The sequence below is a fragment of the Candidatus Zixiibacteriota bacterium genome (assembly GCA_020853795.1).
In the GTDB taxonomy this organism is placed as follows: domain Bacteria; phylum Zixibacteria; class MSB-5A5; order CAIYYT01; family CAIYYT01; genus JADJGC01.
Window position 1 is genome coordinate 1 of record JADYYF010000071.1, and the last position, 57,671, is coordinate 57,671.

A 57,671-nucleotide genomic window follows, 5' to 3' on the forward strand; every position below is an offset into this window, starting at 1 on the left:
AATCCCGAGTGCTTTCATACCTCGCCCTTCACCAAGTCAGTCTCCTAATGGCTACGAAGCATGCCTGCCGCCGTCAACCAAAAACTGGTTGTCAAACGGCCGCGCAGACGGCAGATTCTGTCTCCGGAGGCACTTGACCGGCTTTTGAGTATGACCAGCGTTCTTCAGATTAACAATGCCGTCATGACCGCGGAAGCACCGACGGGATCTCTGTCGTTCACGCTGCGCGCCGGCGATATCGGCATCATTTTCGGCCCGCCCTGCTCCGGCAAGACGGCGCTTCTGGCGGCATTGCTGGGCGAGCAGAAACTCAACTCCGGCACGATTGATGTCCTGGGAGGGAAGGTTGAACAGGCCAGCCGCAGCGAAATGCGACGGCTGCGACAACGAATCGGCGTGCTCCGCCATGACGACATCTTGGTCTCCCGGCACAGCCTCTTCGACAATGTCGCGCTGCCGCTGCGTATCGGCCGGCGCGAGGAACGGCACATCCACGATCGCGTTACGGCGCAACTGGCTGAAGTCGGATTGTTGGGTAAGATGCGGCGGCGCGCCCAGGACTTAACTGCAGAGGAACGCCGGCTCGTGAGCTTGGCGCAACTGGCGATCAAGTACCCGCCGCTGGTGCTGGCCGATTTGCGCTCGGACGAGACGGATCTGCGGATCATCAAACCCGCGCTCTTCCGCCTGGCGACGCTCGGTACAGCGGTGCTGATCTTCGAACGCCGCAAGACGCCGGATGGTTGCCTGCGCTTTGAAAGGATCATTTCCCTGCGTGAATCGCTATTGGTCGCATGAGGTCGGCGGCGGCCCGGGCGCGCGAATCATCACCGCGCTGCAAGTGATGCTGTCGCTGGCACCGGTTGCGCTGGTTCTGCTGGTAATGCATAATCTCAATCAGCAGGAGTTCGAGCTGCGCCGGCAGTTGAAGCTGGTGGTTTATCTCAGCGACCAGTTGACCGCCGAGCAAATCGGCACGCTGACCGGCCGGGTCAAGGCACTGGAAGGCTATCAATCGTTCGAATACCGCGATCGCGCCGAGGTCTTTGCCGAGATGCAGGCGTTGATCGGCGCCGAACTGCTGCCGGGGCGCGCCGAAAATCCGTTCCCCAATGTACTCGAGGTGCGTTTTGCACCGGTCAAATCGACGCTCACCAATTTTGAGATTTCCGCAATTCAGTTGAAGCAATTTCCGTTTGTCGAGAGTGTCGACTACGGCGCGCAGTGGCTGGCGGCGCAGGAACGGACCTTTGCCGCGACTGCCCGGGTGGCGCTGGCGCTGCGCATCGCCACGGTTCTGGCGGCGCTGCTCCTGATCTTCTGGCAGGCGCGGCGGCTGCTTTCGTCGCATCAGGAATTCATGGCGGCCATGCGCCTGCTGGGCGCCGGCTGGAGATTTGTGGGCATCCCGGTCTTTTCGCGGACGCTGGGAGATGCGCTGATCGCCGGGGCGCTCTGTCTCGGACTGCTCTACGGCGGCTGCGTGCTGGCGCGCGAGTGGAGCCTGCGGCTGAGCTTTTTCGGTCCCGATGGAATCGTCGCGGTCATGTTCATCACGGTGGCGGTGACGATCGTCGGCACGGCGTTTGCGCTGCGCGGGGCGCTGCGATGACGAGCACTGCCGCGATGATCCTGCTGGTCGTTGCGCTCGCCACTCCTCTCCTTTTCGGCCAGGCCGATACCTCGCAACTGGCGGCTACGCGCGCGCAGCTCGAGCGGGCGCGGGCGGAAGCCGAGCGGCTGATGAAATCGCAGGCCGATCTCTACAAGCAACTCGAGAGTATCGACCGGGCGCTGGAACTCTCGAGTCGTCTACAGCGGCAACTGCGGGAGCAATCGCTTGACCTGAAGGCCGAAATTGCCGCCACGGAGGACACCTTGCGGTCGCTGCAGTCAACCTCGGCAACGGCGAGCGAGCTGGCCGCGCGACGACTGCGAAAAGTCTTCATGCTGCACGAAGTGAACCACTTTGACATACCGTACTTATATTCGAGTCAGATCGAGACGGAACGGCAATCCCATTTGACGGCGCGGCTGATCCGCAGCGACAGCCGGCAGTTAGTGTCGATCGACGCGGCCATCACCGACAAGACTGCTGTGCTCGCGAATCTGCAGCGGCGACAAGAGGAATTGGCGCAGAATGCCAAGGCGCGGGCGGCGGAAGAACAACGCGCACGCGCGGCCCTGCGCCAACGCGAAACACTGCTGGCCGATCTCAAGAGCGAAAGCCGCGATCTGGCTTGGCAAGTGGATCAGATTGGCGAGTCGTCGACGGCCTTGAGTGAAGTCTTCGCCCAAATCGATGCCCAGGTAACCGGCACCGGTGACTTCATCTGGCAGCGCGAACGCGAACTTAACCTGAAAATGAAAGGGCGGTTATTCTGGCCGGTGACCGGCCCCGTGGTCAACAAATTCGGTCTCTCCCGGGATTCCCGCAGCGGACTGACCAGCAAGTCGAATGGCGTGGTCATCGCCACCAACCGGGGCGCAAAAGTGGTTGCCGCTCTGACCGGCGAAGTAATATATATCGGCTGGGCGCGCGGCCTGGAACGCTTTGTCGTCGTCGACCACGGCGGCTCCATCTATACGGTCTATGGCAATCTGGACCGGATCGACGTCAGCGAAGGCCAGCAGGTGATCCGGGGCGAAGCGTTCGCCGTCACCGCGGGCAGCCGGCTGCACTTTGAAGTGCGCGAAGGCAAAACGCCGGTCGATCCCAATGCCTGGCTGCGCCATTAACGAATGAGAGCTATGACGATCCATCCCCAGGCAAAAACCCTTGAGCAAATGATTCAGCGCTTCCGCGCGCAAACCCTGCCGGCATCGCTGCTCTTGGCCGGTCCCAAAGGCGTCGGCAAGTGGTCGGTGGCGTTTGACCTGGCCAAGCGCATCGGCTGTCTGCATGCCACGGCCGACGCGCCTTGTGGCCAGTGTGATTCGTGCCGCCAGATCGAGCAGTTCGCGCATCCTGATATTCAGTTGCTATTCCCGCTGCCTGCCGATGACAAAGATTGGGATGAGTGGTACGCGCCGTACTTGTTCGGCAAACAGGCTAAACCGTTTGCACCGTCTTACGCCGACCCCAAGCATTTCATCCCCATCGAGGCAATTCGCCGGTTCCAATCGCGGCTGGCGACGCGCGCCACGCTGTCACGCCACAAGGTGGGAATCATCTACGAGGCGGAACGAATGTTGCCGGGTACGATGGATTCGCTGCTGAAACTTCTCGAAGAGCCGCCGGAGAAATCCTTCTTGATTGTCGTGACCGACCAGCCGCGGATCCTGCTTCCGACGATCCTGTCGCGGCTGCAGCGCGTAAGCATTCCGGCGTTGTCCCAGTCGTTTGTGATCGAGTATCTCCGCTCCGCCGGCATTGCGGCTGACCGGGCCGAATTGCTGGCCCGACTGGCGCGCGGCTCACTTCATACGATCGATGCCTTGGTTGAGGGCGAGTTTTTCCGCCTGCGGGAGACCGCCTGGGAGATGCTGGCGTCCGGACTGAAGCAGAATGCGGCCGCCACCTACGCCCGTTTCGCCGAGACCGCGGCCATCGCTTCGCGCGATCGCGTCGAAGTCGTCTGCACGCACTGGCAGTGTATGATCCGCGATCTGGCGGTACTGCAGAACCTCCCCACCGGGGCGGCGGGCGCGCACGCGCAATTGATCTACTTCGATCTCTACGACAGCTATGCCGGTGCGCTGGCGTCCGGCACTGCCGGTTGGCACGACCGCATCAACAACCGTATCGAGCGGATGCGCCAGGAGCTGCGGCGAAACGTCAACGCCCGCATGGCGGCACTTGATTTTCTGATGGGATTACCGCAGCTGACGACCGGCGGATATTAGGTCACCTCGCTCGATTCACCGAGCGATTGCCTCCTCGGTTTTTATTGACATTCTCCCACAAGGCAAAAAAATACGGGACGCCGGTGGGCAATCCGGCGTCCCGCTTGTTTGAAGGCGCACTCGCGCCTTCAGGACAGGGTCATTCGCAATTCAAGGACCATTGGCCGCGGAAATAGCCGTGCTTCGCTCGCCGCGAATCCGCGTGATCATCATTGTCGCCATTGCCGTTACCATGGTTGCCGGGTCGTTCTTTCGCCACCCAATTGCCGTCGTAGTTGCCGATAGCCGTTTCGTCGCTGTCGTACAATTGGCCTTCGAACCAGCCAAGATCGGTGTTGGCCGGATCCTCGTCGGAGCCGAATCCCCACTCGCCGCGCAGGAATCCGCGGAACAAACCGGCGGCACTGATCCACTTTCCGAACATGACCTCCGCGCCATCATTGCGCTGGCCGAAGTGTCCATGTACGTGGCCAAGTAACAAGCCATCCTCGGAAATCCACCAGCCGACAAAGGTGCCGAGCCCCTTGTCAGAAGCCGGACGAACCCAGCGGCCTTCAAAGAAGCCCTCACCGCATTCAAATTGGTCAATCCGGAAGGCATTTACCGAAAATTGATTGTCGCCGACGTCGACGACTTCACTAATCTGCTCCAGCTCCGACATCGTGAACGTCCGGGTGTACGGGCCGGAGGTGAAGGTCAGAGTGTTCTCGGTATCAAATGAGTCCGGCTCAGGATCATAGACGAACAAGAGTAGACCATCAAAGCTCGGCTTGGTGAAACTGGCAAAATCAAGTTCGGTGCGGTACAGGCGAGGGCGGACGATGTAGTCGCCCCGCTCAAAGCGAATCAGGCGTACGGCCACGATTCCGCCGCGCTCGACGGCAATCGAACCGGACCAGTCGGTGATATCGGTCTCAGTGGAGTCGAGTTCAAGATGTCCCCACAGGAACTCGACGGAGTAAACCTTGACATCGATCAAGCGCTGCCGCAACGAGTCGATGTCGGGTCTTAACCGCAACGGATCGTCGGCATCGACGCTTCCCTCAAGCTCCGTCATCTCGTCATCACCGAATGCCGGACTCTCATCGGTCGCCTTGTAACCACCGAAGTCATCCGTTAGATTCAGTTGTTCGGTTGCCGTGTTGTCGTTCTGCGCACTCTTGTCGCTGCAACCAACCATCCAGACCCCCATTATGAGAACCAAACCGATCAAAAAGAGCTTGTTGAGTTGCATGATAATTCTCTCCTTACCGAAGCAGGTGATCGTAGGGTCAGTTCAAAGTGTGTCAAACGGCGTGCCGGAATGAACGCTGATTGCGGTAAGCAGTATAACTTATTGCTTTGCTTTGTCTTATCCCGACTGCGCCTGAGTGCATCACGACCAGCTCAGAGTCGGCCGATGTCTAAAGTGTACCAGGATGTTCAGTCGCTGAACCACGTTGGTACATCCGGGTGTAACACGCCCGGCGTTGACAGCTTCTGGATTAGTTGCTGAAAGTAGGACCGTGGCGAATTTCGGCGCGCGACGCATCATCTCCATCTCAATTGTGGCCCTGCTGGTGCTGATGGTAGGCGGGTTCAATATCTCGCTCTACCTGTTATATCAGCGCTCAGTCGACACGCTTAACGAGTCTCTGGGACAACGGCTGCTCTCGGTCGGCCGCGCAATTGAGCCGCACGTCGAGACCGTCCTGGAGGAAGACCTGATCGGAGGCCGGCTTTCATTGCCAAATGTAATCCTCCTGGAAGACTACTTCGTTCGGGTCCGGGACGCCGACCAACTATCCGGCATCTACCTCCTCGACGGCTACAATCGCGATCTGCTCTCGCTGGAGGACAGCCTCTCCGAGGTCGAGCTGTTTCTGCCGCTGCATGCGGAAGCACTTGGCCGCGCGCAATTGGGTGAGGCCGGGGTCTCGCCCTTATACGAGGTCGGCGAGCGCTACTTCAAGTCGGCCTATCAGCCGGTTGGATCGGACTCCGTCCTGGCGGTACTGCTGATTGAGAGCAGCTTCGAATTCTTCACGAAATTCGCCGACTATCGCCGCCACCTGATCATTGTCAACGCGACGGCCATTGCCGCTCTGATCCTGATCGGCGTGATTATTCTGGTGCTCAATCGCCGGCTGGTGCGGGCGGAACGACTGCTGGTCTCGCAAGCCGCGCTGACGCAGATGGGGCAAATGACCGCCGTCATCGCGCACGAAATTCGCAACCCGCTGGGTATTATCAAGGCCACGGCCGAGCGATTGCGGCGCAAGTTCGCGCCGGCTGATGGCGATGATCGCCAACTGTTCGACTACATTCCCGAAGAGGTCGACCGCCTCAACCAGATCACGACTCACTACCTGCAGTTCGCTTCACCGAGCGACCTGAAGGGTACGCCGGAGGCAATTGACTCCGTGCTCGATTCACTCCTGCCTGGCATCGTCAAGGACGCAGCGCGGCGCGGTGTCACGGTGACCAGCGCGATCGCCGCGGACGCTGCCGCGATCACGGTTGATTCCGTGGCCGTCCGTCAAGTTCTCTTCAACCTCTTGCGCAATGCCCTTGACGCCACGCCGTCAAGCGGCAAAGTTGTCGTCAAGGTCGAAGCCGCCAATGGCGGCTTGCGGCTGCTGGTCAGCGATACCGGCGCCGGTCTGGAACCGCGACAACTAAAGCGGATCTTCGATCCGTTCTATACCACGAAGGTGCACGGCACCGGTTTGGGGCTGCTCGTGGTAAAGCGCTTGGTCGAGAAAATGAACGGGAAAATTGAAGTAGAATCTCAGCCGGGAAACGGTACCGTGTTCTCGATTCTGATTCCGGAAGGAAAGCATGGCGAAGATTCTGGTCGTTGATGACGAGCCCAAGATGGCGCTGCTGGCGGCATCGGCGCTGGAAGATGCGGGTCATTCCCTTACGGTTTGCCATGACGGCCAAGCCGCAATCAAGGCGCTCGAAATTGATTCGTTCGACGTGGTCGTCACCGATCTGAAGATGCCGCCGCCGGACGGTCTCGAGGTCCTGCGCGAAGTCCGTCATCGATCGCCGGAAACCGGCGTGATTCTGATGACCGCTTATGCCACTGCCGAATCGGCGGTGACGGCCATGAAATCCGGCGCCTACGACTACTTGATCAAACCATTCTCGCTGGATGAACTGACCCTGTTGGTCAGCCGATTCCTGGAGGCCAGTCGGGCACGCAGGCTGAACGAGCAACTGACCGCCGACTATGAAGCCATTGCTGTCGGCGAGTTCATTGGCAATGCGCCCAGTGTCCAGCAGTTGTTCGGACTGATCGACAAGGTCGCCAAACGCGACTCGATCGTACTGCTGTTGGGCGAGTCGGGGACCGGCAAGGAACTCGTAGCCAACATGATTCACAAACGGTCGCCGCGTTCCGGCGGGCCGTTCATCGCCCTGAATTGCGCGGCGTTGAGCGAAACCCTGCTCGAATCGGAACTCTTCGGCCATGAAAAGGGCGCCTTTACCGGTGCGATCAGGCGCAAGCCGGGAAGGTTTGAATTGGCCGATGGCGGCACATTGTTTCTGGATGAGATTGGCGAGATTTCCCCGGCGATGCAAGCCAAGCTGCTGCGGGTGCTGGAGTTGGGGCAGTTCGTCCGCGTGGGCGGCACCGAAACCCTGCATTCCAACGCCCGTATTGTCGCCGCCACCAACCGCAACTTGAAGGCGGCGATTGAGCAGGGAACGTTTCGCGAGGATCTCTATTTCCGCCTGAGCGTATTTCCGATTGCGATTCCGCCGCTGCGCGAGCGGAGTGAGGATGTGCCGCATCTGGCCGAGTACTTCCTGCGCCGCCATGGATACCGCTACGGCGCCCTCGATTCGGCCTGCCACGATCTCCTGCGCAGTTATCCGTTTCCCGGTAATGTGCGCGAATTGAAAAACATCATCGAGCGCGCTTTCATCCTGGCTGACGGCGAACCGATATCACCCGATTTGCTCGGCATCGAGCCGGAGGAAACGACTATCGGGATTGGGGCCGGCGGCCTCGGCGAAGCGGAGCGGCGAATCATCGTCGAAGCCTTGAACCAGGCCGGCGGCAACAAGACCAAAGCTGCGCAAATCCTCAGAATCACCCGGCGGCGGCTTTATTCGCGGATGAAGATCTTTATGATCGAAGCTGAACCTGACGGGACATTCAAATGAGCACGCAGGTACGTTTTAGCAGTCGGGTGGCTCTCAGCTTCGCCGATCACTCCACTGCCTTTGCCGACGGTCATGTCCGACAGGAACTTAAGCTTGCGGCGCAAGCTGGTGCGTCTGGCACGCTATTTGACTCGTCTTCTGGCGGAGCATAAGATGAGAACCCGGCGGATGAATCCAACAGAGTTTTGGCGAGGTGTGGCGCTGTTGCTGGTGGCCGCGGCCGTGATTGCGGGAAGCTCACCAGCCTGCGCGCAACCTGACAATCGCGAGCGTGTCCGCGAAGCGATTGAGCAGACCGACCGCATTCTCGACGAGGCCCGCACCAGCGTCGAGCAGTCCAGTAGTCAACGGGCGGCTCTGTTGCTCAAGCAAGCCGAGCAGTTCCAGGATCGCGCGAAAGCGGCCTTCGACGAAGACCGTCTGCTGCTGGCACAACAATGGACCGACAAGGCGCGCGAGGCGGCGCGCCGCTGCATCGGCAGCATCGTTGACTCTGGCGATGAACGCGACTTCGTCGAGCAGCAGCTGGATGTCACCGACGAATGGCTCGAACAAGTCCGCACCGTCAGCGACAATAACTCGGCTGCGGGACTGGAGCTGCGACTGCAGGAAGCGCAACGACTGCAGGATCGCGCCCGGGACCTGCTGTCCGAGAATAGTCTGCGCCAGGCGCTGCTGCTGACCCGGCGGGCCCAGGAAGTCTGCCGCGATCTGGTGGGGCGTTTTAACTCCGGCGAACGCCGCCGGGACCAACTGCGCGCCAACCTCGAGCGCGCGCGGGCCCTGGTCGACGACAATCGGGACGCCGTTACCGCCTCCAGTAATGAGACCGCCCGGACCTTGTTCGAGTCCGGTTCAGACTTGATCGCGAAAGCCGAAGAACTCTATCAGGCCGGCGCTTATGACGAAGCGCTGCGACTGCTGGCGGGTGGTCTGGTGCGCGTCAACAAAGCTCTGCGCATGATCACCGGCGGACGGGCGGAAGACGAGGCGGCGAGAGCGATGCAAATCGCCGAAGCGCAAATGGAGCGTCTCCAGCAAGCCGCTGCCGACCGGAACAATCGCGTTGCCGCCGACCTGCTGGATGAGGCGCAGCAGAAACTGGAGCGGGCGCGCGCCTACTATGAGCAAGGCAACCACCAGCAAGCACTGGTCATCGTGCGTGTCGTAATGGAGTTGAACCAACAAGCGGCCAAGATACTCGGAACCTGGTAAGATCATGGCGGAAGATGTGGCGGGCGGCGCCGCAGCGACTGCGGCGCGTCTGGTTGCCGTGCTGTTGCTCGCCGGATCCATTTCTTCGGCGTCGGCCGAATGGCGATGGTCGGGCAAGGCCGGACTGAACTACGATTTCATCTCACACGACTACTACCTGCGCGCAATTGACACGCTCGGGATCACGCCGGATTCACTGGCGGAGATCAAGGGCTATTCCGACCGCATCGAGGAGACCGGCATCAATCTGCGGTTGGAACTGCAGAACCAGGGGGCGGTGACAATCGCGCTCGCCAACAATTCGCTCCTGAGCAACGAGAAACTGCGTAATGTGACGGCCGTCCGAGTGCAGTGGGGCGCGCTGCGGTTCGTCTCGGACGCAGAATTTAAGTCTTATGGTCAGAGCGATGATTTCTCCCTGTACCAGTCGCGCCTGCAGAACAGCTCCCGTCTCGGGCTGCGGCTGCTTGACAATAGCCGCTGGGAAGTGGAAATCTCGCAGGAGTTTGAGTATACCGGTTTTGACGAGCGCAGCGCCGCTGTCTACGGCTACCGTCAGCACGAGTCGCGCCTGCGCCTGACCCGGCACCTGGCCGAATTCTCCGACCTGCGGCTCAACCTGCGTTACGACCGGCGCGATGCCTACGACTCCAGCAGCCTCGATTTCTCCCGCTGGATGGCGGATGCGGCCTACGACGACATCGACGCCGGCCGCTCGATCATGGCCAGTCTGTATGCCGAAAGGAAAAATTCCGTACAGCCCGGCCAACGCGACGACTATTACTACTTCAATCCCTATCTTGATCTGGTGTTTGCGCTCGCCGACAACCTCGAGCTGGCCCCGCGTGTCGAAGGGCAGATTTTCAGTTACGATGCGCAGTCGTTGGCGACGTTCTCGCACTACCGGCTGCTGACGCGCGTGGAGCTCGACTATCACTATTCACTGTTGTCGACCTTCAGTTTCGGTCTCGGTGGCGAGCGTCTGCGGGCATTCGACGCGCGCTACGGCGAGCAAGACTATCGCTCCAGCCAGCTGCTGCTCGGCTATGAGACCCTGGCCTCAACGTGGTTCACACTGAATCTCGACAGCCAATGGGGCTATCGCAACTTCACTGCCGCTGCTTCCGAATTCTACACCGATCACTGGTTCGTGCGCCTGGATCTGCTCGGGGACATTAAACTGAGCCGCCGCCTGCGCTTCGCGCTAATTGGCGGCACCGATTTTGAATACCACGACGCCAAGGAAGACGACGTCGTTGTTTACATGCTCAGCGGGAATCTAAATTATCTCATCAAGTAGGGGCGCTACTCTGCGCCGTGGCACTTCTTGTATTTCTTGCCGCTGCCGCAGGGACAGGGGTCGTTGCGGCCGACCTTGGGCATCTCCCGGACGATCGTATGCCCCTTGCTCGGCATCGTCTCTTCTGGTTGCTCCGGTTGCGGCGCGGTGGCGCGCATGCCACTGATGCTCTCATGTACCGAACGCAGTCGCGACTGTTGCTGCTGGCGTCGCTGTTCGGCGGACCGATCAACAGGCTGTAGTTTGAAGACCAAACTGACGGCCGTGCGGTCGATTCGCTCCAGCAGCGCTTCAAACATCGTAAACGCCTCTTTCTTGTACTCCAAGAGCGGGTCGCGCTGGCCGTAGGCGCGCAGCCCGATCCCTTCCTTGAGCTGGTCCATCTCGTAGAGATGTTCCTTCCACTCCGTATCGATAGTCGACAACAACGCATAACGCTCGAGGTGGCGCATGATCTCGGCTCCGAGGAACGCCTCCTTATTGTGGTAGTGCGCCAGTGCAAATTCGCCTAACTGCTCGGCAAGTCCGGTTTTGGTCAGATCCGACCACTCCTTGGAACGCGGATCGATGCTCAGCAGGAAGGCACCTTGCGCTGCCACAGCCACCTTGTTCAGATCGACCGATTCCTCCCCGTCAATCGTCGTCGAACTCTCTGCCACGATCGACTCCGCAACCGCAACGATCATTTCCTCGATTTCCGCCTTGTGGTCAAGCGAATCAATGATCGAATTGCGTCGGTCGTAGATCGCCGTGCGCTGGTTGTTCATGACGTCGTCGTATTGCAGTGTGTGCTTGCGGATCGAAAAGTTCTGCGTTTCGACGCGGCGTTGGGCGCGCTCAATCGCCTTGGTCACCATCCGGTGCGCGATGACCTCACCTTCCTTGATGCCGAGGCGGTCCATCACGGAGGCGATCCGGTCGCTGCCGAACAGGCGCATCAGGTCGTCTTCGAGCGAAAGGTAGAATTCGGAGAGTCCGAAATCGCCCTGACGGCCGGCCCGGCCGCGCAACTGCCGGTCGATACGCCGCGATTCGTGGCGCTCGGTGCCGATAATGTGCAGGCCGTACGGCTCTTCGTCGTCGGCCAGCTTGAGGCCGTCAGCATCGGGAATCTGCTCGATAAGATCGCGCACTTCGTCGGTGATCACTTCGCGCTTGACAACGCGCTTCTCCAGCTTGATGTCGGTACCGCGGCCCGCCATGTTGGTCGCGATCGTCACCGTGCCGGCGCGGCCGGCGTCGCGCACGATCTCCGCTTCCTGCTGGTGAAATTTTGCGTTGAGCACATTATGCGGAACCTTCTCGCGCTTCAGCATCCGCGACAGCTGCTCCGAGACTTCCACCGAGACCGTGCCGACCAGCACCGGCATCCCCTTCTCGTGCAGTTTGCGAATGGCCTCGATAATCGCGGCGTACTTCTCACGCTTGGTCCGATAAATCTTGTCTTCGAAGTCGATGCGCCGTACCGGCTGATTGGTCGGAATCACCATCACGTCGAGCTTGTAGATTTCCCAGAATTCGCCCGCCTCCGTCTCGGCCGTGCCGGTCATGCCGGCGAGCTTGATATAGAGCCGGAAGTAATTCTGCAGCGTGATCGTGGCCACCGTCTGCGTTTCCCCCTCGACGCGCACGCGCTCCTTGGCTTCGATCGCCTGATGGAGCCCGTCCGAATAGCGCCGCCCCGGCATCAGGCGGCCGGTGAACTCGTCGACGATCAGGACTTTCTCTTCCTGCACGACGTACTCGACGTCTTTCTCGTACAGCGTGTACGCCTTCAGCAACTGGTTGATCGCGTGATTCTTGTCGGCCCGTTCGGCGTGCAACTTGTAAAGCCGCTCCTTCTCCGCCAATTTTTGCTCGGGAGTGAGCGCTTCGTTCGAGTCGATCTCGTGCAGTCCCTCGGTGATATCGGGCAGAACGAACAGCTGCTTATCTTCCGGCGACAGCAACTCGCGGCCCTTGTCGGTCAGATTGATCGTGTGTTCTTTTTCGTCGATGACGAAGAAGAGCTCTTCGTCAAGCGTGTGCATGCGCTTCTCGCGCAGCAGATCCAGCTCGGCCTTCTGCGCCAGCTTCTGCGCACCCTGCTCCTTGTAGAGTTTGAGCAGTCGCTTGTTTTTCGGCGCGCCTCGTTGCACGGACAGCATCGCGATGCCGGCTTCGTCCAACTTGTCCTCGCCGAACAGTCGCTCGGCATCAGCAGCGATCTTGTTGACATATTCCGTCTGGCGCTTGACCAGCCGTTCGACCAGCGGCTGCATTTCCTGGAACCGCTGGGTCAGGCTCGAGCTCTCGACTGGTCCGGAGATAATCAACGGCGTGCGCGCTTCGTCGATCAACACGCTGTCGACCTCGTCCACGATCGCAAAGTAGTGCCCGCGCTGAACCCGGTATTCCGGTGCCACCGCCATGTTGTCACGCAGGTAGTCGAAGCCAAATTCGCTGTTGGTGCCGTAGGTGATGTCACAGGCGTACTGCGCCCGGCGCTCGGCAAAGTCCATGTCGCGCTGGATACAACCGACCGTCAGGCCGAGGAACTTGAACACCTGCCCCATCCACTCCGAGTCGCGCTTGGCCAGGTAGTCGTTGACCGTAACCAGATGGACGCCGTCACCGACCAGCGCATTCAGGTACAGCGGCATCGTTGCCACCAGCGTCTTGCCTTCGCCCGTCGCCATCTCGGCGATCTTGCCCTGATGTAGAGCAATGCCGCCGATCAACTGCACGTCGTACGGAACCATCTCCCAGGCCGTCTCGAAACCGCAGACATCCCACGAAGTGCCGCAAAGTCGCCGGCAGGTCTCCTTGACCATCGCGAAAGCTTCCGGCAGAATTTCGTTCAGGTAGTCGTCGATTTCGGTGCGGAGATTCTTCTTGAACTCGTCCTTGTCCCAATTGCGTTCTTTCGCTTCGGCACGGATTTCCGCCCGGAGTTCAGCCAGCTCCTTTTTGAACTCATTCGTGCGCTCGACGAATTTTTCATCGGACCAATCGCGCAGAGTGGGATAGATCTCGTTGATGCGGCCGACGAAAGGCCGGATCGCCTTGATGTCGCGATCGTACTTGGTACCGAAAATCTTGGCGATGAGTGAACTAAACACGCTGACCTGCTACCGATTCCACGGCGATTATACGGCGCGCTGGGTGCCGGGTTTCAAGTGAAACCGCGGTTATCCCTATTGTCCGGCTGCCGGAACGCTGGTCGCGCCGGTGGTGTCCGCGGCCTGTTGCTGCTGTCGCTGCCAGCGCACGGTCAACGACTCCGCCTCTTCCGGCGTCTTGGGGGCGCCCATCTGCTCGAACAACGGCCGCGCCTGGGCGAAAGCCCGTAAGGCCTGGGAATTCCGCGCCTCTTCCAACAGCTTCTTCGCCTCCGCGATGTGTTTACCCGACGGCGCCTTTTCCAAATACTGCGTCAGCGAACCGATAATCTTTTCGTCCCACTTCTCCGCGATGAACTTGTTCATGGCCGCGGTGCGTTCGGCGCCGCGCGGAAGCGAAAACGATTTGTTGATTTCGTCCCACATGGACTTGGCATCGGTGTACAACTTGGTAATCTCCGGAGCTTCGGACGCGCACGAGGCCAACACGGCCAATGCGAACAGAGCCAACGACAGCAGCGGGATCAATTTGCGCATTTCTTTCTTACCTCCATCGGGATCAGGCCTTCGAGAACGGCGCTAAAATTACGGAATGTACAACGATTGTCAATTGCTTTGTCGCCGCATGTCTGCCGCTTCCGGACGGCTGGAAGCAGCGTTTTGGCACTTGTCTCAACTAGATGGCTTCGTATTTTGGAGGAGCTTGACTGAAGGAGAAACGTATGCCCAACCTGAGAGCCTCAGCGCGCAGCATCCTGCTCGTGTCCATTGCCATCGCCTTTGTCATTCTGGTTGCACTCGCCGTCGCCGACGAACAGCCGGAGTCCACTGCCGTCAATGCACCCGCCGTTGACTCGGTTTACGCTGGGATTCGCAGCGGCTTTGCGACGTTGGAGCCGATCTGGATCAAAGCCTGCTACGACTGTCACTCCGACCGGACGCGCTATCCCTGGTACTACAAGCTGCCGCTGGTCCGCGGCCTGATCGACAGCGACATCCGGCAGGCACGCGAAGAGCTCGACATGTCGGGCGGATTCCCCTTCAAGAGCACGCGCCGACCGGTCGACGACCTGCGCAAGCTGCGGGACGAAATCGCTGAAGGCGGGATGCCGCCGTGGAACTACAAGTTGATGCACTGGAGCGCCGGCCTGTCCGATGCAGAAAAACAATCGGTCTACGCCTGGGTCGACGGTTCCCTGCAAGCGTTGGCGGCGCACGGCATTGAACCGGCCCGCCGCAATGGCGGCGGCGAATCCAAGCCGCATTGACGCACGCTGATGACCGTTGCCAAGATTTCTGTTTGCAAATAGCTACTTTTTTGTAGATTAGCGCTTCACCGGAGCCTGCGCCGCGGGCTCCGACCTGACATCGCGCGCTGCGATGAGACCTTACCAACATGGAGTTGATTCATGACCACACCCTATAAAACCCCCGACGGCAAAATCCTGGTCACCCTGATTCCCGGCGACGGCATCGGCCCTGAATGCGTCAATGCCGCCCGCAAGATCATCGCCGCAACCGGTGCGCCTCTGGCCTGGGAGGAACGCGAAGCCGGCGAATCGGTCTTCAAAAAAGGTATCCCCTCCGGCGTGACTCCGGAGACGATTGAGTCGGTTCGGAAAACTCACCTCGTCCTGAAGGGACCCCTGGGAACGCCAGTCGGTTACGGCGAGAAAAGCGCTAATGTCACTCTGCGCAAGCTGTTCGAGACCTACGGTAACATCCGTCCCGCGCGCGAACTGCCGGGCGTCAAGACACCTTACAGCGGTCGCGGTGTTGATCTGGTCGTCGTGCGTGAAAACGTCGAGGATCTCTACGCCGGCATCGAGCACATGCAGACGCCGGGCGTGGCGCAATGCCTGAAACTGATCTCGCGCAAGGGCTGTGAGAAGATTGTACGGCTCGGTTTCGAAGTTGCCCGCGCCGAAGGCCGCAAGTCGGTCCACTGCGCGACGAAGGCCAACATCATGAAGCTGACCGAAGGCATGCTCAAGCGTACCTTCGAGGAAATCGCGCCGGAGTATCCTGACATCCAATCAGCTCACATCATCATCGACAACTGCGCGCACCAGCTCGTCAAGAAGCCGGAGCAGTTTGAGGTCATCATCACAACCAATATGAATGGCGACATCATCTCCGATCTGTCGTCGGCGTTGATTGGTGGTCTCGGTTTCGCTCCCTCGGCCAATCTCGGCAGTGAAGTGGCGATCTTTGAAGCCGTACACGGCTCGGCGCCCAAGTACGCCGGCAAAAACGTCATTAATCCGACCGCCGTGCTGTTCTCCGCCGTCATGATGCTGCGCTACCTGGAAATGTTCAAGGAAGCCGCATTGATTGAGAACTCGGTTATGTACACGCTTGAAGAAGGCAAGGTCATGCCGCGCGACGTCGTCGGCGACGCCAGGGCCGCCTCAACTACGCAGTACACCGACGCCATCATTGCCAACTTCGGCAAATCGTCGACGAAGTTCAAAGTCCGCGACCACAAGCCGATCAAGATGCCGAAGATCGACCTGCGCCCCGATTTCGTGCGCGTGAAGAGCCGCCGCGTCGCCGGAACCGACCTGTTTGTCGAGTGGACTGGCTCGGTCGACGAGCTGGGCAAGAAAGCGGAGACGCTGCTGGACGGCACGCCGCTGCGCCTCAAGATGGTGTCGAGCCGCGGCACCAAGGTCTACCCGACGATGGGCGCCATCACCGACACTGTCGACCAGTTCCGCTTACGCTGTATGATGCGTGATGACACCAAGGAACTCACCGACGAACTGCTGATCGCCTTGCTGCAGAAGGCCAGTTCGATGGGCCTGCATTGGGCGCACATCGAAAAATTGTCGGTATTCGAGGGCAAAGACGGCTTCACCAAAGCCCAGGGCGAAGATTAGAGATTCGCTCAGAGTCAGCGCAGGGACAGGCGTCACCGCCTGTCCCTTTTTTGTGCCGGTTACGAGTCCGGGGAATTGCCGATCAGCGCCGGCGGACTACGCCTGCTGCTCGCGCGGAGACTTGACAATGATGCGAACCTTTTCGATGCGCTGGCCGTTAACCTGCTCGACGACGAAGTCGAGGCCGTCGGTGGCGATGCGCTGGCCGACATCGGGAAGCGAACCAACCAGATCGTAGATGTAGCCGCCCACAGTCTCAAATTCCTTTTCTTCCAGACGCAGCTCCAATCGATCCGAGAGATCGGTCATCGAGAGATTGGCCGACACGATGTACTCCGAGTCGTTCAGCTTGACGACATCGCTTTCCTCGTCAGTATCGTGCTCATCCTGGATATCACCAACGATGAGTTCCAGAATATCCTCCATCGTCACCAGGCCGGCCGTGCCGCCGTACTCGTCGACGGCGATCGCCATGTGCACCTTCTGGTGCTTGAATTCCTCGAGCAGACTGCGAAGGCTCTTGGATTCCGGCACAAAAAATGCCGGCCGGGCGATGGCCGTGACATCTTCCGTATCCGCCGGCAGCGGATAACGTTTGAGAATATCTTTCACGTGGAGCACGCCCGCAATATTGTCGATACCGCCGTCTATCACCGGATAGCGCGAATAGCCGTTCTCCGCGACGATCTTCTTGACCTCGGCGAAGGTCGTGCCGCGGTCGATCGTCAACATCTCGATCCGCGGGATCATGATCTCGCGTACCTCGGAATCGGCGAGATCGAACACGTTGCCGATCATGTCGCGCAGATCCGGCCCCATCAATGGCTCGTCGATCCCGGCGGAATCGGCCAGCTCTTCAATGGCGCGCTCAACGATTTCTTCCTTCTTCTCTTCCAGATCCTGCTTCTCCAGCAGATTGCTCTTGAACCGGATGATCGAGGTCACCGCCGGCGCGCTGATGGCCATCAGTAGGCGCAACAGCCAGGTCTTCGACTGGATCACGTCCAGCACCTGCTCGCGGCGCAGATTCGGTGCGATTACCGCCACCAGCGAAGTATGAATGAACCAGCCTCCGGCAATTAGAATGACCTCCAGCGCATATTTCTGCAGCATCGGCAGTTCCAGGCGGGAGCCGATTAAGAACCAGAGCACGGTCGATACGATCAACGCGCCTGATTGCACCAATGTCGCGGTCACCGACAGCCGCTTAGGATTGTCCAGGATGGCTTCCACCGATGCGCGCCGCGAGTCGCTCAGACCTTCCAACAGCTTGCGTTCATTCGAGTCGGTTAGATAGAGACCGCTGGCGGCGACGCTGACGCTGTAAGAGATGTAATAGAGCACAATGATGCCCGCCAGCATGGCAAGTACCGGCAGCATCAGCAGCTCCTCGCCAGTCGCCGCAGGTAGGCGTCTTCTTTGGCGGCCATGACCGCGCGTTTCTTTGGGGTCGGATGGTGAATGCCGCAAAGATGCAGCAACCCGTGGCAGAACAGCTTGAGGATTTCCTGCGTTGGCGGGATCCCATACTCCCGGGCGTTACGCCGCGCTTCCGCAATCGAGATATAGATCTCGCCTAACAGAGGGTCGTCGGGTTCGTTCATGTTGAAAGACAGCACATCGGTCGTCTTGTCCTTACCGCGAAATTGCCGATTCAGACTGCTCATCCGGCGATCGTCGATGAAGACAAGGACAACGCCTTGTTTCCGCCGCTCGCCGCGCAGCACGATCTCCGCCAATCTCGCCAGAGCCGTACGTGGTACGCGCGTCCCTGCCACCGTATTGTAAATCGCGGCGCGCCGGCTCACAGCGTCTTCTCTTCTTCGCGCTTCGGATAGTCCACCCGGCTGTGAAACGCACCCATCAGCACCTTGGCAAACGCATCCTCGATGCCCTGGAGATCGGCCAGCGTCAGGTTCGATTCCGCCAGCTGCCCCTGCTGAAATTTATCATTGATCAGCTTGCGAATCAAGTTGCGAATCCGCGCCGGCTTGGGATCCTCGAGCGTACGCGATGCCGCTTCCACCGAATCCGCCAGCATCAGAATCGCCGTCTCCTTCGACTGCGGCCGCGGGCCGGGATAGCGAAATTCGGCCTCGGAAATCTCCTCGTCCGGATGGAGTTCCTTGGCCTTGCTGTAGAAGAAAGACATCAACGATGTGCCGTGGTGCTCTTCGATAAAGGCGATGATCTTGTCCGGCAGATCGTTCTCCTCTGCCAGCTCGCGTCCGCGTGCAATATGCGATTTGATCACGATCGCCGACATCGACGGTGACAGTTCTTCATGCCGGCTGCGCACCCCGACCTGGTTCTCCACGAAGTAGTCGGGAATTTCCATCTTCCCGATATCGTGGTAGTACGCCCCGATACGCGCCAGCAGGGCGTTGGCGCCGATCGTTTCCGCGGCTGCTTCGCACAGACTGCCGATCACGAGCGAATGGTGATACGTTCCCGGCGACTCCAGTGCCAACCGCTTTAGCAGCGGATGATTCATGTCCGATAGTTCCAGCAACGTGATATTGGTCGTGAAATTGAAAAGGGATTCGAACAGCGGCAGCGTCGCCATCGCGAGAAATGATGACGCCGCGGCGTTGATGAGGGCATAACCGCATTGCTGAAGGATGACCTCGCTGGAGGAAAACCGCAACGCCTCCAGCAAGAACGCCGTCGCCGTGATGGCCACCGCCAGGTACAGTGCGCCGCGGTAGAAATCGGAGCGCTTCTTCACCGCGCGCATCGTGAACGCCGCTACCAGGCCGGAAACCGTCACGATGAAACTGAACTCAAAATTGAATTCGTAAATGATGCCGAACAGCACCGCTTCGGTGAGCGTCACCAGCACCGCCGTTTCCAGGTCGAAGAGAATCGCCGCCAGAATCACTCCGGCCGCGATCGGCACGAGGTAGAGCGACAGCCCGGCCTGTTCGGTAATCAGATAGGCGGTCGCCACACTACCGACCACGATGATCAACAGCGGCAGGATACGGTCGAGACGAAATTCGTTCTTGCCGCGCAGGAGATACACCGCCCAGAGAAAGGTCAGATAGACGAAGCTGACAAACAGCAGCCGCGCGAAGATCGGCAGCAGATACTGGAACAGCCCCGCCTTGGTGCCCGATTCGGAACGATGCTGAGCCAGGGCATTCAGCCACTCGATATGTGTGCGCGTGACCGGCTCGTTCTTGGCGACGATCCGCTGCCCGGCGCGGAACCACGTGCGCACCGTCGAGATCGAATTGAGCGCGCTCTCGCGGCGCTTCGTTGTCTCTTCCGGCGAGAATTGCAGGTTGGCCGCGAGGAACGGCTGCGCAATATCCGACAGCCATTGGCCGCCGATCCTGTGCGGCTCACCGTGGGCCGCCAGATCTTCCTTGAGTTCCAGCCTGGCGCGCGCCAGCCCGATGATCTGGTCGGCGGCATAAGTCGCGGCGCGATCGCTGCGCTTGATCTGCACCGTCGGGTAGCCCTGCGGCACGATCGTGTCCGCCTCGGCCACACCGACCAAATAGCGGTCCAGGAGCGATTCACGGATAACGCGATGGACGACACCGATGCTGTCGGCAGCCATCAGGCGCTGCAGCGCCGCCTCCTTGAACTGCGGATAAAATACCCGCAGTCGGTCGGCTGCCCGCGCCACGTTCTTGATCCGGTGCTTGATGCTGTCGGCGACCTGGATGAAACGATCGAGCCCACGAATCGTCGAATCCACCCGCTGCTCGTCATAGACGACGACCGCCGGCAACGAGGTCAGCACCTGGCGGGTCTCGAACTCGAGCTCCTCATCGCTCTTGTAAACCGGGAAGTCGAACGGCGCGATGATATCCTCGCTCGCGATATCACCCACCATCGGCGCCGAGGGCGGCGCAAAGACATGCGCCATCGGAAACAGGAACGAAGTGAAAATCACCGCAAAGGCGACCAGCAGGACAATCCAGACCCGCGCCAGCGCGCTCGGACCTTCCCCCGAACTCTCTTTGCGGATACGGCGTCGCACCGTCCGCAAACCTCTGCGTACTAATGTGAACATGAATTATCTCTGGCGATTCTCGTAGCGGTCAAACGCGCGGATGATCTGCTTCACCAGGCGGTGCCGCACGACGTCCTTGTCCGAGAGATAGATGAACTTGATCTCGGGAATGTCCTTGAGAATCTTCTGAATGGCAATCAGTCCTGATATCCGCTTCCTGTCGAGATCGATCTGCGTCACGTCCCCCGTGACAACGGCTTTCGAGCCCTCACCAATACGCGTCAAGAACATTTTCATTTGTGCGACCGTCGTGTTCTGCGCTTCATCCAATATCACAAATGCGCTGTTGAGCGTGCGACCGCGCATGAAGGCCAATGGAACGATCTCGATTACGCCTAATTCCATCAGCTTCTTTATTTTATCGGCAGGAAGCATGTCGTGTAGAGCGTCATAAACTGGACGAAGATAGGGGTCGACCTTGGCGCGGATGTCCCCCGGCAAGAATCCCAACGATTCTCCCGCCTCCACCGCCGGTCGCACCAGGATAATGCGGCCAAAGGCCTTATTCCGCAGCCCGGCAACTGCTTCAGCTACAGCAAGATAGGTCTTACCGGTACCGGCCGGGCCGATGCCGAACACGATATCGTGCTTCTCGATCGCTTCGAGGTATTCCTTCTGGCCGATCGTCTTGGGCTTGATGTCGGCTTTGTAGATGCTCGTCAGCGCGGTGGCAATATCAAGCTCAGCGGCCGGCCCCTGCCCAGACTCCTTGATGAAGGTAATCGCGTAATTGAGATATTGCTCCGAAATCTCGCCCTTACGCTGCAAGCGTTCGAACAGATCGTAGAAGAGAATCTCGGCCAGATGTGCATCCGGCCCCGTGATCGTGACCGTCTCGCCCCGAGCCACGATTTGCACATCAAATCCGGCCTCGATCGTCTTGATCAGATTGTTATTGCTCGCGAATAAGATTCGCGGATCGACGTTCTTAACCTCGATCTTTTTTCCGTTCGGGTCACTCAATCAGGTTTTCTTCACACCTCATTGTTTACCGTTGGCTGTCTAAAGGAATTCTCCCTCCATACACAGCACAACACAAAAAGAATTCCCCACCCGAGGGGTGGGGTCAATTCTCTCCCCGGTAAATCTAAGCGATTACTTCTTCTTGTCAATAGCTATCGACAGATGTAATTCAGCCAGCTGCTCCGGCTCAATCTCAGTCGGAGCACCGTCCATAAGCGATTGTGCCGCAGTGGTTTTTGGGAATGCAATCACGTCGCGCAGCGAGTCCGAGTCGGTCATGATCGCCGTCACGCGGTCCAAGCCCAGTGCAATGCCCCCGTGCGGCGGAGCGCCGTATTTCAAAGCATTCAGCAAGAAACCGAACATCCGCTCCGCGCGGGCATCGTCCATTCCGAGAATGTTCAGCACTTTCTTCTGCATATCTGAGCGATAATTACGAATTCCCCCCGAGGCCAACTCGAATCCGTTGCAGACCAGATCGTACTGATTTGCGCGAATCCGCGCCCACGGGTGATTTGGATCGGCTAGCGCCAGCGAACTCGTGAAGCCCTCATCAAGCAGTGGAATATCCGGCTCCTTCGGCGACGTCACGATGTTGTGCATCGCATCAAACCGGCCGATCTCCTTGTTGTACTCGAACAATGGGAAATCGGTCACCCACAGAAACACGTACTTCGACTTATCGATCAGCCCGAACCTCTTGCCGCAATAACTGCGCACGCGGCCGAGGATCATTTCGGTCGGCAGCTTGACACCGGCGGCAATCAGAATCAAATCGCCGTCGTGTGCCTGCCCCAATTCTTTCAACTTCGCGACGGTCTGATCCGTGAGGAACTTCTTGATCGGCGATTTCACTTCCTCAGCCAGCGCGATCCACGCCAGCCCCTTCGCTCCGGCAAGTTTGGCCTCAGCCTCGATCTCCTCAAGCTGCTTGCGCGAAAGTCCGGCCTGCCCCTTGACGACCATGCCTTTGACGACACCGCCCGTAGCGAGGGCATCGGCGAACACTTTGAATTCGGTCCCGCCAAATGCCGGCCCGAAATCCACCAGCTTCATCTCATAGCGACAGTCCGGCTTGTCGGAGCCGTACTCGCTCATGATCTGGTCATACGGAAATCGCGGAAACGGCGCTGCGATGTCGACATTCATCACTTGCCGGAACGCATACTTCATCATTCCCTCGACGACCGTGAAAATGTCGTCCTGCGTGACAAACGACATCTCGATGTCAATCTGCGTATGCTCCGGCTGGCGGTCGGCGCGCAGGTCTTCGTCGCGCAGACAGCGTGCGAGCTGGAAATAACGGTCGAAGCCGGCAATCATCAGGATTTGCTTGAATAACTGCGGCGATTGCGGCAGCGCGTAGAACTTGCCCGGATGCACTCGCGACGGCACCACGTAGTCGCGCGCGCCCTCCGGCGTCGAGCGCATCATCAACGGCGTCTCGATCTCAAGGAATCTCTGCTCGTGCATATACTGCCGCACCGCAAACGCCAGCCGATGGCGCAGCTCGATCTTGTCCGCCAGAAAACGGCGGCGCAGATCGAGATAGCGGTAGGTCAGCCGCAAGTCTTCATTGGCCGTAGTCTCTTCCTCAATTTCAAACGGCGGCGTCTCCGACTCGGCCAGCACTTCGAAATCGCGCACGTCCACCTCGATTGCGCCGGTCGCAAGGTTCGGATTGATCATCCCCTCCGGACGCAGCATCACCGTGCCGACGACGGCAATGACGAATTCGCCGCGGAAATGCCCCGCCTCGTTCATCTGTTCCTCGGTGAAATTCTGCGGATGGAAAACCACCTGCGTGATGCCAAACCGGTCGCGCAGATCGATAAACAGGATTCCGCCGTGATTGCGATATTTCTTGACCCAGCCGTTGAGCCGGACCGTTTGCCCCGCGTGCGCCTTGGTCAGTTCGCCGCAGGTGTGCGTGCGTTGAAATTGCGAAAAAGGTCTCATTCTGCTTCCGTAATCATAGTTTTCCCACCCTTCGCTCCGCTCCGGGTGGGCGACAGTTGGCACGAGATTGTGCGATTGGCCGCGAATTTAGCGGCGGATTAGCCGCGAAGATAATCAAATAGAGAGATTTTCAAAGAGGAATTGTTGGCATCGCCGATCGCTTCCTGACCACGCCCGATGCCTCAACATTTCTCGTTGCAATGCTGGCGATCTCTGCTACTTTCCCTGAATGATGAGCGTTCCGACAGCGACAACTAATGCCGAGAACCGATCCCAATGAGTTTGTTGACCGTTCTCGCCATCGCCGTCGGTCTGGCGATGGACGCCTTCGCCGTCGCGGTCGCGGTCGGGACGCGCCTGCACCCGCTTACCTTTCGCCACTACTTCCGCCTCTCATTTCACTTCGGACTCTTCCAGGCACTGATGCCGGTCATCGGCTGGTACCTCGGCACCAAGGTCGAACATCTGATCGGTTCCCTCGACCACTGGCTCGCCTTTGCCTTGTTGGTCTGGATCGGCGGCAAGATGCTGTTTGATGCTTACCGCCACAAAGAGCACATCAACGTCGCCCTCGCCGATCCGACGCGCAAGTGGTCGCTGGTGCTGTTGTCGATCGCGACCAGCATCGATGCGCTGGCGGTCGGTCTGTCGGTGGCGCTGCTGCAGGTCAGTATCCTGATGCCGAGCGTCGTGATCGGCATCGTCGCGCTAGCCTTCACCGCGATCGGCTTGCTCTGCGGCCACTGTCTCGGCGCGCGCATCGGCCGCCGCGCGGAATTTGTCGGCGGCATCATCCTGATCGTGATCGGGGCGCGCATTCTGATTGCGCATCTGATTTGATCGCGCCACAGTGCGCCGGTCCATATTTCGATTGCATTCTTTGCGCGGAACTCGTATACAAGCTTCTACGTAAACTGCAACTATCGAAACGAGTTGCAGCTGCCCTGAAGGAGAATTCATGAAGAAGCGCAAAATCACCAAGGATGACTTGCTGAAAATGAAGTTTGTCGACGGCGTTGCCTTGTCGCCGGACGAAACCGAAATCGCGGTCAACGTCCGCACCATTGCCGCAGACAAGAAGAAATACCATTCGCATTTGTACATGATCAACGTCGACGGCTCCGACCTGCGCCAGTACACGCACGGCGAGGTCTCCGATTCGGTGCCGGTGTTTTCACGCGACGGCAAGTGGCTGGCGTTTGTATCGAAGCGCAATGACAAGAAGGGCATCTACGTCATGCCGCGCCACGGCGGCGAACCGCGGCTGCTCAACGATATGGAAGGCGATTTCGGCGACCTGCAGTTCACGCCTGACTCCAAGAAGATTCTGTGCACGTTTCGCAAGTACGACGACGTGCCCAAGACCAAGGACGGTAAGCGCGAAACTCCGGTCTATCGCCATATCACCCGGTTGTTCCACAAGCTCGACAACTACGGCTTTATGCCGAAAGAGGAAGCGCAGATCTGGACGATCGACCTGACGACGGGCAAAGGCACCCAGCTCACCAAGGGCGGCGTCGAGAAGTCCTCGGTGACCTGCTCGCCGGACGGCCGCTGGATTGCCTATGTCACCAACATCCAGCGCAACTTCGATCTCTATCCCGATCTGCAGGATATCTTCATCATGCCTGCCCATGGCGGCAAGGCGCGATTGATTGCGACACCCAAAGGTCCGCTCGGCTTCGTCAAGTTCTCGCCCGACGGCAAATTCCTCGCCTATCTCGGCCACGACAACCCCGATGACTCCTGGGGCGTGACCAACTGGAACGCCTGGAAAGTCCCGGTGCGCGGCGGCAAAGCGGTCAATCTTACCAAACGACTTGACCGCTACTGCATGGACGAGACGATCTCCGATACCGTCGAAGCCCACTCCGGCGGTCTGGTGCATTGGTCACCCGACGGCCGCTGGATTTACTTTGTGCTCAGCGACTCCGGCAGCACCAATCTCTACCGCGTCTCTGCCAGCGGCCGCGTCATCGAGCCGGTCGTGCGCGGCAAACAGCATGTCATGGGCGCCTCCCTCAACGGCAAAACGACCAAAGTCGCCCTCGTGATCTCGAATCACACTTTGCCGGCGGAAGTCCATGCGTTCGACCTCGTCAAGCGCAATGCCCGGGTCGAGAAATTGACCGCCTTCAACAAAGCGCTCATGGACGAAATCATGCTGGCCAAGCCGGAGGAAATCATTTTCCGCGGCAAGGGTAACTATCCGGTCCACGGCTGGATCATGAAACCGCCCGATTTCTCGCCGCGCCGCAAGTATCCGTCGGTGCTGGAGATTCACGGCGGTCCGCGCGTGCAGTACGGCAACAGCTTCTTCCACGAATTCCAGGTGCTCGCCGCTGCCGGCTATGTCGTGTATTTCAGCAACATCCGCGGCGGTCAGGGTTATGGCGAGAAGCACGCTGACACCATTACCAACGCCTGGGGCACGGTCGATTTCGATGACTGTATGGCATTCGCCGACTACATGGAAGCCAAGCCCTACATTAACAAGAAGCGCATGGGCGTGACCGGCGGCAGCTACGGTGGTTACATGACCAATTGGATCGTCGGGCACACCAACCGCTTTGCCGCGGCGATCACCCAGCGCTCGGTCGTCAATCTCGAGTCGATGTTTGGCTCCTCCGATATCGGCTACCTGATGACGAAGGAAATCTTCGGCACGCCTTACAACAATCTCGATAATTGGCGCAAGATGTCGCCGCTGACCTATGTCAAGAAGATCCGCACGCCGCTGCTGATCTCGCACTCGGAGCAGGACTTGCGCTGCCCGATCGAGCAGGGTGAGCAGCTATTCATTTCACTCAAGATGCTCGGCCGGACGGTCGAGATGATCCGCTTCCCGGATGAACCGCACGGCTTGTCGCGTTGCGGCCGGCCCGACCGGCGGCTGGTGCGGCTCGAGTGGTTCGTCAAGTGGTTTGACCGCTACCTGAAAGGCAAGAAGTAGTGGCCGCTGGAGCTGCTGCCGGAAGCGGCGCGGCTGCGGCCGCCGCCAAAGCCGCGCGCGAACAAATTGAACTCAAGCTCAAATGGGAGATTGTGACGATGTTCGAACCGATTGCCTGCCCCTCATGCGGTCGCGGCAAACTTCTGCCGCTGCTCATGACTAACGCCACCAACTGGGTGTGCAGCGAGCCGACCTGCACCTACATCATCCATCAGCATGGCTCGGACAACACCAAGGTTTGGAAAGGGCTGGCGCACAAACCGAACCAGCAGCCCTCTGACGGCTGGCTAGAAACGCCCTAGCTTCAACGAGCAGAGAGGTTCGCCGGCGGCGCGCCTCTCTGCCCGCCCGCACATTCAATTCACCAGCGGAACTCAATTTCGACGCGCCGATTCTGTTCGCGGCCGGCGCGCGTGCGATTGGAGGCAATCGGATTGACCGCCCCGCGCCCGATCGCCTCCAGGCGCTCGCGGGCGACTCCGCGTGTCACAAGGTAATCGCGCACCGAGCGCGCCCGCGCCTGGGACAGCTTCAGATTCGCGTCTTCGCCGCCCAGATTATCTGTATGGCAAACGATCGCTGCTCGCACTTCCGGAAACATCTGCAGCAATGCCGCCACCGAGTCCACGGCAATTCCGCGCTCCGCTCGCAGCAGCGTGTCGCCGGGCGCGAACAGCGCGTGCAGTACCTGCCGGCGCAAGTAAACCTCGTAATCCGGACATCCGTGCGCGTCGACAACGATCCCTCCCGCTGTGCCAGGGCATGTATCGAGCGAATCGACGACGCCGTCATCGTCAGAGTCGATCTTCGCGCTGGCGGAGTCGACCCGCGCCGGTAGCGGCACCATCAGAGTCGAATCGGTCGGCGATCGCTGCGGCTGCACTTCGTAGACGCGGCGTTCGGATTCTCTCTCGCGTCGTGGGCGCAACTTCGCGGCACCGCCACGACTGGACGATCGCCCGCCAAAGCTGATCGAGATTCCGGCAACTGCGCTGACAATTCCCCGCGATCGGGAGTCATTGACCCAATCGGCGAAGTCGGTTCCCAAGCCGGTGAGATACATCAGGGTCGTCGTCAGATCGATCGCAATCCGGCTTGAAATCTGATACTCCAGTCCCAGCGCGGCGCTGGCGGCGATTTCCGTGGCCGCCAAATCAGTCTTGCCGCCGTCGCTGGACCGCACCACGAGTCTTGCGCCATCCGCGCGCAAATGTACGCTCCAGAGCACCGCTGCCGCCTGCGCCTGCAAGAACGGCGCCAGTCCACCCCGTTCCTTTAGATAAAGCCGTGGTCCGAAGCTAAGAGTCGTCAGCTTCCAGCGGCGATTGGATCGGTCATTGTCAATATCGAGGAAAGATGCTACGCACGTATCGTTGTCGATCTGGGCGTGTTGTAGCGACGCCGTCAGTGCCAGCCGTTTTGTTAACTGGATTTGCGCATCGAAGCCGAAGGCGGGCGCCAGAAGCCAGATCTGCGCCGAGTCATTGAGTACCGGCTGTAGGACACCGCCGTGAAGCTGAATCGTGTAGACGCGACCGCTGCCGCCGACCGCCGTGGAAGCAACACAAACCGCAGCAAGCAACAGGAGGACAATCCACGCGCGCAGACCCATGATCCGAAGATCGATCAGTTCAACTCGGCGCTCAATACATTTTTTGGATCTGCGCACCGGTGTAATAGTGAGTCAAAATCTCCCGGTAGGTCTGCCCCGCGCGAGCGCGGCCGATGGCGCCGCACTGGCACATGCCGATCCCGTGCCCGTAGCCGCGGCCGCTGACCTGCACCGCCGTCACCAGGCCGGCGGAATCGCGCACCAACTGAAAATCCACATCCGACGAACGCAGGATCCCGCCGCCATTCGGCCGCGTAATCGCCCAGCGAATCTGGTCCTTAGTCAGGTACACGTCGCCGCGCTCAGTGGTGACGCGCAGCGTAATGGCACGACCGCCGGTCGCGCGCGACTGCACCGTCATGGCGAGCAACTGCGTGCCCAGGGTACTCGCATCCTTGCGTCCCGCTTCCAGATACTTGCGAATCGACGCCAGCACCGAATCCGCCGCCAAGGTTTCGTCCCAGGTGTAGTACTTCGACCAATTGCAGAAGGTGTCATCCGGTACGCTCTGCAGGTATGAACGCGGCTCCTTGTCCCAGACGTCGGCTACCGCATCGGTGTGACCGCCGCAGGTCGAGTGGTAGTAGGTCTCGATCAGTTCACCGTCCGCCATCAGGACTTCGCCGCGCGTTTCGCGCAGGGCCTGATCGGTCAGGCGCTGCTCACCGTCGACGCCGATATACACCTGGTCGAGAATCTCGTTAACCATGTCGTATTGTTTGTTGGGATATTTCCCGCGCGTCACCAGCGCATAGGTGCGCGCCGCCACCGCCTGCGCTTTGACTGCTTCATATTCATCCTGATTGCGCCGGCCAATTTCCGGCGCCAGTACGCCGCGCAGATAGTCCTCGAGGTTCAGGACGTTGACGATGTACAAGGTATCGTGGCCGTCGGGATAGAATTCGAAGACACCGCGGAATTTGCGCTTGTCCAGCCACAGCCACGACTTCTTGTCCGCCGACACCGTTACTTTTCTGAGTTTCGTTTCCAGCCGGTTGCCGTCGAGATCGGTCAGGGTCAGATATGAGCCTTCCGCTTCGATCTTCAAATGCGCTGAGGAGTAATAGGCGGACTTCTCATTGTTGACATCCCAGGTGCGCACCACGCAGTCCCCTTTGGCGCCGAATTTGACCTTGTCCGCTGTATGCAGGATGCGCACGCGAATCAGCGGCTTCTTGAGCGCATCGTAACCATCTTGCTTGACCGCGTAGTTCATCCGCGCGCAGGCCAGCATCGACACGACAAACGTGATGATCGCAACGACGAAGGTTCGCATCATGGCAATGATATTTTACCCAGCACCGCTCGACGCGCCGCGCCGGTGACCTGGGGCAAATTCCCTTCCTCACCTTCGATCGCCAGGTTGGCCAGATACGCAAATGTCTCCGCCTCGACGAAATCAACGTTTGACCCGAATTCCGTGGTCAAACCCACGCGTGCCGGCGCAAAATGCTCCTGCAGTCTCTTCCGTAACGTCACGTTATGCGCGCCGCCGCCGCAGACCAGCACCAACGACGGCGACTCATCGCGGCACAGACGTTGCGTCTGGCGCCGGATCGTCACTGCCGTGAACTCCGTCAGCGTCGCTGCCGAATCCTCAGGCTTCAACTCTTTGATCAGTGCCTTGACCGGTTCAGCTTCAAGCAACTTCGCCATTTCCCGGCGATCAAGACTCATCGGCAATGAGCGGGTCACGAACTCACTTCTCAACAATTCTGCCAGCAGTGCGTCATGAACCGCACCGGTGGCTGCCACCGCGCCGCCGGCATCATAATTGCGCCCGCAGGCGCTGCGCATCAAGGTGTCGATCAGGCAATTGCCGGGGCCGGTGTCGGTGGCCAGTACTTCACCGTCGCGTTTGAGTATCGTCACATTGGCGATCCCACCGATATTGACTACCGCCTTCGTTAGCCGCCGCTCGGAAAATCGCAGCGCATGGTAGATCGGCGCCAGCGGCGCCCCGCTGCCCCCGACCGCCAGGTCCGCGCTGCGAAAGTCGCTGACTGTGACCACACGCGTTGCTTTTGCCAGGTACTCCGCCTCACCGATCTGCAATGTGGCGCGCGTCTCGAAACCCGCAACGGTGCGCGGCTGCGACAGGTGGCGCACCGTCTGCCCGTGCGATCCGATCAAATCGATCTGCTCCCGTGCGAGCTGGTGTGTCCGGCAAAACTCGACGACCGCGCCGGCATAGAAGCGACCCAGCGCGTGACTCGTAGCGCTCAACTCCTCCAGTGACACGGCCGCGCTATTCGCCAGTTCAAGCACTTTCTCGCGCAGTTCACCAGGATAGGGCGCTGTCGCTGCCGCCAGGTTCCGCAGTGAGCGATCGAGCAAGTTGACTTCGCAATAGGCTATATCCAATCCGTCCGCCGACGTCCCCGACATCAATCCGAGGGTGCGCCGCGGCATCTTGTTGGTAATCACTTTGATCAAGGGGTGAATCATGCACTCAGGAACTGCGCGTTTTCTTTCTTGAACCGGCTCACTCGATGGTAGCTCGCTGCGATTCGCAGCGCAAGTCTTTCATCGTGCTGTGCGTACGCCGCCATTCCACCGATCACCTCGTCCAATTGATCGTGCAAGTTGGCATAGATTAGCAAGTCGTTACCCGCCAACAAAGCGCGCACGCCCGCTTCGACCTGGTTGATTTGCTCCAGGGCCCCCAACATCTGCAAATCATCAGAAATGACAAGCCCGGAGAATCCGATTTCGCCGCGTAATTCTTCCTCAATAATGTGCTCCGAAAAGGTCGCGATTTGACCCGGATCGAGCGAATCGGCTCGCACGTGGGTGGTCATCACGAAATCGACATCCGCCTGCGCTGCCGCGCGAAACGGCGCGTAATCCTTGTGCCGAAATTCTTCGCGGCTTTGCTGCGAGCGCGCAACCACTTGATGCGGATCGCCGATGGCACTGGCCAGGCCGGGGAAATGCTTGGCGCACGCCAGCACGCGCTCGCGATGGAATTGCTGGACCTGCGCCGTTGTCACCGCCGCCACCGTGCCCGGATCCGAGGAGTACGCCCGTCCATACAAGACGTGGTCACTTGTTGCGGGCGCCAAATCGCAGACCGGCGCCAGATTCAGATTGATCCCGTCTTTGCGCAGTTCGCGCGCCGTTGTCGCGGCGGCAGCCAGCAACCCTTCCGGATCGCCGGCTTCGGCATAGTGCCACGGTGAAGGAAACGTGGGAAAATCTCCGTCGAAACGCACGACGCGTCCACCCTCCTGATCCACGGCAATCAGCGCTTGCGCTCCCCCGGCTACCGTCGTCATCGCGGTCAGCCGTCGCAGTTGGTCGCGGTCGCGATAGTTGCGGGCAAACAGGATTATACCGCCAAGCGCGCCATCCTTCAATGCAGCTTCAAAGTTGTGGGGGAGCAAATGCCCGTCGAATCCCGCCACGAGCAGTGACCCGACCATGCGCCGCAGCTCAAGCATCAGATCATCACGACCGCGTTCTTGCCGCTGCCCTTGGCGAGGTACATCGCCTGATCGACCAGCTGCACCAGCTCGTCCTCGCTGCGACCATTGTCAGGATAGGTGGTAATTCCGACCGAAACGGTGACTCTCAGGCGCGGGAACTTGGCGCCGTCGCCGAAAGTCGAGGACTCGATCTCGGCGCGAATTCGCTCGGCGATAATTCGGGCGTCGTCGTTATCGGTTTGCGGGAGGATGATGATAAACTCCTCGCCACCATAGCGGGCGAGGACGTCGGTGTCACGGATATTGGCCGCCAGCACCCGCACCACGCCGCGCAACAGCATATTTCCCGCCTCATGCCCGTAATTGTCATTAATCCGCTTAAACCAATCGAGGTCAACCATGATCAGCGATAGTGGCTGGTGGTAGCGGGTGGCGCGCTTGATTTCATCGTTGAGGCGCTCGGAGAAGAAGCGGTAGTTGTAGACTCCGGTCAGCTCGTCGATAATCACCATCTTCTCCAGTTCGGCGTGCAGGCGCGAGTTTTCGTAGGCCATCGCCGCCGACCCGGCCAGAATCGCCGCGACCTTCTGGTCGGTCTCGGAGAAGCGATTGAGCCGGCTGGCCTCCGCCTGCAAGACGCCGATGACGCGTCCATGCGATATCATCGGTACAATCAGCGCGCTCTGCGCGTCGCTGATGGTCGGAATATACTCGGGAAACTGCTGCAGATCAACGATTCTTCGCGCCCGGCCGCTGCGCACTACTTCGCCGACCAGTCCCTCCGCCGCGATAATCTCCCGCAGACCGGAGGTCAGCCGCCGGCCCTCCTGCAGCCGTCCGCGCTCGTACAGGTAGGTCAAGTCGGGAGCGCAGAGCTGAATCGAACACATCTCGAATCCCAGAATTGATTCGACGATATTTAACACGTCGCGGGTGATGCCCTGGTCGTCATGCAGTTCGCCCAACAACCGCGAGGTTTCATAGATGTTTTCGATCCGCGCCTGTGAACGTTCCAGTTCGGTCGTGCTCTCGTTAAGTGAATCGAGCAGTTTCAGCAGCTTGCCCTCCGACTGCTTCATATGCCGCGCGACAAATCCCACCGCATAAGCAAAAAACCAGGCAAACCCGACCCGCAACCCCAGTTCAATCGGCGAGGTTCTGGTGAGCAGTTCCGGGTTGGAGACGATGTAAAGAATCGTTACGGCGAACGAAACGCCCACGCAGAAGTTCAGGCTGAAGTAGTACGCTGAGAACATGATGTTCAGGTAGTACAGCAGGTAAAAACCGGAATCCGCGCCGCCGGTGAACTTGATCAGGTAGGTCACGAAAATCACGTCGAAGATCAAGGAATAGGTGAAGACCTCCGAGATCAGCTTCGGCTTGAATTTCCAAATGGAATAGAAAATCGCCAGGTGCAGCGCGAAGATCACCATGCCAAAGCTGATCTCGCGCTGGACGTTCTCGGCCCCGGTCGTGGAAAACATCCAACTCAGCACAGCTACGGCCGTGATGGCGCGCGAAGCCATGTAGATGCTCTCTAACCGGGGGAAGAGTGATCGAATCGTGCTATTCAAAGTGCGCTCACCCGGGTAAGATTCCCATTGTCGTATTATCGACACGCCGGGCGAAAGCCTTAATCCATTATCGATCAGAAGGTTAGTTGTGTAGACGGTGTTGCGATGCGGTACTCGGGATTGCACTCGAACCTCGGTTGCCGTCCCACTCCATCAATGACTCAATCACTGTCGCGAGAAGCGCTTACTGCTGTGAGACGAGACAAAACGAAAGCGAGAGTGAACTGCACTCTCGCTTCATCTCGAAACACTTGATCAAGCGTCGGTGTCAGGGCTGGAGCTTCAGCACCTTCAGCAGGAACGCGTATTCAAACGCGATCTCCTTGTAAGCCTCATAACGCCCCGACGCCCCGCCGTGACCAGCATCCATATTGGTTTTCAACAGCAGTAAATTGCCGTCGGTCTTCATGGCGCGCAACTTGGCGCAGAATTTCGCCGGCTCCCAGTACGCCACGCGCGGATCGTTCAACCCGGCGGTAATCAAGATCGGCGGATAGTTGGTGGCACGGATATTGTCATACGGCGAGTACGAGCGCATGTAACTATAGTATTCCGGTTCCAGCGGATTTCCCCATTCCTCCCATTCGGTAACCGTCAACGGAATCGTCGAGTCCGACATGGTGTTGATCAAGTCAACAAACGGCACATCGGCAACGACCGCACCCCACAAATCGGGACGCATTGTCAACACCGACCCGACCAGCAGACCGCCGGCGCTCCCGCCATAAGCGATGACCTTGTCCGTGGCTGCGTACTTCTCCTTGATCAGGTGCTCAGCACAGGCGATGAAGTCGGTGAAGGTGTTCTTCTTGTTCAGCAGCCGGCCGGCGTAATACCACGGTCGCCCCATCTCGCCGCCGCCGCGCACCTGCGCGATCGCAAACACAAAACCGCGGTCGAGCAGGCTGATCCGGGCCACCGAAAACCACGGGTCCTCCGGAATTCCGTAAGCGCCGTAGCCGTCAAGATACACCGGGTTCGTCCCGTCCTTGCGAAACTTGTCCTTGCGGTAAACCAGCGCGATCGGCACTTGCACCCCGTCCGGCGCCGTCGCAAAAATGCGCTCGGCCTGATATTGCGTGGCATCATAGCCGCTGGGGATTTCATCCTGCTTTAGAAGCTTGCGCTCGCGCGATTCCATGTCGTATTCAAACACCGATTTCTGTGTCGTCAGCGAGAAATAGGTAAACCGCAGTGCACGGCTGTTGAAGTCCGGATTGTTGTTGAACATTGCAGAAAACGTCGCTTCCGGAAACTCGATATTGTGCTCCGCCTTGTCGCTCAAGCGCACGATCTTGAGCTGGATCAATCCGTTCTGGCGCTCGCTGATGGCGACGTAATCCTTGAAAGTCTTCATCGACTCGACCCGGATCTCCTCGCGGTATGGCAGGAACTCTTTCCAGTTCGCCTTGCCCGGGTTGCTCGCCGGCGCCGTCATCACCTTGAAGTTGAGCGCGTTGTCATTGGTGATAATAAAAAACTGGTCGTCGTGCGGGAACACGTAGTACTCAACACCCGCCTGGCGCGGCTGCACCACCTTGAATTCGCCGAGCGGATTGTTGGCGTCAAGGTACAGTGCCTCCGAGGTCGTCTCGCTGCCCAGATCAATCATGATCCAACGTTTGTTGCGCGACAGTGCGACATCAACAAAGTAGTGATCGTCCGGCTCCTCAAAAATCAGTTTGTCCGCGCTCGCCGCGCTGCCGAGCACGTGGCGATAGATGCGATACGGCCGGTAGGTTTCGTCGAGCACGTCGTAGAAAAGCGTGTGGTTGTCCGCCGCCCAGGCGATGCTGTTGCCGACGTTGGGCACGCGGTCGCTCAGCAGCTTGCCGGTCTGCAGATTCTTGACATACAGCGTGTAGACCTCGCCGCCCGTCGTATCGACCGAGTACGCCAGCAACTGGTGATTCGGGCTGAGGCCGTACGCGCCGATGTGCAGATATTCCTTCCCGACCGCCAGCTCGTTTTCGTCGAGCAGAATTTCTTCCGGCGCCTCCAGACTCCCCAACTTGCGGCAGTGGATCGCATATTCCTTACCTTGCTCGGTGCGCGAGTAGTAATAGTAGTTGTCAACCTTTTCCGGCACGCTCAGGTCGGTCTCTTTGATGCGGCCGATGATTTCCTTGAAGATCTGCTCCTGCAGCGCCTCCGTGTCCGTCATCATCATCTTGGTGTACTCGTTCTCGGCTTCGAGATAGTCGAAAACATCCGGATCGGTGCGGTCGCGCAGCCAGAAGTAGTTGTCGATGCGCACCTCGCCGAACAGCGTGTCCGCCTTGGGAATCACCGTCGCCACCGGCGGCGTCGGCGCCTGCGCCAGCGCGGCTGCGCTCAAGCCAAGGACAATCAAAACCCAGATCGCTGTGAGCTTACTGAGTCCAGAACTGTTGAACCGAAGAGTCATTCTTATCCTCCGCATATATAGCGGTTATACGATTATTGGGAGAAGAAGGTATGAAATTCCAGGGTGCTTTGGAAGCGCGAACCTTGCCGAAAAGTCGATCCGGAGCTCAACAAATCACCTTGACGCCCGTGAAATTGGAAATGTATACTGGAGTGCATTGGCTTTGCGCATGCGAGATTCCCCTGGTCGGATCCTGCATCGGGTCGATGATTTTGAAGGGAGTGCCTACATGACTACAAATTCAGCGGCGGTTGCCCGATTTGTCTTTGCCGCATCCTGCCTGATCATCCTCTCGGTACACCAACTCACCGCGAACGAGCCAGTGAGCCGTCCCTACAACCTGGATGCCGATCTCGAATTGCTCTTGCCCGATACGATCGTCGTCGGTGACACGTTTCGAGTGACCTTCAATGTCAAGATCAAGCAGCCGATCACGCATTACAACGATGTGCCAGACAAGGTCGTTATTCTCCTTCCCCCTTGCTGTGTTCTGGATTCAGGACAAACGGAGTGGCACGGACGCCTTGAAGAGGGCTCTGTTGTATCGCTGGTCTTAAGAGCCCGTGCTGTGCATGGCTGTTACGAGTTCTTCCAAGGGTTCGTCAGCGCCTCGTGCAGTGTCAGTCATTCAAATCTCTTCAAGACGCGAGGCAGGATAACTTCTCGCTACTATCGGATCTTGGGGCCGCCCGAACCAGTTTCCGGTCAACCGGACAGTTTAAGCATAAGAGTAATTGACACTTATGATTCCGGCCCTCCGCCAAGCGTCACCGGAGTGCACCCACGGACAACTGCAGTCCCAGACAGCCAGGGCAAACTCTGGGAGACACCGCCATTAAGCGACTCGCTCAAACGGCCGGTCGACTCGACTATCCATCGGCAACCTCGTCACTACAGGCCAGTGCCTCCACGCAACAACCAAAGACTATCAATGGACTCGCTCCGATTGATTGAAGCGGTGATCAACTATGTAGATAGCGTCGAGAATTGGCTCTATGTCGTCCAAGACATGAAGAGCGACGCGAGTCGGCGCGATTCCCGCCTCCCCTACCTCTGCAAATCCCTCACCCAAGGCTTGGTAGTCGAGCGCGCCCAAGATCGAACCTGCAAGATCACGATGGAGGACGGCCTCTACGAGGGGAAGATCGAGATTCGTGTTGGTACAGACACCTTTGTTGTGACCGCAAAACAACGACAGTGAAAGACTGAAGACAAAAAAACGGCTGACCTTTCGATCAGCCGCTCGATTCTGCATTCTTTGTTCTTGGTTGCGACTTACCCGGTATATCCCAGCCGCATCTCTTCCAGACGCCGCACCCGCTCTTCCATCGGCGGATGCGTCGAAAACAGGCTGGTGAAACCGCCGCGCCCGAACAGCGGATTGACGATAAACATGTGCGCTGTCGCCGGACTGGCATCCATCGGCACCCGCTGGGAGGCCGTGTGCAGTTTGCGCAGCGCATTGGCCAGATCGCGCGGATTACCGTGGAACTTCGCGCCGCCCGCATCGGCCAGGTATTCGCGCGAACGCGAAATCGCCATCTGAATCATCATCGCCGCAATCGGCGCCACAATCGCCATCACCAGCACCCCCAGACCGCCGCCGCCGCGTTCGTCATCCGACCGGCTGCCGCCGAAAATCGCCGCGAATTGCGCCATGTTCGCGATCATCGAAATCGCGCCGGCAAATACCGCCGCGATCGTCCCGATCAGAATATCGCGATGCTTGACGTGCGCCAGCTCGTGTCCGATCACCCCGCGCAGCTCGTTTTCGTTGAGGATGCGCATGATGCCGCTGGTCACCGCCACCGCCGCGTGCTGCGGATTGCGCCCGGTCGCGAACGCGTTCGGCGTGTCGCTCGGAATCACATACACCTTCGGCATCGGCAACTGCGCCCGCTGCGACAGCTCGCGCACCATGTTGTACAGCCGCGGCTGATCCGTCTCGGTCACCGGCTGCGCTTTGTACATCTTTAAGACCAGCTTATCCGAGAACCAGTAAGAGAAAACGTTCATCAACAGGGCGAACACGAAGGCGATCATCATGCCGCCCTTGCCGCCAAACATGTATCCCAGTCCGACGGCCAGCACCATCAGCAGTGCCATCAGGAACGTGGTTTTCATGGTGTTCATTCTATTCTAAACCTCCACTCTGTCTTGTTCACTTGCAGTCCCGTCAGAACTGCATTCACCGCTTTTAACAGAAGGCAGCGCGATCTTGTTCCACGGACGCAACTTACCCCGCCCGTTTCACCCTATTATACGGACCGGGAGCCCGGACTCGCCACTCAAATCGGTTAAGTTGTTGTCGGAATTGTTCTTGGGAAGACGGCTGAAATGCCGGTTATCTAAAACTCCACCCGCCCCTCCAGCGCCTTCGCCAAAGTCTGGCTGTCGGCAAACTGAAGGTCGGTGCCCACTGGAAGACCCCGCGCGATGCGAGTCACCTTGATCCCCAATGGGTGAATCAGCTTGGCAATATAAATCGCGGTCGCCTCCCCTTCGGTATCGGGCGAAGTCGCCAGGATCACCTCGCTCACTTCCCCCTTCAGCCGCTCCAGCAGCCGTCGAATCTTCAGGTCGTCCGGCCCGACGCCGTCCAGTGGCGACAAAACTCCGCCCAGCACGTGGTATACCCCGCGATAGGCCTCGCCCTTCTCCAGCGCCATTAGATCGTGCGCCTCCTCGACGACACAGATCTTCGTGGCGTCGCGCTGCGTGTCGGCGCAGATGCGGCAGGGATCGGAGTCGGTAAGGTTGCAGCAGACCGAGCACTCCTTGACCTTGACCTTGACGTCGGTGATCAATTCCGCCAGCTCGTCTGACTGCTCTTTCGGTAATTTCAGGATATAGAACGCCAGCCGCTGTGCCGACTTGCGCCCCACCCCCGGCATCCGCGACAGCCGGTTGATCAGCTTCTCCAACGTATCCGATGTCGGCAATGGTTTCATCTTATAACTTGAATTATAATCATTCGGATTCCGGTGGGCATTCTCGATTCCCCCATAACAAAGAGGGTTAGGGGGCTGTGTTGGATCGCACCGCTTACAATCCCAGATTCCCCAGCCCCGGAATATTCAACCCGCCGGTCAACGAACTCATCGTGTCGGCCTGCATCTGCTGCGCCTGCTCCTGCGCCTTGGTTACGGCCGAGACAATCATCTCTTCCAGCATCTCGACATCGCTCTCCTTGAGCACTTCCGGGTCGATCCTGACTTCCTTGAGATCGCCCTTGCCGGTAACCACTGCTTTGACCATACCGCCGCCGGCGGTTGCCTCCACGCGCTTGTTGTTCAGTTCCTCCTGCAGTTCCGCCAGTTTGGCCTGCATCTTCTGAACCTGCTTCATCATGTCGCCAAAACCTTTGGCCATCAACTCTCCTCGTGTCTGCTGCTACTATTTCTCGTTTAGGTCCCGCCGAGCCGTGACCTCGGCCTCGAAAATCTCGATCGCCTTTGCCACCAGCGGATGTTCGGCCCTTTCGGCCTCCGCAAACATTACGTTCGCCCCGCGCCCGCCGTTGCCGCCATTTTCACCCTTGCCGCTCCAGGCGGGATCGACGAAAAAGTGGAAGCGTAAGTCGCGCCCGCTCACTTGCCGGGCCACCTGCTCCAACGTCTGCTGCAGACTGCGATCCTGGAAATAGCGGACGTGCACCTCCCCCATGCGGTCAAACGCCACCGTCACCTTGTTCCCCTCGACCGCGCGCGGCTGCGCCAGCGATAGCTTGATCTGCAGATTGCGATGCACCGGCTTCAGCGCCGCCAGTAAAGCTTGCCACATTGTGTTGAGATCAAACTCCGGCGGCGGCGGGGTCGTCCTCGCGGCGGCAGGAGCTGCGATCGCCGGGGACTCGGCCGGCTTGGAGATCGTGAGCGTCGAGGCGGGACTTACCGATTTTTTTTTCGCCTCAGCCGTTTCCGCAGCCGCAGGTTTCGCCGCGCTGATCGTCCCGCCGGACAACTGCCTCAGCACTTCCTCGATGCTGACGCTCTCCTCCATCTGCATCAATTTCAACAGTGTGAGTTCGAGGTTGATGACGGGATCGAACCCGTCGCGGATTTTCTCCTCCAGCGCCACCAGCAGATTCTGAATCCGCAGCAGATCATTGAGCGAATATTCTGCCGCCTGTGCGCGATACTCGGCCGCTTCATCCGCGGTCATGCCGTAGTCCGCCCCCAGTTCGGGCGCGGCCTTGAAAACCAGCAGCAAGCGCACTTCCTCCTGAAACCCGCGCACGAACTCCGCCGCGCCGACACCGGCCTTCAGGACGTCGTCGATCTTGCCGATGATCCCTGCCGCATCTTTCCCGCGAATCAGTCCCAACAGAGCCCGGAATTCGCTGCGCGGCAGAATTCCCAGCGCTTCGGTCAGCAGTTTCATGTCGATCTGCTCGTGCTGCCACGAAGCCACCTGGTCGAGAATCGACAGTGCATCCCGCAGCGAACCGTCGCCGCGCCGCGCCAGTTCCGCCAGCGCATCGTCGGCAACCTGGAGCTTTTCCTTTTCGGCGATACCGCGCAGCGCCGCGCGCAGTTCCGACTCCGGGATCCGCCGGAAATCATAGCGCTGACAGCGCGACAAAATCGTCTGCGGCACCTTGTGCGCCTCGGTCGTCGCAAACACGAACACCGCATGCGCCGGCGGCTCCTCCAGCGTCTTCAGCAAGGCGTCAAACGCCGAGCCGCTCAAGCGATGGACTTCGTCGATGATGTACACCTTGTGCTTACCGCTGACCGGCGCGTACTTGATCGACTCGCGCAGCTCGCGTACGTCGTCCACCGAGGTGTGCGAGGCTGCATCGATCTCCAATACGTCCAGCGACCGCCCCTTGATAATCCCCACGCACGAATCGCACTGGTCGCACGGCTCGCTTCCCTGCGGATTGGCACAATTCAGGCGCTTGGCCAGGATTCGCGCCACCGTTGTCTTGCCCGTCCCCCGGACACCGCAAAACAAGTAGGCCTGCGCGATCCGACCATGCTCAATCGCGCGCGTCAGCGTCTCCGAGACGTGATCCTGCGCGAGCACTTCGGCGAATTTCTGCGGACGATACTTGCGCGAGAATACGTAATAGCTCATCTGCGTGTCGTTGAGTTCTTCGGCCGTCCCGCTTGGCGGGAAGGAAACTGACCAGGTTTCCCCGCGGCACATGAAGTAATCGCCTACCGTTGCTACCTTCCGGTCCTGGCGGGGTTTGGGATGCTTGCATTGCGCGGGACCTGGCCAGTTTCGCTCCCCGTGACCAGTAACAAATCACGCCGGCAATCCAGCCGCCGCGATCCGCCGATCGATAATACGCCCATTCCGGCAGGCCGTCAATCGCTATTTTCGCCCCGCGCTTTCCCCTTGCTCTCTGTCCTCATGCGCGTTATTGTCTGACCGTACAACGCAGTTCGCGTTGTTCGATGTGAGGAGACAAAGATGACCGTTCCCAGACCGCGCTTGCCGCGCTTAGCTTACAACTGGATCAGTTCGTTCGGTGCTTTTATCGCGCTCGCCACGGCCCTGGTGATCATTGTGATGCTGTTGATCAGTTTCACCATGGAGCAGACCAGTGCCTACTTCGGCATTTTCCTGTACATGGTACTGCCGGCGATCCTGATCTGCGGTCTGATCCTGATTCCAATCGGTATGTTCCGCGAATGGCGCCGCTGGAAACGCGGCGAATCCTCTGAGTTGCCCAGGTGGCCGCTCGTCGATCTCAATAATCCCCGTCACCGCAACGCTACCGCGATCTTCGTCGTCGGCACCGTTCTCTTCTTCGCCATTTCTGCGGTCGGCAGCTACCAGGCTTACCACTATTCCGAGTCGGTCAAGTTCTGCGGCACCACCTGCCATACGGTGATGGAACCGCAATACACGGCTTACCAGGCCTCGCCCCACGCCCGCGTCGCCTGCGTTGAATGCCACGTCGGTACCGGCGCCTCCTGGTACGCCAAGTCCAAGCTCTCCGGCGCCTACCAGGTCTACGCCGTTATGGCAAACGTCTATCCGCGCCCGATCGCCACCCCGATCCGCAACCTGCGCCCGGCACGGGAAACCTGCGAGGAGTGCCATTGGCCGGAAAAGACCTACGGGCAGGAACTGCGCACCTTTACGCACTACATGTACGACGAGGACAACCCCAAATGGTCGATCGATATGCGCATCATCACCGATACCGGTGAACCGCACGCGGGGCAGAAAGCCGGTATCCACTGGCATATCAACCCCGACATCAAGATCGAATACATCGCCCGCGACTACGGCCGCCAGGACATTCCCTGGGTGCGCGTCACCGAAAAATCAACCGGCGCCGTCACCCTGTACGAGGACGAAGCGAATCCGCTCGATCCGGCCGCCCGCGATACCCTGGCGGTGCGCGTGATGGACTGCATCGACTGCCACAACCGCCCCAGCCATATCTATCGCTCGCCCGACTACGCCGTTGACCGCTCACTCCAGGCCGGTTTTATCGATCCAACGCTGCCCGGTATCAAGGCACTTGCGGTCGAAGCCATGGCGGCCGAATACGACACCAAAGACGCCGCGCTGTCCGCCATTTCGACGCGAATCAATGACCACTATAAGGAAGCCGGACTGCTGGACGATCCGGCTCGTCACAGCGCCGTGGACTCGGCGATCGTCGCAGTCCAGCACGCCTTCACCCAGAATATCTTCCCCTATATGAAGGCCCGCTGGGACGTTTACCCGAACAACATCGGCCACTTCAACGACATCGGCTGCATGCGTTGCCACGCCGGCAACCACAAGAGCTCCGCTGGCGCTGCAATCACGCACGACTGCTCCGCCTGCCATACAATTGTGACCCAAGGTCCGGCCGGTGCCATGGAACGCGATTCCACCGGACTCGGCCTGGAATTCAAACATCCCGTCGATATCGACGACGCCTGGAAGGAAACCGGCTGCTACGAATGTCATGCCGGCGTCCAGCCTTAGCACGACCGCCGCGATTCCCGGCCGGGCTCTGAGCGCTACTCCAACGAATCAGTCATCTACCATTGACATAATCGTCTAAATCGATATATTTAGGCGATTATTGGACACCCCTGCTCAGCGCTGCCGAGCTTTTCTGACAAATGGAGGAGACGTGAATCGCACCGTCATCGGGATACTCACCATCGCGTTGTCTTGCTGCCTGCCACTTCGGGCCCAAGCCAGTGACTTTGTCTTAGACAGCATCGCCACCTTTACCTATCCGAGTGCCGGCAACCTCGGCGGCTCTGATTGCTGGGGCTGGAAAGCCCCGGACGGCACGCTCTACGGCCTGATGGGCGTGCGCAACGGGATCGCCGTCGTCAACGTCTCGGCGCGGCTGCCCGTTCAGGTCGTGCCCGGTCCCCAGAACAGTTGTTCCGCTTACTGGCGCGACATCAAGACGTACCAGCACTACGCGTACTGCACCTCCGAGTGCCTAGGCACCAATCAAGGCCTGATGATTATCGACTTGCAGTACTTACCCGATAGCGTCCACTTCGTGAAATCGATCCCGGTGCACCCTTCCGGTGATGTGACCTCGCACAATCTCTCCATCGATACCCTCAATGGCTTCGCCTATCTCGAGGGCCGCAATCAGGCTGCCATGTCAATTCACGTCTTCAGCCTGGCTGATCCGGAGAATCCCGTCCACTTGCACAGCTTTGGCGATGCCATCGGTATCCACGACGTCCTTGCGACCGACGACACGATCTACGTCGCTGACGGCAACGCGCCCACCATTTCGATCTACAACATGGCCGTCAAGACCGCCCCGGTGCTGATCTCGCGCGTCACGATTCCCAGTGCCGGCTACGTGCACAATGTTTGGCCGACCGATGATCGCCAGCATATGGTCACCACCGAAGAGACTACCGGCAAGACGATCAAGGTCTGGGACATTTCCAACCTCAGTAACGTGCAGCTTGCAGGCAGCTTCCTCGGCAATTCCAACGTTGCCCACAACGTGCACTGCTGGGGAGATTTCGTCTACATCTCGCACTACGCCGCCGGTGTCGAGGTCTGGAATATTGCCAATCCGTCAGCGCCGACCGTCGTCGCTCGCTTCGACACCTGGCCAACCGCTTCCGGATTTGACGGCTGCTGGGGTGCGTTTCCCTTTGCCGATTCCGGGTACGTCTACGGCTCAAACATGAACGGCAAGTTCTTCATCCTGCAGTTACGTGACACGACCGTGGTGGCGGATGCAGATTCCGACGGCGTCGGCAACTTGACTGATAATTGCCCGCTCCTGGCCAATCCCCTTCAGGAGGACGCCGATCACGACAGTATCGGTGATCTCTGTGACAACTGCCCTGACAATGCTAACCCGGCTCAGCAGGATTCCGATAATGACGGGATCGGCGATGCCTGCGACGCGCTCTGCGGCGACTCCGACGGTTCTGCCAGCCTCTCGATTTCTGACGCTGTTTTCGTGATCAATTACATCTTTGCCGGCGGTCCAGCGCCAAATCCGATGGATGCCGGCGACGTCAATTGCGACGGCAATGTCAACATCTCCGATGCCGTCTACTTGATCAGTTTCATCTTCGTCGGTGGAACGAATCCCTGCGCCAACTGCCTGTAGATCGCGCCGGACTCATCTGAATTGGGCCCTGCTATCGGATCCGCGTTGAGCGGATAGCATGGCTCGTCCGTGACGTGACGATCACACTTGCCGAGTGGTCTTCCGATCCGCCTTGCGCTGGGCGTGATTGCGTGCAACCTTTGAGTCAGAATCCGGCCCCGTAGACGACTCTTGCTTTCACAAGTTCAACCGCCTATTCTACGCTGCAAACGCATGCGAGTCGTCTCTGGCGGGAGAAGATACAATCCGGTGGACAAGAACCGATCGGTGGGCTCTGACAATGCTCGAACGGGACTTCCCTTAAGGCACTTCTTCAGGTTAATCTGGCCCGGTTTGGCGATCGTCTTCATGATCGAGCTGGCGGCGATCTGGTTTATCGACGTGACCATCGAAGCCGATGCCGGCGAATATGTACAGATCAGTGGTAATCTCGCCGCCAAGGGGATCTATAGCTTCGACGGCGAGACTCCAACGCGTCTGCGTCAGCCGGTCTACCCGCTGTTTCTCTATCTGGTCTACTGGCAACTGGGCCAAAGCTACGCTGTCGTCAGGCTCTTGCAGGCACTCGTTGGGATCGTGGCATTTGTCCTGATCTTGAGAAGCTACGACTACCTGCTTCCGCGATCCGGTCTTCGCTGGGCATCAATCATCGTCGGCAGCTATTTCCCCCTCTGGATCAACTGCGTCTTTATCCTCACCGAAATGCTGACCATCTGCGGCGTCGCCCTCTTTGTCTATTGGCTGGTTCGCTCCGTATGTGAGGTCCGCCTGCGGCCGGCGGTTTGGTGCGGTCTTGCGCTTGGCCTCTGCATTTTGACCAGACCGATTGCCCTTTCACTACTCCTGCTCGTGTGGCTTCCCTTTCTCCTGCCCGCACGGCGTCGACTCCTGCGGTTGGCAGTGCTGATCGGAACCACGGTGGTCGTCGTTATGCCCTGGGCAGTTCGCAACGGCGCCGCGACTGGCGTTTTCACCCCGATTTCCGCTGAGCTGACCTACCATTCTCTCTACACGCGCGTACACAACGCCGAAGTCCCGGGTGATTCTCTCAAGTCATACCCCGAGCTGGCGCAGCGCGGCGGTAGTGACACCCAGGCCGTCGGCGCCCTCTGGCGTTCTTTCGCGTCCGATCCCTTACGCTTCACCATTAACGGCGTCGGCCGGATGCTTTACGCCTGGAGCTATTTCCCCGGCTCACGAAATTACTTTGATCGCCCGGCACTGCGTGTCCTTTCTCACTCGATCCAGGGTCTGATGCTCCTGGGCATTGTTGTCGGTCTGCTGTTGGTGGATCGCCGCGCCCGGGTCCTCCTGCTCTATCCGGCGCTCTGCTTTTCTTCGGTACTGATTCTCACCGAGGCCATCTCGCGTTCGCTGCTGCCGATTATGCCGCCTCTCCTGCTGGCACTTGCATTTGCGTTGCGCTCTTGTTGGAGACGCCTGACCGATCATCCCGTCCAACCCGACGGCCAATTTACTTGACAATATCGACTCCTGCCCCTACCATGCTTGCCAATCACTATGGCGCTGACTTCTGACCTGCGTTACGATTTCTGGGATATCCTCAAAGCGCCGCGGCTGGCGATCTCGGGCAAAAACCTTATCGCTCAGGCGCGGCCGCTCTGGTATGGCTATTTGGCCTACCTCGTCCTGACCTACCTGGCGCTGATGTTCCAAGGTCAGTCCTTTGCGGAAATCTGGTCGCGCTTAACTCTTTTCCCCATTCTCGGCTGCGAATATTCACACTGGTACAGCTTTGCCCTCTGGATTGCCGGCATTCTCATTGTGATCGGCTTCTATGATTACGGTAACCTGAAGGTGGCCAAACTTGCCTTTGAGGAGGTCCGCGGCAACTACTTCTATCCTCATGCCGCCGCCGCGACCGATGCCCGCGCAAATCTGTTGCCGCTGTGGGTTGCCGGCGGACTGGTGCTGTTACTCATCGCGGTTCTGGCCGCGATTCAGAGTGTGCTCAGTCTGATCGCGCTGATTCCCGGCGTCGGTGAAGTTCTGTACGCGCTGCTCTACGCGGTGCCGTTTTTTCTCTGGTCGCTTTTTCTCGTCTTCCTCGCCTTCGGCCTGACCACCGGCATTCTCACCCTGCCGGCAATCATTGTTGCCCGCGAGAAAGAGACCTTCGGCGCCACCTTCTACATCTATAACATCATCTGGTCCCAGCCGCTGCGCTGGCTCGGCACAACCGTCGTCGGCATCGCCCTGGCTAAAATTGGAATCTGGGTGCTCGGCTATTTCTTCATGCGCGCCCTCCAGCTCACCAATTTCCTTTCGACCCTCTTCGCCGGCGAGAAGGCCGGCAACATCCTGATGTCCGCCTACAACCTGCTTGAACCGGCGCGGCCGTTGCTGAACTTCTTCACGACCCTTTATCCCGGCTCGTCGATCGGTTACGACTGGATCAGTTTCGGCGGGCAATATCAACCGGTCGGTGCCGAGTACATCGCGGCCATCATCATCGCGCTGGCACTGCTCGCGCTCTGGATTGTGATCATTTCTTACGGAATCAACATTATTACCTGTTCGCAACTGCTCGGCTTCCTGCTCGTGCACTACAAGGAGGACAAGGTCAAGCTGACCGAGGACATCGCCAATCGCACGCCGGAACCGAATGAGATCATCCCGGACAAGCCGCTAACGGACGACCGGCTACCCTCATAACCGCCGCCGACGCCGCGTACTCACTACGACTATGGAACACGTTAAGTACATCCGCAACTTCTCGATTATCGCGCATATCGACCACGGCAAGTCGACCCTCGCCGATCGCCTTCTCGAAATGACGCGTACCATCAACATCACGCATAAGCAGATGCTCGACAGCATGGATCTCGAGCAGGAACGCGGCATCACCATCAAGGCGCATGCCATCCGCATGCAATACAAGGCCAACAACGGCCATACCTATATTCTCAACCTGATCGACACCCCCGGCCACGTCGACTTCTCCTACGAGGTCTCCCGCTCGATCGCAGCCTGTGAAGGCGCCCTGCTCGTCGTCGACGCGTCGCAAGGGATCGAAGCCCAGACTCTGTCCAATCTCTACAAGGCGCTCGACCAGAACCTCGAGATCATTCCGGTCATCAACAAGATCGACTTGCCGCATGCCGAACCGGAACGCGTCGCCGACTCGATCGAAAACCTGATCGGCTGCCTGCGCGCGGAAATCCTGATGGCCTCCGCCAAGCAGGGCATCGGCATTCACGAAATTCTCGAGGCCATCGTCAATCGCATTCCACCGCCGACCACACATGTCAAAGCTCCCCTGCGCGCAATGATCTTCGACTCCAAGTTCGACAGCTATCGCGGCGCCGTGCCGTATATCCGCGTCGTCGACGGCTCCGTCAAGAAGGGCGATCACGTACGCTTCTTCTCGACCGGTATCGAATACGAAGTCGACGAAGTCGGTCACCTGATTATCGATCGGGTGCCGGCGAAAAAGCTCGCCGCCGGCGAAGTCGGCTACCTGGTCTGCAACATCCGCAACGTCTCCGATGCCAAGGTCGGCGACACGATTACGCACGCCGAACACGGCGCCGATACGCCGCTGCCCGGTTTCAAAGAAATCAAGTCGATGGTCTATTCCGGCATCTATCCGGCGACCACCGAACGCTACGACCAGTTGCGCGAAGCCCTCGAGAAGCTCAAGCTCAACGACGCCTCCCTGACCTACGAGCCGGAATCGTCGCTCGCCCTCGGCTTCGGTTTCCGCTGCGGCTTCCTCGGGCTGCTCCATCTGGAAATCGTCCACGAGCGCCTCGAGCGCGAATTCGGCGTCACAATCGTCAATACCGTCCCCAACGTCGAATATCACGTGCACACGATCAAGGGCGATGTCGTCAAGGTGGACAATCCCTCCAAAATGCCGCCGCCGCTGACCGTCGATCATATCGAAGAACCATTCGTCACCGCGCAGATCATTACTCCGACCGAGTACATTGGCCCGATCATGAAGATGATCGCCGAGCGCCGCGGCGAATTCAAGGCAACCCACTATCCTGATCCCAGCCGCGCCACGCTCGAGTTCAACCTGCCTCTGTCAGAGATCATTTTCGATTTCCACGACAAGTTGAAATCGATTTCGCGCGGCTACGCCTCGCTCGACTACGACTTCCTCGAGATGCGCGCAAGCAAGCTGGTCAAGCTCGATATCCTGCTCAACTCAGAGCCGGTCGACGCCCTCTCCTGCCTGATCCACCACGACCGCGCCCAAGTGTGGGGCCGCAAACTCTGCAAGAAACTGCAGGAACTGATTCCGCGGCAAATGTTCGAGGTTGTCATCCAGGCGGCCATCGGCTCGCGCATCATCGCCCGCGAATCGGTGCGGCCGATGCGCAAAAACGTCACCGCCAAGTGCTATGGCGGCGATATCTCGCGCAAACGCAAACTGCTGGAAAAACAGAAAGAGGGGAAGAAGAAGATGAAGCAGATCGGCTCTGTCGAACTCCCGCAGGAAGCCTTCCTCGCCGTCCTCCAAATCGACCGCGACGGGGAATGACTCCCGGTTGAGTGGAAATGCAGCTCAATCGATACTTGCGATCCCGATGATATTTGGCTCGGCGTAAAGACAGACTCCAGTCTCGAACAATCGATTGGACACGTCAAAAATGTCCTCCACCCCTTTCTCCTCCTGTACAAGTAGATAGGAATCATTGAGCCAATCCGGCGTCAGGAGAATGCGCAGGCCACACGCGGCAAACAACGAATCTCGCTCGCGCAGGCTGAGTTCCTGTTTGAAATTGACCAATGTCTGGTTGACGACGGTCGACGGGAAACAGTCAAACATGACGCACTCGCCGTCCCTGAAGACCGGATATGCAAACCGCACTCGCTCGTCGGCACGCAAAGCCGCCAGCAACCATCCAATGTCTGTCCCCGGTACCGTTCGGAAGAAGTTAAACCCCCAACCAAGTTCCTTGTGTCGGACATTATCCTGCAACATCTCGTTCTCGGCGGCGTATTGCTCCATTTCCACCGAATCAAGTTCGGCCTCAAAGCGGATCAACACTACCGAGTCAACCGGAGTCAAGAAGATCGAGTCAACCCCGTTCAAGTCGTAGATGAACCACTTTTTGGTGATCGGGACGATTTCTTTCTTGGGCTCGGTGACCTTTTCTGTACATCCGCTGCCCGCAAACACCAATCCGCCCAGAACCACCGCCAATACTACCTTTTTCACTGCCAACTCCTTTCCCCAAAATGCACCACCCCATATTATACGTGGACAGTCCACTCTCGTTTAGTGCCAAATCCCGCAGATCAAACTCTTGATGTTGCTGTGCTTCGCACTTCGCCGCTCCCGCTGCAGCGCGAAATCCGTCTTTCTCCGTGCAACTCACGACTCTTCCTCACCCAGTGCCCATTGCGATCAATAGATATGGTTAACATCGATCCACATTTTACTTGACAATTAAGTTAGTGATCCTAAACTTACAGCCTCAACCCACGCAAGGAGTGAATCATGAAACCCTCAACCGCCAAATTCCTGATCCTGTTTTCGCTTTCCGGCGCGACCCTCTTGCTGATCACTTGCGCCCAAAGCGGGAGCAAACCGCTAACCGAGGCTGAACTCGTCCAACGCGGCGCCTATCTCGTCTCGTCCGGCCTCTGCAATGATTGCCACTCGCCCAAGAAATTCACCGCCGCCGGGCCGGTCCCGGACGAGTCGATTCTCCTCTCCGGCCACCCGGCCTCGCTGCCGGCGCTGGAGTTCCCCGCCGACAAACTCGATCCCAACGGCTGGGCGGTCACGGCCAATGCCCACTTTACCGCCTGGGCCGGCCCCTGGGGCGTCTCCTTCACGGCCAATCTGACGCCGGATGAAAAAACCGGTCTCGGTTCCTGGAAGGTCGAGGACTTCATCAAGGCGATGCGCAGCGGCAAACATATGGGCACCGGCCGCGACATCCTGCCGCCGATGCCGTGGCCGCTGATCGGCAAGATGTCCGATGACGATCTCAAGGCGATCTTCGCCTATCTTCAGTCATTGCCGGCCGTGCCGAATCTCGTTCCCGGCCCGATTCCGCCGCCGGCACCGCCCGCACAGAATTAGTGTGCCGTCGCCGCTCACTTGCCCTTTCCTGAGTCCCCGCTCCCCGGCCCGAGCGGGGATTTCTTTGGTCCGGACGTGTTGATTCTGGTCTTTGTAGCTCTATATTTTTCTTGACACCTCCGGCACACGCACTAAACTACCGGCGGAAACTAACGCAAGGAGTGTCTCATGCAGCCAACCACTGCCAAGATCGTACTTTTCCTGTCGCTGATCGGTGCTGCGTTGCTCTTGATTACCTGTGCCCAAAGCGGCAGTGGCGACCAACCCTTGACCCAGGAACAACTCGTCAAACGCGGCGAGTACCTCGTCACAATTGGCGGATGCAACGATTGCCATTCGCCGAAGAAGTTCGGACCGAAGGGCCCCGAGCCTGATCCGTCGATCCTGCTCTCGGGTCATCCCGCTAACGCCGGTGTGCCGGAGCTGGTCCCCGGCATTCCCAATCCTGCCGGCTGGATGGCGGCGTGCAATGCGCACATGACCGCCTGGGTCGGCCCCTGGGGGATTTCCTTTGCTGCCAATCTCACGCCCGATTCCCAGACTGGGATCGGCGACTGGGAAGAGGCCGATTTCATCAAGGCGATGCGCACCGGCCAGCATCTCGGCATGGGTCGCGACATCCTGCCGCCGATGCCGTGGCAATCCATCGGCAAGTCCACCGACGCGGACCTCAAGGCGATCTTTGCCTACCTGAAGTCGCTCCCCGCAATCCCGAATCTGGTGCCGGGTCCGATTCCGCCGCCGCAGTCGGAAGCGCCCGCACACAACTAATCATCAGCTGCCGAAATGTGTCACAACCCGAACGGCAGGAGCCAACGCTCCTGCCGTCGTTGTTGAGTTACAGCTATTCCGTCACTGCGGCACAATCATTCCCCGGAACATGAAATACGCCGCTCCGATCAGACACAGCCCCGCCCACAGGAAGTCCAGCTTCAGGTCTTCCTTCATATAGACGACGCTGAAGAGCGCAAACACGCACATCGTGATAATCTCCTGCATCACCTTCAGTTGACTGAGATTGAAATGCTGATAGCCGATGCGGTTGGCCGGCACCTGCAGGCAATATTCAAAGAAGGCCACACCCCAGCTGATCAAAATCACAATGACCAGCGGCTTCGCCTTGAAATCGCGCAAATGCCCGTACCACGCATAGGTCATAAAGAAGTTTGATGCAATCAGCAGCAGCACCGTCGACAAACGTCCCATAAATGTCCTCTATCCCCAGGCTAAGATTTCTCGCTCCTGCCGGCCTGGTCGCGCCGCCGGCTTGGCTGCTAATCAGCGCGTTCGCCCCGGTCAAAACAATCCCAAAATTATGCCCCGGAGCAAGGGGCACGACTGTCAGTCGTTCCACTCCGAAACGCCGCTGAAACTGCATTTGGCTGCTCAAAAAACCGGGACGAAAAGCCGATATACTTGGTGTACATGGCAACAGAGATTACCACCATCGGCGCCGCGCGCGCTTTGCGTCGCAAGCGGCAGTCTCACATCAAAGAATATGTCGAAGCGATCCTGATCGCGGTGGTGATTGCCGTCATCCTGCGCATGTTCGTGGTGCAGGCCTACCGCGTCTCCTCCGGATCGATGGAATACACCTTGCTCGAAGGCGATTTCCTCTTCGTCAACAAGTTCGCCTACCGCTTCGCCGAACCACAGCTTAACGACATCATTATCTTCGAATTCCCGATGAATCCCACCAAGGATTACATCAAGCGTATCGTCGCCGGGCCGGGACAAGTGGTTGAAATCAAGGACAAGCAGCTTCTGGTCGACGGCCAGCCGGTGCCGCTCCTGGCCGGCATGCACCATAGCGATCCCGATACCCTGCCCGACCTCTATTCCTCGCGCGATCAATTCGGTCCGATGCAGGTACCGGCCGATCACTATTTCGTTCTCGGCGACAACCGTGACGACAGCCAGGACTCGCGCTTCTGGGGCTTCCTCGACAAGAGCCACATTAAGGGCAAAGCACTCTTCATCTATTTCAGTTGGGCGCCCGATCCCAACGCCCCCAATGTCGAACCGCCCTACATTTTTGATTTCTTCTCGGCGTTCTTCTACAACCTGGGGCATTTCTTCGAACGCGCCCGTTTCGATCGCATGTTCAGCATGCTCTAAACTCGCCGCCAGTCTTTTTCGCTCCCGCTCTTGCGCTTCCTGTCCGGAGTCCTTATAATCTTTAAAGCATGAGCGATCTTCCGCTATCACGCTTGATCACTTTGGGCCGGCAGGAACTCCGCCGTGGATAACGCCGGCTTCGAAATCCTCGCCATCGCCATCCTGATCCTGCTGAACGGCTTCTTCGCCGGCTCCGAAATCTCGATTCTTGCCGTCCGCAAGAGCCAGATTCGCAACCTGATTGCGCAAGGCGACAAGTCCGCCAAGAAGATTTCCGAACTGCTGGCCCAACCTGAGGATTTCATCGCCACCATTCAGGTCGGCGTCACCGTCGCCGGCACCCTCGGTTCCGTGCTCGGCGGCCGCTCGCTTGTACCGATTCTCCAGCCCTATTTTGAGTCCTTTAAGGTATCGCCCGAAGCCGCCGAAAATCTGGCGATCACCGCCGTCGTGATTATTCTCTCCGCCCTGTTCTTGATTCTGGGCGAACTTGTCCCCAAGTACCTCGCCGTCAGTTTCCCGGAGAAGCTCGCCCTCGGCGTCGCTCCGTCCGTCTCCGTCTTCTCGAAAATCGCCTATTTGCCCTCCAAGCTCCTTAGCTCGATCGCGCGCCTGATCCTCCGGCCGTTCGGGTTGGTCGATCGCAAAGTCGAATCGGCACATACCGATGAGGAGATCAACCTTATTCTGAGTGAAGGTCACGACCGCGGCGATTTCGATCAGGCCGAGCGCGATCTGATTCGCGGCGTCTTCGAGTTCGCCGATACCACCGTTCGCCAGGCCATGACGCCGCGCACCCGCATCGTCGGCCTCGACCTCACCAGCCGCCACGATGATATTCTGCGCAAAATCTCCGAGGAGGGCTATTCGCGTTATCCGGTCTACGAGGAGTCGCTCGATAACATCAAGGGCGTCGTCCACACCAAGGACGTCATCAATGTCCTCGTCCACGCCCAATTGGTGATCCTGCAGGATCTGATCCGCCCGGTCGCTTTCGTCCCCGATTCCAAGCTCATTTCCACTCAGCTGCACGAATTCCAGCGCACCCAGCAACACATGGCGATCGTCCTCGACGAATTTGGCGGTACTGCCGGCCTGATTACGCTGGAGGACATCGTCGAAGAAATCGTCGGCGAAATCCGTGACGAGCACGACACCGAACTGGAACCCTTTATCCTGATCAACGACCGCCTGTGCCAGGTGCAGGCGTCATATCCCCTGGAGGATTTCAACCGGATGTTCGAGGTCGAACTCGATGAAGAAGCAGCCAACACTGTCGGCGGCTTCGTCTTCGATCACCTCGGCAAGATCCCCCGCCAGGGCGAGCGCGTCGTGATCGATAACCTGCAGTTCGAAATCCTGCTGGTCAAAGGTCCGCGCATCGAACGCGTGCGCGTCAAGAAGCTCGAATAGCTCAACCGGAAACCCGCAAAATGCAACGCGGCGCGTAAATTCACCCGCCGCGTCTATTCTCCAACTTGAGCGTCGCTCGCCGCGCTACAGCTCCGATAGATCCAGCTCGGTGACCTGACCGAATTGTTTCAACTTGTCGCGCAACACATCCGCCTTGCCGACCACGACGATCAGCAGGTTGTTCGGATCGAGATATTTCTGCGCCGCCACACGAACCTGCTGCGGCGTGACGGCATTGAGATAGTCGATATACTTCGCCAGATAATCCTTCTCCAGTCCGTACAATTCGACAATCGACAATTGGTCGGCGACTTGTTCCGGCGTCTCGAACTGCCGCGGGAAGAACCCGGCGTAGAACGATTTCGCCTCGCTCAGCTCTTGCGCCGTGACGTCGGTGTCGCGCATGCGGTTCAAGTGGTCGATCGTCGCCGCGATCGCCGGCGCGCACGAATCAGTGCGCGTCGCCACGGTCACCGCAAATTCTCCCGGATACCGATTGAACGAGTACATCGACGAGATCCCGTACGTCAATCCGCGCTTATCGCGCACGTCAATCAGCAGCCGCGAGCGGAAGCCGCCGCCGCCGAGGATGTAGTTCATCAGCCGCACGGCATAAATGTCCGGATTCAACCGGTCGATGCCCAGGTGCCCCATCTTCACGTTGGCATTGGTCGCATCCGGCTTGTTGACGAGGATCACCTTGGTCCCGCGCACGGGATTGGCCGGCGAAAAGTTCGCCTTGGGCAACTCGCCCTTCGCCCAGCCCGCAAACTTGGCCTCGATCTTCGGCAAGACATCCGCCGCTGTCACGGCGCCGGCAATGTAGAGCACGGAGTTATTCGGCAGGAAGTAGGTCTTCCAGAAATTCACAATGTCGTCGCGCGTGATCTCCCCAACGGACTCGATCGTTCCCGATCCTGGCTGTCCGTACGGATGCTCACCGAACAGGTACTGACCGAACTGTACCTCCGCGACGGTCCCCGGATCGTCCTTCTGCGACATGAGCCCGGCGATCGTCTGCTTGCGCAGGCGCTCGACCTCGTCGGCCGGAAAGGTGGGATTCAGTACCACGTCCGCCAGCAAGTCCATTCCCACCTCGAGGTGCTTGGTCAGCACCTCGCAGGTGACGTTCATCGCGTCCTCGCGCGCATTGGCGCCCAGACTGCCGCCGACAAAGTCGATTTCCTGCGACACCTTCGTGGCGTCGCGCGTCATCGTGCCCTTACGTAATAGATCGGCGGTCAAGTTGGCCAGTCCGGCCTTGCCGCGCGGATCCATCGCGGTCCCGGACTTGATCAACAACCGCATCGACACCACCGGCTGTTCGTCATTCTGCACCACTACGACTTTCAAGCCGTTGTCGAGCACCTTCTCCGCCATCGGCGGCATCGCAATCGCGCCCATGACCTGCGTCGCCGCCAGCGCGAATACCATCAGACTCGTCACTATCATCAATCGTTTTCGCATGATTCTGCTTCCTCCCTAAAATCCCATCATTCCGCCGCCGCCCTGTTGTTCCTGAATCACGGTCACCACCGTGCGCTTGCGGTCGGTCAGATACTCCTTGGCGACGCGCATGATGTCCTCGGCCGTGACCGCATTGTATTTGTCCGCCTCGGTAAACATCTGCTTGTAGTCGCCCAACACCGTTTGATAGTAGCCGAGCTGGTTGGCCTTGGCATCGTTTGACTGGTTGCCCATGTAGAACTGCGCTTCGATCTGGTTCTTCGCTTTCTGCAGCTCCTCTGCGCTCACCGGCTCGGTCTTCAACTTCTCGATCTCCTCATACAGGGCTTTCTCACCGTCGGCCGTGGTCTTGCCCGGCTGCATGAAACCGTAGGCGAAGAACACGCCCGCCTGCTCCATCGACTGATACTGGCCGCCCGCCGCCAGTGCCATCTGCTCCTTGTAGACCAGCCGCTGATAGGCGCGTGAGGACTCTCCACCCGACAAGATCGCCGACAACACGTCAAGCGGATAACTGTCGGGATGGCCCGCCGCCGGCGCGTGGTAACCGGCAATGAAGATCGGCAGTTGCGAGATCTTATGATAATCTACCCGCCGCTCGCCGCGCTGCTCCGGTTCGTTATACACCGGCCGCGGAATCTTCGGATTTCCCGGTATCTTGCCGAAATGCTTCTCGATGATCTTGATCGCCTCCGGCGTGTTGATGTCACCCACGATCACCACCGTGGCGTTGGCGGGGTTGTAATAGGTATGATAGTAGTTCAAGCAATCTTCCAGAGTGATGCTCTCCACATCCTTGCGCCAGCCGATCGTCAGCCAGCCGTAGGAATGCGCCAGGAACACGTTCGCCGTCAATTGCTCCAGCACGTCGCCGAACGGCGAATTGTCGATCCGCTCGTTGCGCTCCTCCAGCACCACCTGCCGTTCCGAGGCCAACTGCGCCTCGGTCAGCGTCAGGTACTGCATCCGGTCAGCCTCCAGCCGCGCCACCAGATCCAGTTGGTCCTTGCCGACCTGCTGGTGGAAGGCAGTCATGTCGTTCGCGGTGAAGGCGTTGATCAGCCCGCCGTTCATCTGCATCAGCCGGTCGTGCTCGCCGTCCGCGAAGTTCTTGCTGCCTTTGAACATCAAATGCTCGAACAGGTGCGAAATGCCGGTGATCCCCGGCCGCTCATTTTTCGAGCCGACGTGATACCAGACGTGGAAGCTGAAAGCCGGCGTCGAGTGATCCTCCAACGTCAGCACCGTCAGCCCGTTCTTCAGCACGTGTTTCTGCACCGGCCACTCCGACACTGTCGCCGCGGCTAACGCCGGCAGTAGCGCCAGGATCATGGCCGCCATCACGAATCTCTTCATTGGTCCTCCACTGGGATATGGACTTCTCAGCAAATATTTCCTGTTCATTATCAGTCGCAGCTATTGAATCGTGAGGTCATACGGCAGCCGCATTTGCAGTCTGGCATCGGTGACTGTCAACGGGCGCAGCAACGCCGACAGCGTTTCCTGATGGCTTCCAGTCAACGCATTCATCACTCCATATGCCAGCCTCGACAACCGCATCGCTAAGCGGCGCTGCGGCCACTCGACCACCTCGTAATAATCGTCCCGAATCCCCGCGCGCTCGCGGGCCAGGTTGATCGCATCAGTCAGGCTCCCGACCGTGTCCGCCAGCCCCAACTCGACTGCGCGACGACCACTCCAGGCACGCCCCTGCGCAACCGCATGCACAGAGTCCGCCGGCAGACCGCGTCCGTCGGCCACCACATCAAGGAAGCGGACATACATATCGTTCACCTGCCTCCGCAGAATCGAACGCTCTTCGAGCGAATATGGTTCCGTCATCGAATAGAAGTTTGCATGCTCGCCCCGCTTGATCGTCTCGGTACGCAAACCCAGCTTGCCGTACAACCCGCTCAAAGTCGGCTTCCCGGCAAATACCCCGATCGAACCCGTAACCGTCTGCGGCTCCGTGATGATCTGATCGGAGGCCGAGGCGATGTAGTATCCCCCCGAGGCGCACACATCCGACATCGAGATGATCACCGGCTTGGCCTGGCGCGCTTCCGCCAACTCGCCCCAAATCAGATCCGAGGCAATCGCGTCTCCGCCCGGCGTGTTCATCCGCATCACGATCGCTTCGATCGCCGGATTTGTCCGCGCCGCCCGAATCGCGCCGCCGACCGTCGCCGCGCCCACGGTGTTGCCCTCAACGTAATCATACCCGGAACTGCCCTTGACGATTCCCCCCTCCACTGCGATCAGCGCAATCTGCGGCGGCTCGCCGAACCGTTCCCGAAACTGCGGCCGGTTGCGATATCTCCCTGCCGGCGTCACGCCGTAGTGATCGCCGTAGAGTTCGGCAATCTTGTTTTCGAGTTCGTGCGGATAGAAGCGTCCGTCCACCAGGCGCAGCGACTCCGCTTGCGTCGACGTGAACGGTCCCTGATCGATGATCGCACGCAGGTGCTCGGTGGTGATCCCCCGCTCCTGCGCGATGTCCGCCAACATCTGCTCGTATAGATCATCGAGCAGCGTTTGCAGTGTCTCGCGGTAGTACGGACTCAGCGTCGTGTCAGTAAACACGTCGGGGGCGTTCTTGTACTTCCCCGACTTCT

Annotated in this window: 46 protein-coding genes and 1 other RNA gene (1 of these 47 running past the window's edge); 23 read left to right on the plus strand and 24 right to left on the minus strand. The window is 59.0% G+C overall.

All coding sequences use genetic code 11. From position 1 onward, the window contains the following. The first annotated feature begins 150 nt into the window (after positions 1-150). Genes IT585_05265 through IT585_05280 form a run of 4 tightly spaced genes read left to right on the plus strand, consistent with a single transcriptional unit; the run spans position 151 to position 3,846 of the window. Complete coding sequence (locus IT585_05265; GenBank protein ID MCC6962641.1) at positions 151-798, plus strand: ATP-binding cassette domain-containing protein; 648 nt, start codon at positions 151-153, stop codon at positions 796-798. Further along, positions 776-1,612 (plus strand): hypothetical protein, encoded by an 837-nt coding sequence (locus IT585_05270; GenBank protein ID MCC6962642.1) that lies wholly within the window; start codon positions 776-778, stop codon positions 1,610-1,612. The genes IT585_05265 and IT585_05270 overlap by 23 nt, the downstream gene beginning before the upstream one ends. Beyond that, positions 1,609-2,739: a peptidoglycan DD-metalloendopeptidase family protein gene (locus IT585_05275; GenBank protein MCC6962643.1), complete on the plus strand. Its 1,131-nt coding sequence runs from the start codon at positions 1,609-1,611 to the stop codon at positions 2,737-2,739. The genes IT585_05270 and IT585_05275 overlap by 4 nt, the downstream gene beginning before the upstream one ends. A gap of 12 nt (positions 2,740-2,751) precedes the next feature. After that, a complete protein-coding gene (locus tag IT585_05280; GenBank protein ID MCC6962644.1) occupies positions 2,752-3,846 on the plus strand; it encodes a hypothetical protein in 1,095 nt (364 codons plus the stop codon). Positions 3,847-3,985: 139 nt separating this feature from the next. Here IT585_05280 and IT585_05285 read toward each other — a convergent pair whose 3' ends face one another. After that, complete coding sequence (locus tag IT585_05285) at positions 3,986-5,080, minus strand: hypothetical protein (GenBank protein ID MCC6962645.1); 1,095 nt, start codon at positions 5,078-5,080, stop codon at positions 3,986-3,988. A gap of 271 nt (positions 5,081-5,351) precedes the next feature. Between IT585_05285 and IT585_05290 the strand changes: the two genes are divergently transcribed. From IT585_05290 to IT585_05305, 4 genes are all read left to right on the plus strand, one after another. Beyond that, complete coding sequence (locus IT585_05290; GenBank protein MCC6962646.1) at positions 5,352-6,689, plus strand: hypothetical protein; 1,338 nt, start codon at positions 5,352-5,354, stop codon at positions 6,687-6,689. Next, complete coding sequence (locus tag IT585_05295) at positions 6,667-8,004, plus strand: sigma-54-dependent Fis family transcriptional regulator (GenBank protein MCC6962647.1); 1,338 nt, start codon at positions 6,667-6,669, stop codon at positions 8,002-8,004. Before IT585_05290 ends, IT585_05295 begins: the two co-directional genes overlap by 23 nt. A gap of 153 nt (positions 8,005-8,157) precedes the next feature. Next, entirely contained in the window at positions 8,158-9,219 is a 1,062-nt protein-coding gene (locus IT585_05300) for a hypothetical protein (protein ID MCC6962648.1), read from the plus strand. 4 nt (positions 9,220-9,223) lie between these two features. Beyond that, positions 9,224-10,519, plus strand: coding sequence for a hypothetical protein (locus tag IT585_05305; GenBank protein ID MCC6962649.1), 1,296 nt, complete (start codon positions 9,224-9,226; stop codon positions 10,517-10,519). Between the two features lie 5 nt (positions 10,520-10,524). On the opposite strand, the gene secA is transcribed toward IT585_05305, so the two are convergent. Both secA and IT585_05315 read right to left on the minus strand, forming a co-directional pair. Beyond that, positions 10,525-13,620, minus strand: coding sequence for a preprotein translocase subunit SecA (gene secA, locus IT585_05310; protein ID MCC6962650.1), 3,096 nt, complete (start codon positions 13,618-13,620; stop codon positions 10,525-10,527). 75 nt (positions 13,621-13,695) lie between these two features. After that, positions 13,696-14,157, minus strand: a complete 462-nt coding sequence (locus IT585_05315; protein ID MCC6962651.1) for a hypothetical protein — start codon at positions 14,155-14,157, stop codon at positions 13,696-13,698. 185 nt (positions 14,158-14,342) lie between these two features. Here IT585_05315 and IT585_05320 point away from each other — a divergent pair, with 185 nt between their 5' ends. Further along, on the plus strand, positions 14,343-14,888 hold the full coding sequence (locus IT585_05320; protein MCC6962652.1) for a heme-binding domain-containing protein: 546 nt from the start codon (positions 14,343-14,345) through the stop codon (positions 14,886-14,888). Between the two features lie 141 nt (positions 14,889-15,029). Beyond that, a complete protein-coding gene (locus tag IT585_05325) occupies positions 15,030-16,502 on the plus strand; it encodes an NADP-dependent isocitrate dehydrogenase (protein ID MCC6962653.1) in 1,473 nt (490 codons plus the stop codon). A 96-nt stretch (positions 16,503-16,598) separates the two neighbouring features. Here the strand turns inward: IT585_05325 and IT585_05330 are convergent, their stop codons facing one another. The 5 genes from IT585_05330 to aspS all read right to left on the minus strand — a co-directional run bounded on the left by IT585_05330 (position 16,599) and on the right by aspS (position 23,451). After that, positions 16,599-17,882, minus strand: a complete 1,284-nt coding sequence (locus IT585_05330; GenBank protein ID MCC6962654.1) for an HlyC/CorC family transporter — start codon at positions 17,880-17,882, stop codon at positions 16,599-16,601. Continuing rightward, entirely contained in the window at positions 17,882-18,310 is a 429-nt protein-coding gene (gene ybeY, locus IT585_05335) for an rRNA maturation RNase YbeY (protein MCC6962655.1), read from the minus strand. The genes IT585_05330 and ybeY overlap by 1 nt, the downstream gene beginning before the upstream one ends. Further along, entirely contained in the window at positions 18,307-20,529 is a 2,223-nt protein-coding gene (locus IT585_05340; protein MCC6962656.1) for an HDIG domain-containing protein, read from the minus strand. The genes ybeY and IT585_05340 overlap by 4 nt, the downstream gene beginning before the upstream one ends. 3 nt (positions 20,530-20,532) lie before the next feature. Beyond that, positions 20,533-21,468 carry a PhoH family protein gene (locus IT585_05345; GenBank protein ID MCC6962657.1) on the minus strand — a complete coding sequence of 312 codons (936 nt, stop codon included), beginning with the start codon at positions 21,466-21,468 and terminating at the stop codon, positions 20,533-20,535. Positions 21,469-21,624: 156 nt separating this feature from the next. Next, positions 21,625-23,451, minus strand: coding sequence for an aspartate--tRNA ligase (gene aspS, locus IT585_05350; protein MCC6962658.1), 1,827 nt, complete (start codon positions 23,449-23,451; stop codon positions 21,625-21,627). Between the two features lie 276 nt (positions 23,452-23,727). Between aspS and IT585_05355 the strand changes: the two genes are divergently transcribed. The 3 genes from IT585_05355 (at position 23,728) to IT585_05365 (ending at position 26,706) form a co-directional block, all read left to right on the plus strand. After that, on the plus strand, positions 23,728-24,291 hold the full coding sequence (locus IT585_05355) for a manganese efflux pump (GenBank protein MCC6962659.1): 564 nt from the start codon (positions 23,728-23,730) through the stop codon (positions 24,289-24,291). A gap of 118 nt (positions 24,292-24,409) precedes the next feature. Further along, the gene (locus tag IT585_05360; protein ID MCC6962660.1) at positions 24,410-26,404 is read left to right on the plus strand and encodes a S9 family peptidase; all 1,995 of its coding nucleotides are present in this window, start codon (positions 24,410-24,412) and stop codon (positions 26,402-26,404) included. Continuing rightward, a complete protein-coding gene (locus IT585_05365) occupies positions 26,404-26,706 on the plus strand; it encodes a hypothetical protein (protein ID MCC6962661.1) in 303 nt (100 codons plus the stop codon). Before IT585_05360 ends, IT585_05365 begins: the two co-directional genes overlap by 1 nt. 59 nt (positions 26,707-26,765) lie before the next feature. Here the strand turns inward: IT585_05365 and IT585_05370 are convergent, their stop codons facing one another. The 6 genes from IT585_05370 to IT585_05395 form a co-directional block, all read right to left on the minus strand. Then, complete coding sequence (locus tag IT585_05370; GenBank protein MCC6962662.1) at positions 26,766-28,016, minus strand: OmpA family protein; 1,251 nt, start codon at positions 28,014-28,016, stop codon at positions 26,766-26,768. Between the two features lie 31 nt (positions 28,017-28,047). Continuing rightward, the gene (locus tag IT585_05375) at positions 28,048-29,295 is read right to left on the minus strand and encodes a SpoIID/LytB domain-containing protein (GenBank protein MCC6962663.1); all 1,248 of its coding nucleotides are present in this window, start codon (positions 29,293-29,295) and stop codon (positions 28,048-28,050) included. Then, complete coding sequence (locus tag IT585_05380) at positions 29,292-30,464, minus strand: anhydro-N-acetylmuramic acid kinase (protein MCC6962664.1); 1,173 nt, start codon at positions 30,462-30,464, stop codon at positions 29,292-29,294. The genes IT585_05375 and IT585_05380 overlap by 4 nt, the downstream gene beginning before the upstream one ends. Continuing rightward, positions 30,461-31,459: a glycoside hydrolase family 3 protein gene (locus IT585_05385; protein ID MCC6962665.1), complete on the minus strand. Its 999-nt coding sequence runs from the start codon at positions 31,457-31,459 to the stop codon at positions 30,461-30,463. The genes IT585_05380 and IT585_05385 overlap by 4 nt, the downstream gene beginning before the upstream one ends. Continuing rightward, positions 31,459-32,970 carry a diguanylate cyclase gene (locus tag IT585_05390; protein MCC6962666.1) on the minus strand — a complete coding sequence of 504 codons (1,512 nt, stop codon included), beginning with the start codon at positions 32,968-32,970 and terminating at the stop codon, positions 31,459-31,461. Before IT585_05390 ends, IT585_05385 begins: the two co-directional genes overlap by 1 nt. 316 nt (positions 32,971-33,286) lie before the next feature. Next, positions 33,287-35,425 carry a S9 family peptidase gene (locus IT585_05395; protein MCC6962667.1) on the minus strand — a complete coding sequence of 713 codons (2,139 nt, stop codon included), beginning with the start codon at positions 35,423-35,425 and terminating at the stop codon, positions 33,287-33,289. A 157-nt stretch (positions 35,426-35,582) separates the two neighbouring features. Here IT585_05395 and IT585_05400 point away from each other — a divergent pair, with 157 nt between their 5' ends. Beyond that, positions 35,583-36,626: a hypothetical protein gene (locus IT585_05400; GenBank protein ID MCC6962668.1), complete on the plus strand. Its 1,044-nt coding sequence runs from the start codon at positions 35,583-35,585 to the stop codon at positions 36,624-36,626. A 74-nt stretch (positions 36,627-36,700) separates the two neighbouring features. Here IT585_05400 and htpX read toward each other — a convergent pair whose 3' ends face one another. The 5 genes from htpX to ffs form a co-directional block, all read right to left on the minus strand. Further along, on the minus strand, positions 36,701-37,558 hold the full coding sequence (htpX, locus tag IT585_05405; GenBank protein ID MCC6962669.1) for a zinc metalloprotease HtpX: 858 nt from the start codon (positions 37,556-37,558) through the stop codon (positions 36,701-36,703). Between the two features lie 215 nt (positions 37,559-37,773). After that, positions 37,774-38,376: a recombination protein RecR gene (gene recR, locus IT585_05410; protein MCC6962670.1), complete on the minus strand. Its 603-nt coding sequence runs from the start codon at positions 38,374-38,376 to the stop codon at positions 37,774-37,776. Between the two features lie 94 nt (positions 38,377-38,470). After that, positions 38,471-38,797, minus strand: coding sequence for a YbaB/EbfC family nucleoid-associated protein (locus tag IT585_05415; protein MCC6962671.1), 327 nt, complete (start codon positions 38,795-38,797; stop codon positions 38,471-38,473). Positions 38,798-38,821: 24 nt separating this feature from the next. Beyond that, the gene (gene dnaX, locus IT585_05420; protein ID MCC6962672.1) at positions 38,822-40,507 is read right to left on the minus strand and encodes a DNA polymerase III subunit gamma/tau; all 1,686 of its coding nucleotides are present in this window, start codon (positions 40,505-40,507) and stop codon (positions 38,822-38,824) included. 46 nt (positions 40,508-40,553) lie between these two features. After that, an RNA gene (gene ffs, locus IT585_05425) (signal recognition particle sRNA small type) lies at positions 40,554-40,653 on the minus strand. Positions 40,654-40,849: 196 nt separating this feature from the next. Between ffs and IT585_05430 the strand changes: the two genes are divergently transcribed. The 5 genes from IT585_05430 (at position 40,850) to lepA (ending at position 48,504) form a co-directional block, all read left to right on the plus strand. Beyond that, on the plus strand, positions 40,850-42,367 hold the full coding sequence (locus tag IT585_05430) for a NapC/NirT family cytochrome c (GenBank protein MCC6962673.1): 1,518 nt from the start codon (positions 40,850-40,852) through the stop codon (positions 42,365-42,367). Between the two features lie 151 nt (positions 42,368-42,518). Further along, positions 42,519-43,991, plus strand: coding sequence for a choice-of-anchor B family protein (locus IT585_05435; protein MCC6962674.1), 1,473 nt, complete (start codon positions 42,519-42,521; stop codon positions 43,989-43,991). A gap of 348 nt (positions 43,992-44,339) precedes the next feature. Next, entirely contained in the window at positions 44,340-45,473 is a 1,134-nt protein-coding gene (locus IT585_05440) for a glycosyltransferase family 39 protein (protein ID MCC6962675.1), read from the plus strand. Positions 45,474-45,512: 39 nt separating this feature from the next. After that, on the plus strand, positions 45,513-46,667 hold the full coding sequence (locus IT585_05445; protein MCC6962676.1) for a hypothetical protein: 1,155 nt from the start codon (positions 45,513-45,515) through the stop codon (positions 46,665-46,667). Positions 46,668-46,698: 31 nt separating this feature from the next. Next, complete coding sequence (gene lepA, locus IT585_05450; GenBank protein ID MCC6962677.1) at positions 46,699-48,504, plus strand: elongation factor 4; 1,806 nt, start codon at positions 46,699-46,701, stop codon at positions 48,502-48,504. A 24-nt stretch (positions 48,505-48,528) separates the two neighbouring features. On the opposite strand, the gene IT585_05455 is transcribed toward lepA, so the two are convergent. Then, entirely contained in the window at positions 48,529-49,185 is a 657-nt protein-coding gene (locus IT585_05455; protein MCC6962678.1) for a hypothetical protein, read from the minus strand. A 282-nt stretch (positions 49,186-49,467) separates the two neighbouring features. Here IT585_05455 and IT585_05460 point away from each other — a divergent pair, with 282 nt between their 5' ends. Both IT585_05460 and IT585_05465 read left to right on the plus strand, forming a co-directional pair. Continuing rightward, positions 49,468-50,058, plus strand: a complete 591-nt coding sequence (locus tag IT585_05460; protein MCC6962679.1) for a diheme cytochrome c-553 — start codon at positions 49,468-49,470, stop codon at positions 50,056-50,058. A 168-nt stretch (positions 50,059-50,226) separates the two neighbouring features. Next, positions 50,227-50,829, plus strand: coding sequence for a diheme cytochrome c-553 (locus IT585_05465; GenBank protein ID MCC6962680.1), 603 nt, complete (start codon positions 50,227-50,229; stop codon positions 50,827-50,829). Positions 50,830-50,910: 81 nt separating this feature from the next. Here the strand turns inward: IT585_05465 and IT585_05470 are convergent, their stop codons facing one another. Continuing rightward, positions 50,911-51,264, minus strand: a complete 354-nt coding sequence (locus IT585_05470; protein ID MCC6962681.1) for a DMT family protein — start codon at positions 51,262-51,264, stop codon at positions 50,911-50,913. A gap of 219 nt (positions 51,265-51,483) precedes the next feature. Here IT585_05470 and lepB point away from each other — a divergent pair, with 219 nt between their 5' ends. Beyond that, a complete protein-coding gene (gene lepB / locus IT585_05475; protein ID MCC6962682.1) occupies positions 51,484-52,176 on the plus strand; it encodes a signal peptidase I in 693 nt (230 codons plus the stop codon). Between the two features lie 123 nt (positions 52,177-52,299). Then, a complete protein-coding gene (locus tag IT585_05480) occupies positions 52,300-53,589 on the plus strand; it encodes an HlyC/CorC family transporter (GenBank protein ID MCC6962683.1) in 1,290 nt (429 codons plus the stop codon). 84 nt (positions 53,590-53,673) lie between these two features. Here the strand turns inward: IT585_05480 and IT585_05485 are convergent, their stop codons facing one another. The 3 genes in view from IT585_05485 to sppA are tightly spaced (at most 60 nt apart) and all read right to left on the minus strand, a layout consistent with a single transcriptional unit that may run on beyond the window. Then, the gene (locus IT585_05485; protein ID MCC6962684.1) at positions 53,674-55,056 is read right to left on the minus strand and encodes an insulinase family protein; all 1,383 of its coding nucleotides are present in this window, start codon (positions 55,054-55,056) and stop codon (positions 53,674-53,676) included. 15 nt (positions 55,057-55,071) lie between these two features. Continuing rightward, on the minus strand, positions 55,072-56,412 hold the full coding sequence (locus tag IT585_05490) for an insulinase family protein (protein ID MCC6962685.1): 1,341 nt from the start codon (positions 56,410-56,412) through the stop codon (positions 55,072-55,074). Between the two features lie 60 nt (positions 56,413-56,472). Next, positions 56,473-57,671, minus strand: partial view of a signal peptide peptidase SppA gene (gene sppA / locus IT585_05495; GenBank protein ID MCC6962686.1) — the final stretch only. It continues 1,225 nt past the right edge of the window; the window shows 1,199 of its 2,424 coding nt (coding positions 1,226-2,424); the start codon falls outside the window, past its right edge — the gene reads right to left on this strand; its stop codon occupies positions 56,473-56,475.

Excerpts from the sequence above, each read along its gene's own strand:
- IT585_05265 (MCC6962641.1), top strand. The coding sequence starts at position 151 with ATGACCAGCGTTCTTCAGATTAACAATGCCGTCATGACCGCGGAAGCA.
- IT585_05275 (MCC6962643.1), top strand. The coding sequence starts at position 1,609 with ATGACGAGCACTGCCGCGATGATCCTGCTGGTCGTTGCGCTCGCCACT.
- IT585_05280 (MCC6962644.1), top strand. The coding sequence starts at position 2,752 with ATGACGATCCATCCCCAGGCAAAAACCCTTGAGCAAATGATTCAGCGC.
- IT585_05285 (MCC6962645.1), bottom strand. The coding sequence starts at position 5,080 with ATGCAACTCAACAAGCTCTTTTTGATCGGTTTGGTTCTCATAATGGGG.
- IT585_05295 (MCC6962647.1), top strand. The coding sequence starts at position 6,667 with ATGGCGAAGATTCTGGTCGTTGATGACGAGCCCAAGATGGCGCTGCTG.
- IT585_05300 (MCC6962648.1), top strand. The coding sequence starts at position 8,158 with ATGAGAACCCGGCGGATGAATCCAACAGAGTTTTGGCGAGGTGTGGCG.
- IT585_05305 (MCC6962649.1), top strand. The coding sequence starts at position 9,224 with ATGGCGGAAGATGTGGCGGGCGGCGCCGCAGCGACTGCGGCGCGTCTG.
- IT585_05315 (MCC6962651.1), bottom strand. The coding sequence starts at position 14,157 with ATGCGCAAATTGATCCCGCTGCTGTCGTTGGCTCTGTTCGCATTGGCC.
- IT585_05320 (MCC6962652.1), top strand. The coding sequence starts at position 14,343 with ATGCCCAACCTGAGAGCCTCAGCGCGCAGCATCCTGCTCGTGTCCATT.
- IT585_05325 (MCC6962653.1), top strand. The coding sequence starts at position 15,030 with ATGACCACACCCTATAAAACCCCCGACGGCAAAATCCTGGTCACCCTG.
- IT585_05330 (MCC6962654.1), bottom strand. The coding sequence starts at position 17,882 with ATGCTGCCGGTACTTGCCATGCTGGCGGGCATCATTGTGCTCTATTAC.
- IT585_05340 (MCC6962656.1), bottom strand. The coding sequence starts at position 20,529 with ATGTTCACATTAGTACGCAGAGGTTTGCGGACGGTGCGACGCCGTATC.
- aspS (MCC6962658.1), bottom strand. The coding sequence starts at position 23,451 with ATGAGACCTTTTTCGCAATTTCAACGCACGCACACCTGCGGCGAACTG.
- IT585_05355 (MCC6962659.1), top strand. The coding sequence starts at position 23,728 with ATGAGTTTGTTGACCGTTCTCGCCATCGCCGTCGGTCTGGCGATGGAC.
- IT585_05360 (MCC6962660.1), top strand. The coding sequence starts at position 24,410 with ATGAAGAAGCGCAAAATCACCAAGGATGACTTGCTGAAAATGAAGTTT.
- IT585_05370 (MCC6962662.1), bottom strand. The coding sequence starts at position 28,016 with ATGGGTCTGCGCGCGTGGATTGTCCTCCTGTTGCTTGCTGCGGTTTGT.
- IT585_05375 (MCC6962663.1), bottom strand. The coding sequence starts at position 29,295 with ATGATGCGAACCTTCGTCGTTGCGATCATCACGTTTGTCGTGTCGATG.
- IT585_05380 (MCC6962664.1), bottom strand. The coding sequence starts at position 30,464 with ATGATTCACCCCTTGATCAAAGTGATTACCAACAAGATGCCGCGGCGC.
- IT585_05385 (MCC6962665.1), bottom strand. The coding sequence starts at position 31,459 with ATGCTTGAGCTGCGGCGCATGGTCGGGTCACTGCTCGTGGCGGGATTC.
- IT585_05390 (MCC6962666.1), bottom strand. The coding sequence starts at position 32,970 with ATGGCTTCGCGCGCCATCACGGCCGTAGCTGTGCTGAGTTGGATGTTT.
- IT585_05395 (MCC6962667.1), bottom strand. The coding sequence starts at position 35,425 with ATGACTCTTCGGTTCAACAGTTCTGGACTCAGTAAGCTCACAGCGATC.
- htpX (MCC6962669.1), bottom strand. The coding sequence starts at position 37,558 with ATGAACACCATGAAAACCACGTTCCTGATGGCACTGCTGATGGTGCTG.
- recR (MCC6962670.1), bottom strand. The coding sequence starts at position 38,376 with ATGAAACCATTGCCGACATCGGATACGTTGGAGAAGCTGATCAACCGG.
- IT585_05415 (MCC6962671.1), bottom strand. The coding sequence starts at position 38,797 with ATGGCCAAAGGTTTTGGCGACATGATGAAGCAGGTTCAGAAGATGCAG.
- dnaX (MCC6962672.1), bottom strand. The coding sequence starts at position 40,507 with ATGAGCTATTACGTATTCTCGCGCAAGTATCGTCCGCAGAAATTCGCC.
- IT585_05430 (MCC6962673.1), top strand. The coding sequence starts at position 40,850 with ATGACCGTTCCCAGACCGCGCTTGCCGCGCTTAGCTTACAACTGGATC.
- IT585_05440 (MCC6962675.1), top strand. The coding sequence starts at position 44,340 with ATGATCGAGCTGGCGGCGATCTGGTTTATCGACGTGACCATCGAAGCC.
- IT585_05445 (MCC6962676.1), top strand. The coding sequence starts at position 45,513 with ATGGCGCTGACTTCTGACCTGCGTTACGATTTCTGGGATATCCTCAAA.
- lepA (MCC6962677.1), top strand. The coding sequence starts at position 46,699 with ATGGAACACGTTAAGTACATCCGCAACTTCTCGATTATCGCGCATATC.
- IT585_05460 (MCC6962679.1), top strand. The coding sequence starts at position 49,468 with ATGAAACCCTCAACCGCCAAATTCCTGATCCTGTTTTCGCTTTCCGGC.
- IT585_05465 (MCC6962680.1), top strand. The coding sequence starts at position 50,227 with ATGCAGCCAACCACTGCCAAGATCGTACTTTTCCTGTCGCTGATCGGT.
- IT585_05470 (MCC6962681.1), bottom strand. The coding sequence starts at position 51,264 with ATGGGACGTTTGTCGACGGTGCTGCTGCTGATTGCATCAAACTTCTTT.
- lepB (MCC6962682.1), top strand. The coding sequence starts at position 51,484 with ATGGCAACAGAGATTACCACCATCGGCGCCGCGCGCGCTTTGCGTCGC.
- IT585_05485 (MCC6962684.1), bottom strand. The coding sequence starts at position 55,056 with ATGCGAAAACGATTGATGATAGTGACGAGTCTGATGGTATTCGCGCTG.
- IT585_05490 (MCC6962685.1), bottom strand. The coding sequence starts at position 56,412 with ATGAAGAGATTCGTGATGGCGGCCATGATCCTGGCGCTACTGCCGGCG.